The sequence below is a fragment of the Agathobaculum hominis genome, from assembly GCF_014288055.1.
Lineage (GTDB): Bacteria > Bacillota > Clostridia > Oscillospirales > Butyricicoccaceae > Agathobaculum > Agathobaculum hominis.
In genome coordinates this window covers 283,661-339,370 of sequence record NZ_JACOPK010000001.1, presented here as the reverse complement: position 1 = coordinate 339,370, position 55,710 = coordinate 283,661, and the positions used below count along the sequence as shown (strand labels likewise).

Sequence of the window (55,710 nt, the reverse complement as noted above, 5' to 3'; positions counted from 1 at the left end):
TATTGAGATATAAGATGTAGCTTGTCATAATGAAACCGCAGAATCCGGTAGAGGTTTCTGCGGTTGAAAATTTAATACTGTAAAAAATTTAGGTATTTGAAAAAAGAAGAAGCTGAGGATAATTCCTCAGCTTCTTTTCTCCATGCTGTTAGCGCCTGATCAGAATCGCAATTTTTATTGAGCTATTAATAATTTAACGATCTTCAACATCCCAGAAATTAATGTTTCCGTCTGATGCAGGTGTAACAACCTTCATACGTGCATAGCCAATTGCCGACGTAGACGGGACGCTGGCGTGGACAGAATAGCGTACACCCTCCTGAGAAGTGATTTTACCACCTTCGCCCTTAGAAAGCGAAGGAATCCATCCCTTATCGCGATAGGAGTTCTCATCGTAAAAACCGAGGTTATACGAAGTTCCGGGTAACGTAATTGCATATGTACCAACTTCACGGTCATCACCGGTAAAACTGTAGAAGGATTTGCTATTTACGGTGCTGCTGGCTCGTGTCAGATAAACATTACCGGTATGTCCAATCGTAGAACGTCCACTGTAGTTAGCTGCGTCCGATGTCACGATTGCAGGTTTGTGTTCAGGGATTTCCCAGCCGGGATACAGATCAGTAAATTCCGGCAGTTCCTCAACAGAACCGTCCTTTCGAATGATAGATAAAGCGCCATCTACAGCCCACGCCTGATTACCATAGATAATTTTTTCACGCGCAGAAAGAATATCATCCTTTAATGCAGCAGGCGCGTGTACGATGTCCATATACGCAAGCTGTTTCACAGACATATCTTTTGCGTTGGGGATATTGGCTGCACCAGCGCTCATCATCAGAGCAGATGCGGCCATGCAGCCTGCAAGCGTTACGCTCAGCATTTTCTTGACTTTAATCCGTCCAGTTTTATGCTTACTCTCTGGCTGCTGATATGCTAATATAGCAGCCATTCATACCTTCATTAAAAATCTATGTATTAGTGTACTATCCGTATAATCTTGTTGAACGAGCAGGGTTTTGTTCTGCCTCAACTTAATTACATGAACTTTAGCGAACTGTTGAATCACCTCTATTCTATTTCCCTAAGCTATATCTGCGTCGGTAACGTGCTTATCGTTTCTGAAGTGCTTCGGGCAGCTTGGGCTGGTACATACCATTATACGATGCGGTACCTACTGAAACGACTGCGGCCAGAAAAGCACACGCCGCAAGCTTGGTGCATACCTGATAAATGATGTTTTTCATGTTCTTTTCCTCCTGAAATGAATTAGATGAAATGAATGAGGTTTTATAGCCGGGATCATGCACAAGGACACAATCCATAGCGTCAGAGAAATTACAATGCTTTCTTTACAGCCGTAACAATGCAGCAAAGCTGCCAGTATTATCAGTCCTAGGGTTATTATTATTGATAAAACCCTATTGCGTCGATATACCGACGGAGAAAGCGGTTTGTTTGCGTGAGCGATTGGGGCAAATAAGATGATCGGAATGGCCATAATACAATTTATACAAAGCATGACCACGGTACTGTTTTTAAATATATATTGCAGCAAAAGGAATGCGATATATGCGCTAATTGTACATATATGACATTTCAAATGCGTTTTTGCATGATATCCACCGCATACGCTGCGCAATCCTACAAAAATGATGAGGTAGATTATGGATTTTAGCAGCTGCCCATGCAGCAGACCAATCAACAGGATCAAAGAGAAATTGATAAAATCAGCAATCAGTAAATCAAATCCATATTCATATATTTCACGATCTTTTGCAGGAACAATATTTTGTGTAATCAAAAAAGCAGTTATTTTAGCAGATAAACCCATTGGTGTCTTACCTCGTTACATACGGTTATGGTCTATCAGTAAAATAACTGCTTTAATATTCAATTTCAATAGGTTGTTCCTACTTAGTAACTATTCGTTCCTACTTTGCAGATTAAGAAGTAAAATATCGCATATGAATCGATTGTTCTGCTCATAAAAACGAATCATACCATTGTTGCGTTCTACTGCATGACGCATATTTTTTATTCCAAAACCATGACGGTATTGCATGGGTTGAGTAGTGTGCAGCATGGGATTGCCGGATAATACTGGATTCGCAATATCGTTGCAAACTATAATAGAGTCGTATGCACCCTGCGGCTGTATATGAAGATCAACAGCTTTTCCATCACTGTCCTTTGCGGCACGAATAGCGTTATCCAAAGCATTTCCGATAATGATGGTAATATCCTCCGGCGGGATCTCAGACAATGAGGTTGTGATAATCGTACGCACCTGTACACCCAAATGTTCTGCAGAAGTATTTTTGCTGTTGATGATTGCATCCAATACTTTATTGCCGGAAAACATAATTAATTTATTCACTTCATTTTGCCGCTGCAGCAATTGATTTGTATATTTGATTATATTATCAACGTCTTGTTCTTCGGCCATCGCCGAGATACACAGCAAATGATTTTTCAAATCATGGCGCAAAGAACGCACTGTTTCGTACATACTCTCAATATCCTTTGCATTTTCCTGCAGACATTCATTTTGAAGCTCAAGAAGCTCCATTTCCGTCCGCATTCTGCTGGTTTGTCCCAATCGAACAAACAAAAAGTAAATCAGTATGTTCAGCAGCAGGACTATGCACACAGCATAAAAAACAATCATTTGAATATGCGGTTCCTGCATGGCAGCATACATCATCAAAGTAATTGTAATCATAGATAATGCCGGAATGATGACCAATGGCACAAAATCGATCCATTTAATTTTTCCAATCTCTTTTACGCGTAAAATAGTACGCGTAATCATAAAAAATAACAGTTTTGTTATGAAAACAGAAGTAATGCGAATCCCGCTGAATCGGTCGAGCAAAAATGTTATTTGGTTCCCTGATAGCTTTGCCATTAGAAGCGTTGTGAATGTTGCGATGATCGCCATCAATCCCATGATAAATGCCGACATAAACATTTTTTGAAAAGCTGATCCTCGCAATAATGTAAAGCAGAACAGAATATTGATCAAAATCTGTAGCGCACTGGCATAGGTTTCGTATAGATGTGACCATGAGAAAAATACTAAAACAGAAAATGAAAGAAGCCAGATCAGAGCAGTCCCCCAGTATTTCACCGGTGTTGCTGCCTTGTATCCGAAATATTGAATTAGAAAACTTATGATTAGGGACACATCCAGAGCATTAACTGCCATTTCAAAACAAATATTCACGGTCGCAAACTCCTCATATACGTCATAAACACTGTTTGGGTTTCATCTGATTTTGCACGGCTAACCGGAATAACTGTTTCGGTTGTCAATATAACACTTGTCCGGCTGCAGATTTTTATAAATCTGCAATTGAGCAAATAACCAACATGACACCGAACGAAAAAGTATTTGCATAAATCTGTTTCTATATCACTGATTCGCGCTTTAAAACGGATGGTTTTATTATCGTAGTGAACAATTGTGTAATGTCCGTCGCTCTCAAAATAAGAAATATCTGTGATAGGAATTCTAATATTACTTCCATTCATTGTGATTGTGTAATAGATTTTTTGACTGTTCAGAAGTTGTATCATTTTTTCGATTATTAACGGCAAATCTTCTAAATGCGTTTTCCGAAGAAACCAAAACGGTTGAAAAGCAAACGATTTATATACCAGATGTTCTAAGCTGGATAAAAAGATAATGAGTGGCTTAGCCGGCATTTTCGATAATTCTTCCGCGACCGAAAATCCATCTTTTTCAGGCATATCAATATCTAAGAACAATGCGTCTGTAGGTTTTCGAGTAAATTCACGTAAAGCATCAATGCCTGTATATGTAGGGACAATATCGGGAATAAGTCCGTATTTTTCAAAAACAGGCCGTAATTGTTTAGAAAAAGATTGCGTAAATGGTATATCATCATCACATAGAATAATGCGCATTGCGACTCCTCCCATTTTGTAATTGTGGAATAACTATACCATAAAGCAATGCTACAGACAAAGTATATTCCATAAAGTCAAATATTGCAATACCGGTATTTAATATTTTCCCTTTACTTCGTTCATAATCTTATCCAAAGGAAGTGAACGAATGATGTTTCCCGAACGGATAAAATATTTACGCCAGACGCAAGGAATAAATCAGGTACAGCTTGCCGAAAAACTAGGAACAACAAAGCAAAGCATCAGCAATTGGGAAAACGATAATATCGTTCCTTCGGTTGATATGCTTGAAAGAATAGCTGATTTCTTCAAGGTTAGTACAGATTACCTCTTAGGGCGCGAAGAAAAACCTATGACCGGTATACGGTTGTTGGATGTAACCGGATTAACTGCCACGCAAATTTCTCACATCATGGCGTTAATTGACGATCTTCGAAATTAAATAACATATATATTATAGCCGATACGTGTAGAGCAGGTATCGGCTTTCTTTTATTATAACGCAAAATTTATCTGACCAGCCTACCAAGTAGGAACGAATAATGGCCAAGTATGAACGCGCTATTGCTTTTCAGACGAAAAACAATTATTGTGCGTATAGTAATATTCGATAATTACTGTTTATAAATGGATAGTTTTAACCGTTGTTATAAACGATATTTCATAACCAAATTCACTCAAACGATATGTTGTATGCAAACAATAAGGTAGGTTGTCTATGACCGAACAGGATAAAGAACTATTTTCTCAAATATATTATCATTATTATAAAAGACTGCTGTATACAGCTGTCCATATTATTCATAACTTTTCTATAGCAGAGGAATTAACAAATGAAACATTTACTATCTTATTAGCACAATTTGATCAAGTCCGAAATCACCCGAATTTAGATAGGTGGTTGTATACAGTATTAACTAATCAAGCGTTAAATGAGCTGAAAAAGCAGAAACGATATATACATATACCATTGGAAGAGCTGAAAAACATTGGCTGCGAAGATAATCCCTTTTCTTTTTTTGATGTATTGCCGGATGGACTATCAAAAACGGATAAGGAAATTTTGTATCTTCGCTATGAACAGAATATGAATTGTGCCGAAATTGCCAGATATTTAAGTATTAGTCATGATGCTAGCCGAGCACGTTTGTGCAGAGCGAAAGGTCATTGCATAGAGTTGTTATCTAAAGAGCATTATCATAAGCATTAGCTGAATTGAAATTTTAAAAGTGTGTGTTTTGCAATAATCCAGACAAAACACACACTTTTTTTGAAATTTATCATATGAAGTAATTCTGCTGTTTACATTTGCAGAAACCATTTGTCTTTACTCGTTATCTCAAGTCAAAGATAAGGTGTGAAGCAAGTGGACTTACAGGAATTGATTCTTCATGCAGCAAATCATTCGGAGGCTGAAACATTGGAAGTAATAAAACGGTTTAAACCGCTATTAAAGAAATATGCCAGACTGCTACATATAGAAGATGCCTATGATGAGCTACAGGCAGAATTCTTAAAAATTATATACTCGACACACTGGAGCAATTTACATTTGCAGACCGAAGGGGCATATGTCGGATATATCGCAACAGCCGTTCGAAATATGTACATTAATCTTTCCAAATCAAAGGAAAGACAGAAAGAATGTTGCTTTTCCTCGTTTGGAGAAGAACAGGAATTTATGTTGAATGCAACACTGGCAGCAGATGACAACTATGATCGGTTGCTATTTAAGGATTTAAGGCGTCTTTTAACAAGATCCGAATTTCGAGTAGTGTATTTAGCTTGCTTTAAGGGGTACTCTTGTGCGGCTATTGCCAAGAAGCAAGGTGTCAGTCGGCAGCATATTAATCAGGTTAAACGCCGAGCATTAGGCAAACTAAAACAATATTTTCAAGCTAATTCTGATGAACAGGAGTGAATAATGTGGAGGATATTAGATTGATAACCACCTATATATCTGTTATAGGTGCAGCATTGGGCTGGTTTTGGGGTGGTGGAACACCGGCACTTTATACATTGATTGTATTCATGGCAATTGACTACATTAGTGGCGTTATGTTGGCAATAGTCAACAAAGAAGTATCCAGTGCAGTTGGAGCACGCGGTATCTTTAAAAAAATGATGATTATGGCCTTCGTGGGCATGGGTCATTTGCTCGATGCTTATGCAATTGGACAAGGTCAAATGCTGCAAACGGCAATTATTTTCTTCTATATGTCTAATGAAGGAATTTCGATTTTAGAAAACACAACAGAATTGGGGTTGCCGATTCCACAAAAGCTAAAAGATATTTTAGTTCAACTAAATAAAAAATAAATTATCAGTTTACATTTGAGTTAATAGCTGCTCTTTTTGCTATATAACACATGTGTTCAAAAAGTTTTAGGAGGTCAATAAAATAGCGCATCGACAGATTGCAAAGTTAAAGAGTGACAACTTATCTAGCATCGCTTACGAATATAACGGTGTTGTACTGGACGGTATCAAGGTCTTTCGAGTAAAGTTGTCTAATGCTAAGATTATTCCGGCAGCACTGAATCAGAGATTTTCGACAATGGCGAACATGAATCCCCTTGGCGCATCGGCATCTAAAGTTATGGCAAAGACAAACGCAGCTACGTTCAGTGAGAAGGACAACGTTGGTTTCTATGGTATTTTCTATGCCGATAAGAAGCTGTTTTGCTCAGGTAAACAGATCACATCTGTTGCGCAGGCAGCGAACTGCAGCGCAACACGGGAAGATGGTCGCGGAATTCCTCATATTTGTTTCAAAAGTGATGGTACCGTATTGCTGCGTTGGTTTGCAGGTGCTAATGAACTGGCGCAGGCTTATCCGGCGTGCGATGTAATTATTGCGGGAGCGCATCCGCTAGTTTCGGATGGAAAGAGTGTATTTGACACTGCGCTGTACTCTCGGGGCATGCGTATTGCGAACGGCAAGAATCTTAATGTTGCAACGTGTCATTTCAATAATGAAATTACGGAAAGAAGTGCTGGCTCGCCTCATGCGCGCACTATGCTCGGCATTTCCACTGATAGCAATCAGAAAGCCAAAGAAGGGTTTATGGTTGTAACCGATGGCGATGCACCAATGGATCTTTTCACCGCAGCTCATCTTATGCAGGACCTAGGTTGTAAGGTAGCCATCAATCTGGACGGCGGCAGTGCCAGCCAGATGCGAGTAGCCGCAGGGTATACCAATGGCATGGCAGCTGGTAAGGTAACACAAATCGGCAATGCGCAAAAATTGTATGGCAGTGCGATTTGTGCAGTACATAACTAACTAGAAAACGGCAATGGATAAACACGATTGTTAATCCATTGCCGTCTTTTTTGTATGTCACATTTTTCAATATATATGTGTTATACTTATATAGAAAACTATTTGGAGGAACTCTGCCATGCTGAAATCTCTGAAAACATACATCATTCCGATTATCTCACTGGTTTTAGCAATCGGGATAGCCTTTTGGCGAATCAACTATCTGGAACGAACCAATATTTCCCTGAGCATAGAAATCGGCAGTACCGCAGCATTACAGAACGGAGAGGAAATTTCTTTACAGAATCCTGTGATTTGGCATGAGAATGAGCCGTATGTACCGATAAATGAAGTAGTCAGCAGACTGGGCGGCAGTATAGATGAAAAAACATTTACCATACAGCAAAACACGGTAACAGTGGTCGGTTTGTTACAGGATAATGTAGTATACACTCCCATTACATACCTTCAGGAAAAATATATGATGGCAGCAAAATGGGATAAGGAGCGTAATCGTGTTATTCTAACCGTTGCCCCGGACGAAATTCCGCTAACGCGCCGATGGCTGTTCTGGCGGCATAAGACGGTGCGTGGTCTGCGAGTTGGTGACAGTGAGGAACGTTATCTTGATTTATACGGTTCTCCTTCGGTTCGAGATGGAATAATAGACGATTTATTACATGTAAAAGTCGAAAATGGAGTCGTAACCGCAATCGTTATGGGACATTATGATTGAAAAGCTGCTGTTCAATATCCATATGGCTGACTTGGCTCATTCGCAATACCCTCTCGCAGAACCATTCCAGCGAAAACGCCTCTCCCGGCGAGTCCTGGTCCATCAGCAGACCGATCACCGAACACCGTGCGTCAGAAACTTCATTCTGCAACTTTTCGGCTAATTTGTCCGAAATATCGCAGTAACCGTCCGTGATGAACAGAATATCGGCGTTTTCAAAGGCCTCTTCGTCCATCAGGCGCAGTGCTTCTTTCAGCGGCGTTTCAAAATCCGTGCCGCCGTCAAAGAAATGCTCTGCGGCCGCAAGAAGTTCCTCGGCGGTGAATTTTCCCGGCAGAAAACGGTCGGTACGCACTTCATCTTTGCCGGAAAAGTGTATCAGCGCAAACTTTCTGCCCTCGTGGGCACAGATGTCCTGCACGGCCAATGCCAGTGCTTTGCCCCATGCGGCATTTTCGCCGCAGGTCGAGCCGGACTCGTCCAGACAGACGATCACATCACCGCCGCCCTTGCGGATCTTCTCGCGCTTGGCGTACTGTGTCAGCCCTTTCGCATTGTACCGCCGCAGAAACAGCGGCATAGTTGCGGGTGACGCTAACAGCGCAAGTTCACCGGACAGCAGGTTTTTCAAATCGCGGCCGCGCGTCAGTGAGAATTTTTCGCCGCGACCATGCGCATAACCATTCTTCCGCAATGCGGAAAGCACCTCTTTCATGCGGCCAAGCTGGCGCGTAATGTCACGCAGATAGTCGTTTTCTTTCAGCTTGCAGAGCAGTTCTTGGTTCTGTTGTGCTTTTTCTGTGCCGTTTCCGGGCTCTGAACCCCAGCAGGCAGACGCATATGCCACCGTTCGGGCAGTTTCCAGACTTTCCTGCGCTGCCGTTTGTAAGGCAGCTTCCTTCTGCGAAAGCTGCTTACGGAGCGTGTCGGACAGCATAGTGCGAACGACTCCGATTTGTTCGGCAACGCTTGCAAGCTGTTCTGCCGAGTGTAATATTTCCGGCAGTTCTGTGCTGTCATTCTGCACTTTTGCGAGATTGCTTTGCACTTTTTCATGTAAACGGTTCTGTTTTTCGTAAAGCCTTGACAAAACCATCGGCAGTTTGCCGAGCGCGTCCATCAAGTGCTTTTCTATCTCCGAAACAGTCTGCACCAGCATTTTCGCGGTTTCTATCGCAACGAAATCATTTCCCGCGCAGAAACGCCGAAATTCACCGTATTCCGGCTGATTTTGCAGCATATTCACCACTGCCGCACGGCAGTTCGCCGCCGAGAAACGCGAATCCGCTTCTGTCGGACGATGTTCCGAAGCGTACAGCAAGTGGAACAGTTCGGTCAGTGCCTTGTTTTCGGCATCGCCGCCCGCGTTCTCAAAAATCATCTGCTCCAGCCTTGTTGGGCGGAACACCTCATCAATTCGCGGCGCAACGTTTTTTTCGGCAAGGCGCAGAGCGTTTTCTGCCTGTTTCAATGTAAAAAATCTGTATTTCATAATTTTCTCCTCTAAAAATCGTGCCGCAGAGCGTATTACTCTGCGGCACTTTCGGTTTTGTTATCAGAACGGCGGATTGTCCATCGGCGCACCGCCCGGCCCCCACGCATAGCTGTCCGGCACACCGGAGAAATCCGGTGTCGGATACTGCGCGGCCGCGCCCGGAATGGGCTGCGGATAGTCGTTCATCGGCGGCTGTACCGGTGCAGGCGGTGCCATGTTCTGTGCGGCATGGTTCTGTGCGGCAGGCGTACCGACATTCTCCGGTTTCTTGTCCAGAAACTTGATGTCCGAACCGGAAACCTCGTAGACCGTGTGCTTTTCGCCTGTCTGCTGGTCAGTCCACTCGCGCTGCTGCATACGGCCCACCAAGGACACCAAACGTCCCTTTTTGCCGTATTCCAACACGAATTTCGCCTGATTGCCGAACACGGAGCAGTTAAAAAAGTCCGCGTCCGGATCACCGTCACGCTTGAAATCGCGGTCCACCGCTAGACGGATAACGGCCACCGGCTTTTCGCTGTTCTGGCCGCGCCGTTCGGGATCTTTGGTCAAGCGACCGATCAAAATAATCTGGTTTAACATAGCTTTTCCTCCTTATGCGGTCTGCAAAATACTGAGTTCTTCCAGCGTGCTGTACGAAAAACGGCACGCATCATGCGCTTTGCGATTGAGTGCTTCCAACTCGGCAAGTGTCTGCGCGGTCTGCGCACGCTGTTTGTCAGACTGTGCGCTGTCATCAAGCGCGCGCCACTCCTGATACAGTGCAGCGAACGCACTTCGCAGCGGCACAAGTGCCTTGACGGACGGCGCGGCATTGAACGCCTCAAAAGCGTCCCTGCCCTTGTGCAGCAGTTCCTCAAGGCGAGTACGCAGCGGATTGTCGCACAGCTTTTCCAGCACGGCACACACGGTTTCGATTTCTTTCGGCTCGTTCCAGAGGTAGTTTTTGAGCGAAAGCAGGTCATTCGGCTGCACTTCCGCGTGGCCGTTCAGCCATGCCGCCGCCTGTGCGATACGTCCGAAACCGAAGAATTTGCGGTCGGAAACCGTGATACTCTGGCGGCGCAGTTCGCACAGTACATCGTCCATCAATTCGTTGATCGACGGCGGAATGACAACGGCTTTCACCTCGGACTGCATGGCGTACAGTTCGTCCAGTGTAACGGTCGCCGTCACTGTGCCAAACCGCGTACTCTGCTTTTCGTGCAGGATCTTCAGCCGCGCCTTGCGTTTCTGGACATTGTGCGTCACCACTTTGAGCTGAAAACGGTCATACAGCGGCGCGAGAATCTGTTCTTCCTTGTTGCGGAAATTCGGAATTTCATTCGATGCGGAAAAGAACGAGATCACCGGAATCTGCACGGTCACGCCCTCGTTTGTGTAGCGTTTTTCGTTCAGAACGGTAAGCAGTGAGTTCAGAATACCGTCACCGGCCTTGAAGATCTCGTCCAGAAAGACGATATGCGCGTCCGGAATTTTGCCCTCGGTGATCGTGGTCGGCTTGCCGCCCACAAGCAGTGACAGACCTTTCTGGTACTGCTCCATAGCTTCAGAAAGCTGTTTCAGCTGTGCCGTAGCCGAAGTATCTGCGGGATTCGCCTGTACGGCCTGCATAACAGAGTGAAGCTGCTGCTTCATCTTCTGGTAATGGGCATCTTTCGCAAGCACCTGCGCCGGTACGGCTCCGGGGATCAGGCTCGCCAGATCGAGCCGACCGAATAACGCTTCCTCGTCAGTCTGCTTGGAGAGCAGACGTTCAAACTGTTTTGCGCCGGTAATGCGCTTGCGGAACTCGTTTACTACGAAACTTTTTGCCTGTCCGGGATCGCCCAGAATAAACAGATTGCTCTCGGACAGCAGTGCCAGTGCGATAGCGTAAATCAGCTCGTCACGCTCTGCGATTTCGCCGTTCAGTTCGGTCATTACTGCCTGCATTTTCTCTCGTAAAGTCATCGTCACGCCGCCTTTCCGTTCAGCTGCGAACTGCTTTTGCGATAAACCATCAGCAGATAATTGAAATCGCCGTGGTTGCACATACAGCGCAGGCGGTAATCATTCACCATGCCGAAGTGTGCAAAATCGTAAGTCGGGCACCAGAAATCCGGCTGACGAGCATCGGGATTGGCCGCGCAGAAACGGCGCATGGCCGGTTCGCTATGCAGTACAGACTTGCGAAGCTGGCGAAAAAATGCGTTCGCCTCGCAGATGCTTTCGTTCGTCAGGTAATAACTCTGCACCGGATGCCAGAAATTGCGGCGTTCCGGCGAAAACTGCCCTATTGCGCTGAGCAGACGGTTTTCCGGCTTGAAATGAATGATTTTCTCGGCAATACCGGCCGGTATCAGAATCGTTTTCTTCATAATGTTCTCCTTTTCACGCCGCTTTGCGCGTGCGTCCGGTCTTGGGTTTCGCTTCGGTTTTCGGCAGCCGCAGCGGCAAAAGCAAATGCAGTTCGTTGTCTGCACGCAGCATGAGCGCACCGCCCTTGTCAAACTGCACTTCGATACTTTTACCTTGCATTAGTGTCGCGGCTTCGCGCAGATAGGTATAGTTGTAGCAGAAACCTTCCTGCGGCAGCGGTGTTCTCACGGTGCAGTCCAACTCGGTCTGACCGGTAATCGTGCTGTCCATGCCGGACAAAAATTGCAGTCGCAGAGTGTGTTTATCTATCTGGTTCAGCAGCAGTTTGGCATTGTTCGTGCTGCCGGCACTCACTCGTTTGAGCGAGTCAAGCAGCGCGTTCCCCGAAACCTCGATTTCGTGCATCATGCAATAACCGTCCAGAATCGGCTGTACGTTCGTGAACTTCTGTTCATTCAGCTTTGCATACAGAACTATCTGCGGCCCGCAGAACACGGCATAGCTTCCAGAAATACCGATTTTGCAATGTTTTACGCCATGAAAGACATTCAGCACGATTTTCATAGCCTCGACCGAAAGCAGCAGATCCAGCGGTTCGGTGCGGCTCGTATCTTCGGATACGACCGTCAGGCGGTAGCCGTCACAGCTTGTCGCGGACCATCTGCCGTCATGCACCATGACATGAACGCAGTTCAGCGCACGCGAATTACAACCGTTGCTTTTCGCCGCAGAAAACAGCACTTTCGCGCCAATTTCGCAGAGGTTTCCGGCTTCTGTGAGCAAATCCGGCGTGCATGGTTCGGGAACAGGATACTTCGCGGTGTCCATCAACGTAAAGCGGTAGCCTGCTTTCGCGTTGCGGACGGAAATCGTTGACTTGTCGGTTTCGACCGTAGTCGCTTCGTCCCCGAACAGCTCCAGCATGGACTGAAACACGCTGCCGATGAGCAAGGCTTTGCCGTCTTGCTCCACCCGACAATGCAGACGCGCCTGTAAGACGCATTCGTTTCCCTGTGCGGTGAACTGCACGAGGTTCTGTTTTTCGTCTGCTTCCATCAGGACGCAGACGGTTTCTTTGGTCGTGAACTGCCGCCCGATCACCAGACAGCATCGTTTGGCGATAGGCAGTAATTCAGACCGGTTTGCGATGAATTTCATAGTTTTTGTTCCTCCTTTTCGTGTTTTGAACACAAGAAAAGACCATATGCGTCCCGAATTGGGATTCACATGGTCTTGCTCGGCTCTCTCAGGTTCAAACGGTCTGGTACGGCTCCGGACAGAATACGGCCCGGGCGGAATACGTTGACAAATGGATTACGTTGACCTGATGATAGGGATAGTATATGATATTGTGCGCTCGGTGAACAGTTGAAAAACTTTCGTACGCTGGATTTCCGGTTGGTATATGGACTTTTTGATTGAAAACGGCTATGCTATAAGTGTAGATATGCTATTTTCGTTGTAGGGAGGCGAGAATATGATTTACACCATAGAAGAAATTCGCCGCCGTATCGCACCGGTTGCGGTTCGTTACCATTTGGTTCATATGCTCGCGGAGAAGCAACTGATGAGAGTGATATTGATCTTCTGATTGATACGTCCGGGACCTCGCTCAAAGGCTTATTTGCCCTCGGTGCTTTATACTGTGATTTGGAAGATGCTTTGCGGAAGAAGATTGATTTGATCACGATCAGTGCTTTGGAGCAGCGGGCTCAAGTTCCCAGTGACATAACATTTCGTGAAACTGTTGAAAAGGAAAGGGTGAACCTCTAAGCGTAATGTCAACAAGGAAGTTTTTTAACTGATGAGAGAAGCAGCGTAATGTACTTTGTATGTTACGCTGCTTTTTTCTTGCGTTTTACAATGATTTACGAACTTTCTGCAGCACCGATAAAGGTGTAGTAGATTTCAATTCGCTGTTCCCGGTGTCCGCTACTCTTATCGCCCTCATGAACGATGATTTTCTCAATCAGGTCACGGAGCATAGCAGGTGTCAGTTCATCGAAGTCAGCATAGCGTTTCGCCATTTTCAAGAAGCTGCTGATGTTCGTGCAGGTATTCTCGGCGTCATCGAACTGCTTTTGCAGAGCAACAACTGCCTCCCGCAGCGAATGCTTTTCCTGCTCATAATCCGCAGAGAAGATTTTGAATCGCTCATCAGACAGTTTGCCGGTAATATTGTCCTCGTAAAGCCGCTTGATAATGCCGTCCAACTCCTTGACACGCCGCTCTTTCAACTCCAGTTTTTTTTCAGAACACGGGTCTTAACTGCCTGTTCTTTCGCGCTCTGGCAGGTCAATCGCCGAACAAACTCCTGCTCATCCTCCGCAGCCATTTTCACAATCTGCTTTGCTGAAACTTGCTCTTTTCTGTTGTTGTTGGTATAATTACATTGAAAGGTGGTGGCGAAAATGGAACTGTTCCCGCGAAAACCCCGCACAATTTTAGACGAACTCACCGATCTTGAGAACATGATGCCAACCTATAAAGAAGAACTGCTCAAGGTCAGCAAATTCATCCGCAGAAATGTTTGGGAGCAGGTTGACGATGGCTTTTTACTGAAGCTACTGGGTATTTTGAACACTCTGTATTCATGTTCGGCAGATGTCATCGGGCAAGACTTTGAGGTCATCTCTGAGTATGTGTCGCAGTTTTCCAAATATATATGCGGATATACCCCAGTCGATATTAGCAAATCGTCACAGGCATTACTTGAGGAGTTATGGCAGGAGCAAATTCAAAAGATCATCTTAAAGCAATGGACTCAGTTAGATCCTGCACGACGATCTGAATTTGACGAAAATGAAATTTTCCGAAAAAATCTTCTGGAGATCATGGATGATTTCTGGGATACATTGACGCCAGAAGCTATGCTCGCATTCTGGCATCCACTCAAATCGTATCCCAAACTCATTCGTGGACGCAAAGAAACGAGAACACAAGCAATCGAACTGGCAGCACCTTCGCTTGAAACCATCGAGAAATACCATATCCTAAACCGTTGGACTCCACCCAGAAAGCGATATTTGTATCTTGTCGATGCAAATAATCCATCGCAAAATCCCGAAAAGGTTTGCTTGGAGGAAATGCGGGTTTCCAATCCAAATCAAGATGTCACAATAGCACAATTTACAGTACAACCTGATGCCCTCAAAGATAGGATTCTCGATCTTGACTATGAGGACATCACTGTCGAAAACATTTTTCAGCAAAGCAAAATCCGCCAAATTTCCGAAACAGATAAGATTATTCAGGAATTGCGGTCGGGTTCTTCCGTTACCGAGCACAGGATAAAAAAGAAACTGCGACAGCATCAGCAGGAAATACGATGCGTTGCACAGATATTTTGTGGGCAGCACTTACTGAAGCAAATTTGTACTGCTATATTCACACCTCTTGATGATGATTCCGATAGCGATGATGAACTAAAAGAACGATGCTATAAATCGTTCCATTTATTTGCCGAGTGGTGCGAGGGCAAGGGCATTGCGGGAATCCGGTATCCAAGCACAAGAATGAAACTCATCCATGAAAGAGGAACTAACATAGTCTTGTTCAACGCCGACTCAGCCGTAGCGGACGAATCGACATTCCGAATTATCAGAAATACATAAGGCAACACCGCACAATTAAAGCTGCGGCGCTTTGCGGAAATTTTGTGCCCTGACTTTGTTACGATTTCACAGTAATACGTCAAGTATTACCGCAAAACCGTGTCTCGTCAGTACGCAAAATTTACTCGCAAATCGTTCTTGTCCAATTATGCGGTATTGCCATACCGCATAAAAGGAAAGCGCCCCTCGGACGAAACTCGTCCGAGGGGCGCGGTGTGTTGTGGGGTGAAATTACTGAATAGCGTCTTTCAGTGCCTTGCCGGGTTTGAATGCAGGGACTTTTGCGGCAGTGATCTCAATGGTTTCGCCGGTGTGCGGGTTGCGCCCCGTGCGGGCAGCGCGGGTCCGAAGCTCGAAAGTGCCGAAGCCGGGAAGCTGTACCTTGCCGTCCCGCTTGAGTGCTTCGATGATAACTTCTGTAAAGGCGTTGATGGTGTTGTAGGTGTCCTTCTTGCTCACATCGGTCTTTTCTGCCAGCGCTGCGACCAATTCTGTTTTGTTCATGTTCGTTCTCCTTGTATCCGTTAGTTGTGTACCGCTTCTGTGTCCCATTCGGTTACGGAGCCGGTCGTTGCGTCGATGGTAAACTCATATTCCGTGCCGCCGTAGATGATTTTGCCCTCATACTCCGGGCGTCCATCATTGTAGTCCAGCTTCCACTCGTAGATGTCCTTTTCGCTGCCCCCGGACACGAGGGCAAGAGCAGTTTGCTGTGCCGCAGCTTCGCTGACGGTGGCGCTGTTGCCTGTGCCGACCACGGTTTTCGCTTCGTAGCTGGAGTTCACAATCTCACCGGTCGCAACGACAATTTCATAGTCATACTTCGCGCCGTTCGCGTACCACTCGATCTTATAGACCTGCCTGCCGTCCTCGTAGTCCAGTCGGGACCTGGTGACGGTCGCATCTGCCGCTTTCACGCCTGTATGGGCAAGGGCGATCTCCAACGCTTTTCCCTCATCCACCATGCCGCTGACCGACGCGCTACCTGTGCTGGGCGTGGGATTCTGCGCCGGTGAGGTCGTGACCGCACCTACATTGGGGTTCGTGGTGCTCGGCTATGTCGTGGGCGTGTCCATGCTGCCGTCCGGGATGCTCGCGGCAACAGCCTGTTCGTGATAGCTTGCCTCCAGCACCTCACCGCTCTCGGCGTTAATTGAATAGGCGTAGTCATAGCCACCTGCACTGAACTCGACTTTGTAGCAGGTGATGCCCGCCACATCGTCCAGCGTGGTTGCGGAGAAATTCGCGTCTGCCGCCGTAATGCTTACAGCATCCAGCGCCGCGCTCTGCGCCGCGTCCATGCTGATATAGCTTGCCTGCTGGCTGCTCTGCGGCTGGGAGCTTGTCGGAGCATTGCTCCCGCATCCGGTCAGCGCTGCGACAAGCATGAGCGCTGTTCCGGTCAAAATCCATTTTTGCTTCATGTTGGTTCCCTCCAATCGTGAGTAATGTGAGGAATATACCAGAGGGAAACCTATCTTGTCAATAGGGAGAGCAGAAATTGGCGTAAAGTAAAAAGCGAGAGCGTTCCCTCAAAAGGTAGCTCTCGCTTGAAACTTATACTTGTGCAGCAAGGCGGAGAATGTCTTGTTCAAAGTTGTAAGCACTCTCACATATTCGCGTGACATCCGACCAATTTTCACAAACTGCATCGGCAAAATCCGAAAAAGTCCGCTGATTTTTACTGGAACCTCTTACCCTGATTTCATGATAAGTTTTCCGCCTTGAAATAATGGTTTCCCACGGATTTTCGATCTTTTCAGCATCGCCATTTTTGTCGTATGCCGCGACAATCCATGCCTCAATACTGTCGCACGGAATGACAATACAGACATCGTCACGATATGGCTTACCTTCACTTATCAGATGCGTTAAATGATTTATGTAGCCTCCAATGGGCGCACCGTGATCCATGCAGGGCAGCTGAATGGGACACGCGGCGCGACTTTCTGGAGTTTTATCGCAATCTAATGGATCCACTGTTCCTCGGCGGTCACAATCAGCAGAAGATGCACATTCGCAATGAACGACTTTTTCTTTCCGTGATACATCACCATCCATGTGTATGACCAAAAAATCAATTTCCGGTTGTACCTGATGCATCAGTCTTTCGCGCCCATCCCAATTATCACGGCACCATTTCACAACACCTTTCCAGCCGTTTCCGTTTCTCCCCGCCAATGTTTCTTCCGGTTGGAGTTTGCGGTATAGGTTCTCCTCGCCGGTCAGCATATCAATAATGCACTTGATGACGATGAAATCAGTTGGTCCCTCGCACACAATCCCAATCGTTTTCATAAGAGCGTGGGTACACCTCCGAGCCTGCCGTTGATCCAAAGTCTGGACAGCGATTGTCCCTCTTCAAGAAGTTCTTTTGAAACAGTAATCCTCGTGATTTGAGAATGCCCCTTAGAGTTTCGGTCTACGGCAAACAAACGAATATCATCATTCGTAATATCCAGACCGTCTAAGACCAATGGACTATGTGTAGTCAGAAAAGCCGTTTTCCCATTTTTGATAATCTCATTACAAAATACTTCGGTCATTTTCTTTGCCAAATGCGGATTCAGTGCATGATCAAAGCTGTCTACCGCAAAAATAGCGGGACCTTGTCGGTGCATAGCAAGCGCCAACATAAAGAGAACATACAGGGCACCTTCACTGGCATCATATCCGGTGAATTGTGCAGAGTCTTTCATGTAGCGGTCCGCAAATTCAATGACCTGACGCGTAGTTGGAATATTTGCGTTAATGTTATTTTTTTTAGGTGCATTGACTGAAATATTGGATGCCCAATCAATCATTTCAAGAACATCGTCCATCAGAATGTCACCAAATTTAACATCATCGTCATCCGTAGACAACAATTCCTTGATTGACTCAGCAAGTCGTCCACCGTTCAATCCAAGAGGAGCAGATTGGCTGGGATCAGGAATCGTTCCTCGGAGCGTCATGGTGTTTGGCTGAAAAATTCCGTAATTGGACAGTGCGCGCGCAATCTTCCGACCGTTTTCCAGTTCTTTATCATCATCGATCAGGAAAAAACCTATATAGTTATTGCTCTGCTGCCGAGAAGCATTGCTGCGCCCCCATTTTGGAATGCCATCCTGAAAAAATGCTTCCGAATGATACTTCCAATAGTCGGTATCCGTAGGTGTTGTCAGATGCACATCGTACCGAAAATCATGCTTCGTGTCGTTGTCATTCCATTCCAATGATAAGTTGATGGTCGGATTTCTGCGCTTAATATCTTTGAAGTTTGACTTATAGAGGGTAGGTACACTCAGTCGCACACCTCGGCGCTGCAAGCTGGCAGCATCTACACGGTCAGTCATTGCCGCGCTCAAAAGACCTATGGCTTCCAGCACAGTTGATTTACCAGAACCATTTGCCCCAATAAACACATTGATTTTTCCGGGTTCAAACGAGGTATCATACAGCGACTTGAAATTACCTATAGAAATGCGTTTTAGGTCCATTATTCATCGCTCCTTCCTTTGCTACTTAGTATAGCACAGTCTTGCAATTAAATATACACGATTTTTGAAAAAAGTACATACCTAATTCAGATTTTGAAGAAACTTTTCCAGCACAGATGGAGTAAGAGCACCGAAACGAAGGCTTTGCAAGCAATGGAAAGGGATATCCTTTTGGACAATTTCACTTCCCTCATTGTCCGACAGGATATCCGCTTTCCGCTTGTTGGGGAGCACCCCAACCCCCCGAAAAATCCTAACGGATGTTTTCGATTGCCGTCCAAAGTTCGACAAGCCCTGCGCCAATCGGCGCAAAAGAAATGCCGCAGGCAGTATCGCAATGATACCGCCTGCGGCATAGTTTTTATCTCGCCTGCGATTGTTCGCTCCGACGTTTTTCCGTTTCACGCGTCTGCTGTGCAGCATCGATTTGGAGCAAGCTGTCCACATTCTTCTTTATGGTTTCCAACTCCTGTGCCTGCTGCTTTAGTGGACGATATTTCGCATAGGCAACACGCTTTTTCTCCAGCAGTTCCTTGTACTCAGCCTGCAAATCCTTTATTGCAGGCAGCTTCTTCTCGCCGTATTCCTCAAAGGCCTGCTTCGCTGCGCGGTGTAGCATCAGTTCATCCTCATGCGCTGAGGCAAACGCCGCCTTCTTCGCGGCTGGCAGCTTGCGGTATTGCAGATAGATGTCGCGGGTCTTGGCATAGTTCACGATATGCGTCCGCAGATCCGCAATGCGCTCCATGCGCTGCTCATATTGCCGGATCGTTGTCACCGCCGCATCCCGTTTTGCGGTCTGCTCTGTCACCAGATTCTCCAGTGCGGCGTACTCTGTGATTCCGTGCTCGGTGAGGTAGGTCAGCGTCTTTGCAGCTCTCCGGCATGGGATTGCCCTTGCGCCAGATGATGTCGCTGCGGAGATACCAGCCGTCTGCGCGAAGCGCAAAGGCAAGCATCCACGGGATGCCGATCATAAGTGTATAGAGCATCTTTGCCGCCACAGACAGTTCTTTGTAGGCGGAACTGAAAAGAAGTTTGGGGATGCGATAGAAAGTGTACTGGTCTGCTTCCATGCCATAGAAGTAATCCAACATGATAGGGTCTGCCATTGAAATTGCCCTCCATTTCTGCGACGGCGTAGGGCAATTTGGGCAGCAAAAAACGGCACCGTTCTAAAACAGTGTCGTTTTTGCTTATTTTGTTGCGACCCAAGCCTTTTCAGCCGTCTTTTGTGTGATTTGGTTTTGTTCCTTATCAACATCAAACCTATGCTGTCGCCTGATTTGCAACGCATCAAGCATATTCTGGATTATTGTAACGAAATCGAAAAAACGATTGCCCGTTATGGCGACTCCTTTGCTATTTTTGACACAAATGCAGATTATCAGCGTTCCATTTCTTTTTCCATTATGCAGATTGGTGAACTCAGTGGTGGACTTTCCGAAGAATATCGCCGCAAAACATGAGAGCGTATTCAATAGGGGCCAATGAAAGGTATGCGTAATATGGTCGCACACAGCTATGGCAGCATGAGTCGTGAAATCATTTGGGAAACGGCTTCTGTTGATATTCCCTCACTGAAATCTTTCTGTATTGAACAAATTCGGCAAAATGAAACATAAATTCAATTCTGATACGGTATGATACCATTCATGCCGTATTTTTATTTTCCTCGGAACAATCTTCAACTATCCCGCCCCTACAAAACATGCTACACTACTCACATAACAGGTCAAAGTAACTTCATGTCAACGTATCCCGCCCGGGCGTTTTTCTACCCTTAGGCCGTAACAAATGCTTTGAAACCTGAACAGACAAATCAGACCATGCAGATCCTTTTGCGGACTTGCATGGTCTTTTTTTGCCTGAAAAACAACAAGGAGGAACCCTTATGAACACCGAAAACAATCCGAACCCCATGAATCTGGACGAACTGTTTGCGTCCCCCGCAACGACCGTTCCCGAACCATCACCCGCCGTCGAACCACAGTTCTCTACCGTTTCCGAACCTGCTGCACCTAAGCCGGACAACATTGTTGACCTGTTCGGCGCAGTCGTAGAGCAGAGCGAGGAAGATACCCTCACGGAACTTATGGCGAAAAGTGCCCAAAGTCGCCCCGTATTTGACTACGCTTCCATTCAGGACGAAATCAAGGACGCGGGAATGACCTTTGAGCAGCTTCGCGTCAAGATGTCGGCAGACTGTCCGGAGCTGGAGGCTCGCGCCCATGTTTCGTGGTCGCTCAGCTACGCCGGCTTCAGCGAACGTATCACTGACGTAAACAGCACGATCTATGACGCGAAATCCAAGATGGAACAGAGTAAGAAGTTCAGGGACGCACTGAAAAAGCGCAAGCCTGCGGATAAACTGCCGGTTTGCAGCGTCAAGCCTACCGTCACCGCGCAGAAGAAGGGAATTCTTCCTTTCCCTGCATACAAGGCAGTCTGCGAAAGCGTGGATGCGGCAGAAAAAGCGAACGCGCCTATCTGCTATATTCCTTCGCAGAACGGGCAGATTTACGAAATGCGCCGCAACGAGATCGGTACGTTTATCGCGCCGTCCTCGAAAATCGTGGAGCTGGACATGGTACGGGCAGGGTTTCAGATGAACCTGCCCCGGCTTCCAGCCGCCAAGCTCGCGGAAATCATCTCGTTCTTCCGCCGTGTCTGCATAGCGCATGACCGCTGCATGGAAGCGCTCGTCAATGTGTACTGGGACCGCGTGGAGCAGGAATATATCCTGCACGTTCCGACGCAGCAGGCTACCGCAGTCAGCGTGGAAACAGATCTTTCAGACCGCCCGGACGAAAGCCGCTATTATCTCGTGATGGAGGTTCACTCGCATAACATGATGGCGGCGCAGTTCTCCAGGACGGACGATGCGGACGAACAGGCCACGCGCCTGTACATGGTCATCGGACGGCTGGACCGGTTCTATCCCGAGATCCGCTGCCGGTTTGCCTGCGGCGGACAGCACATTGAAATTCCCGCCGAACAGGTCTGTGAACGGACCGATGTGCCGTTCTCGACTGCGTGGCTCACCGCCGTTCACGCCCACCGAAGGGAGGCAGCGTGATGCGCTTTCGGACAGACTGCCCCGTTCACATCGTGATGCTCGGCTGCGGCGGCACCGGCGGTCATATCGCACCGCACCTGTACCGCCTGCTGCACGCGCTGTTCCGTCCGTCTAAGGTCATTCTTTGTGACGGCGACATCGTGGAGAAGAAGAACCTCGTTCGGCAGAATTTCATCGCGTCCGATCTCGGCAAGAATAAGGCAGAAGTGCTGGCAACGCGCTATTCCGGCGCATTCGGCATGGAAACCTGCTTTTCGGACCGCTTCGCAGAGAGTGAACAGCAGCTTAAAAATCTGCTGACACCCAATCAGCGGAACGCGCTTGTCATTCTGATCGGCGCGGTGGACAACAACCGCAGCCGTCAGCTCTGCAACAGCGTCTTTTATCAGATGCGTGAACTCATTTACATCGACTCCGGCAACGGCCTTTCCAGCGGTCAGGTGGTCTGCGGTATCCGCCGAGGCGGCCGCACCGTACAGAAACCGGTTGCACGATTTTATCCGGATATTCTCGAACCAACGGACAAATTCCCGTCCGAACGGTCCTGCGCGGAAGCGTCTGTTTCCGCGCTGCAGGCCATTACAGCGAACATCATGGCGGCAACGCTCGTGCTGTGTATGCTGTACAACATTCTGGCCGCCGGAGAACTCGTCACCCGCATGACGACATTCTCCAGCCGAACCGTAAACGTCAGACCGCTGCTCTCCGGACGGAGGGCGGCGTGATGAACGGAGGGAGTATCTATGTCGAAATTAAACCTCTCGTTATTCGTTAATGCCCTTGCGGAACTGCCCTCTGCGGAAGGACTCCCTGATGAACACATCGGGGAGTCTTATCTGCTTGAAAGGGTTATTTTCCCTCTGCTGAACGGAGAAAACGTGTCGATCGATGATCTCGATATGGACGCATTCGACCAGACCTGTATTGATGCGCTAATCGAACGCTGTGAACAGGCCGACGGCGGTTGCTCTGCTCTCGGTCTGTATCAGCAGGCGGTCAATACCCGTCCCGCAGTACAAGCAGACTGTGATTTTGTCTAAAGAAACAAGGAGAACTTTATGGAATATTACGAAGAACTGACGTATGCGCTGAAACAGTTGTCGGTCGTGCAGTCTTTTTATCACGCCGGACGACTGGAAGCATACAAAGAAAACTGCGGCAGCAGCATCGACTGCGATGAGGATTTTCTCTACGCTAACTGGTGGGAACTGCTCGAAGCGGCGGCGGATTTCGTTGATGTCCGCTGGGACGAAAGCGAAACCTGTGAGCGTCTGTACTTCTCGGACGCGGTCATTCGCCGCTGTCTTGCACAGGTCCGGAAACACGCAGATAATCTGGGTATCCGCCTGAAAAACGATCCGTATTATCAGGAAATCTGCAATGATGTTTACGACATCCTGCTCGATGCCTGCCCATACAACTGCTGTTTTCGAGTTGTTGCGCAGACGCACCACAAACGTGGCTTCGGCCTGTCCGTCTGGATCTACTGCGAACAGTTCTACGAGCTCGACGGTCTGCTGAACGGCATTTTAGAGGTCATGGCGTACTTTTCACTGGAAACAGCAAGGCTGGAACACCAAAATATGCTGACCGGTGAACCGATCGTCTTTCCGCAGCTTACAGAAAGCGAGGCGGCGTAGCATGATCCGAGAAGCCATTCTGCATTTCGATCCCCTGCAAACGCAGGTAAAAACCGAATGTATCGACCAGAACGGTCTGCGCAGCGTCAAATTCATCGAAAACGAGGATTTGATGCGGGCAATTCGTCAGCATACCTACGCACCGCCGCTGCACAGCGGTCTGCTGCCGCCGAACTGCGTGGCTCTCACCGCGCACAAGGAGCAGTGGACCGTGACGCTTGCAAGCGACTGCGGCTGCTATGACGTTTTCTATCATAACACCGCTTACGAGAACTTTCCCGTGCCGCGGCTTCTGCTGTCCTGCACGATAAACAGCGGCAGATTACAGAATTTCCGGCTTGCGGTCGCCGATCAGGGCGAACTGACACCGGAAACCGCGCTGTTCAAGTGCCCGTTTCCCAATGTCAGCGGATTTTCGCTGTGTGTCGGCTCCAATGTGTTCACCGGCTACGACACGCCCCGCAAACTGCGGACGCTTCTGCACCGTGTCATGGCCGTTCCGTTCGGTGATGATTACTACCGACCGGAGCAGACGCGGCTGAACCTCGGCGCGCGTGAGCTGTTCGAGCATTTGAAAGACAAGACACCGGCGTATTACTACGAAAACGTGCTGATTTCGTCCGGCAAAACCCTTTCGGATTTTCTGGGAGGTGCCGCATGAATGCCTCTGAACTCTACCGCAGATTGAGCGAACCATTTCCCTCCGCCGATGTGGAGTGGCGTATCACCAAGGTACACCAGCGTTCCGGTCTGGCGGTGCCGTACATCACCAGCCGCGCCATTCAGACACGGCTCGATCATGTAGTCGGCCCGTTCTGCTGGCGCACGCGCTACATTCCGTGGCACCAGTACATTCCCAAGCCGTCCCGCGGCGAAAATCCCGAAGCCGACCGCACGCCGGTCGCGTCACAGCTCTGCGGCCTTTCCATCTACGACGAGGAAAAGTGCGAGTGGATCGAGAAAATCGACGGCGCGGAAAACACCGACTTTGAGAGCATCAAGGGCGGCATTTCGGACAGCTTCAAACGCGCGGCCGTTCTCTGGGGCATCGGGCGGTATCTGTATCTTTTCGATGCCAAATGGGTGACGCTGGACGAGAAAAAACGTATTGCAAATCCTGCCGAACTCACGCGATACTATGTCGACAAGCTGCAAAAGCTGGGGCTCTGCACCGCGCAGAACAGCAATAATGCACCGAACTGCTACCTTGTAAACGGCCTGACGCCCGCACCGATGGACAGCTATCCGAACGCGGTCTGGGTTGACCTCACCACGCCGGACGGTCATACATTGAAAGCGTTCAGTTATGGCACAAACCCCGGCCTGGCCGGCGGTATTTCTCTGAAAACCGCGTCTATCGTGCAGCGAAACAGCGCAAACGGCAGTTACTATGAACTGACAGACTATCAAGCGGTGTGAAGGAGTGAAGAACATGACTGGTTTTGTTATCACACAGCTTTCTCTCTGCGATTTTCGCGGCTTTTCCGGCGAAAAAAGCTGGACACTTGGGCCGCTTACCAAAATCATCGGACACAATTATCAGGGCAAATCCTCAATTGCGGACGCGATCGCGTTTGCGCTGACCGGCGCACCGTATTTCGGCGGGCGCGACTTAGACCGGCTGCACCACAGCGGCGCGGCCATGATGTGGGTGGAAGCTGTATTGCGCACCGATGAAGGCAAGACGCATACTGTTCACCGTATCCGGCAGAACGGCCGCACCGTGCTTTCCGTGGACGGCGCGACCACCACGCAGGAACGTTTCGCGGAACGATTCGGCAGTAAGGACCTTATTCTTTCGCTGCTCAATCCGCTGTACTTCGCGGAAGTTCTCGGCGGGGACGGACGAAAGCTGATTGAGCAGTACCTTGCTCCCGTATCGCATGAAACCGTGCTGAGCAAACTCAGCGAAACCATGCGCGAACTGCTGAAAGACGAAGCAATTTCCGTTCCGGCAACCTATGTCAAGTTCCGCCGCGAGGAACTGAAAGAACTCGAGAAGGACCGTCTGGTGCTGAACGGACAGATGGAGCAGACCGAAATGCAGCGTGCAAAGCTGCAAAAAGACCTTGCCGAAAAGCAGGCTCGGCTTGCTCACGCTGCGGCAGCCTTTGCTCCACTGGAGAAAAGGCAGAACGCACAGGATTTTTCCGCGATAGACGCGGAACTGCAAAAACTGTCCGCGCAGTATGACGCGGTACAGGATAATTCCGCCGAAACGGTGCGTTCCGAACTGCAAAACAGGCTGAAAGCGGTACATTCCCGTGGCTATGCTTCCGAAAACACCACAAAGTTGCAGAAAATGCAGCTTGACCTGCAAATGCTGTACGGACGGTACAGCGATGAAAGTGCGCGGCTCGGCTACCTGCAAAAGCAGGGCGCGTGTCCGACCTGCCTGCGGCGCATGGACGCACAAGGCTTATCCGAGGTGCAGTCTGCCTATCGTCAGCGGTTGCAGAAGATACGCACGGACGGAACAGCGCTGCGGAAGCAGGCCGAAACGCTGAACAAAGAGGAGCAGACGCGAAAGACGCAATTTGAAAGCTGGAAAGCGTCTGAAATTGCTCGTCTGGAGCAGGAATTGCAGAAAATCTCGTCCGCAAGCACCGCAGACCAGCAGAAAGCACTCATCAAGGCGCGTATCAAAGAACTGACGGCAGTGCGTGTTCTCGGCGGTCTGACCGCCGAGGAACAGACGCAGTACAGCAGCCTTGCCGCCGAAAAAGGCCGCCTGGAAAGCGAAATTGATGCTATCTGCAAGCTGCTTTCCGGTCTGCCGCAAGGGCAGAAACAGGCATTAAGCGACCTTGATGCGAAAATCGCTGTTTTGAACGACAAACTGACCGCCGCCAAAGCCTATCAGGCAGAACGCGCACAGCTTCTGTTCGCGCCGCTGCAAATGCACAAGGCCGCGCTAAAGCTCATCGAAGCGAGCAAATCCAGCGGCGAAGTGCATGATGTGTTCAAGCTGACCTACGACGGCCGCGATTATGTGCAGCTTTCGCTGTCCGAGCGTATGCGCTGCGGACTGGAGGTTGTGGAATTGCTGTCACGGCTCAGCGGGCGGAATTACCCGCTGTTCGTGGACAATTCCGAATCGCTCTGCGACCTCGGCGCGGCGCAGCACGCCGGTCAGCTTATTCTGACGCGCGTTGTCAGCGGCCAGACCTTGCAGGTGCAGGCGGCTGAACCGATGCAGCAGAAAGCAGGGTGACGTATGAGTCTTATCACTTTCCCAATTCTGCAAACCGCACGTAAAAGCGGTCTTTCCGTGGGGAACACGGGGAAAACCATGCATATCAACTGCCCGTTCTGCGGCGAAAGCAAGCGGCGGCTGTATCTTTATCCCGATACCGAGCAGTACCACTGCTTTCACTGCGGCGCGCACGGAAATGCAGTAAGCCTGTACGCGCGGCGCACCGGTTTGTCCTATGCAAATGCGTATCACGAGCTGGAAGCCGACCGGATGCTGCATTTTCCTCTGCCGAATGTTCCAAAAGCGCCGGAACGCGAACCTGCATCAATCGAAAAGCGTGACGCGGTGTATCGTGCAATGCTTGGGCTGCTGCCGTTATCCGCAGAACATCACCAAAACCTGCTGCATCGCGGTCTTCCCGAACGGAAAATCCGCGGAAACAGCTACCGCACCCTTGCAGACGGAAAAGAACTGCGCGACAGCATTGCCGCGCAGCTTTCCGCCCGTTTCGACCTCAACGGAATACCCGGATTTTATTTTCGGGACGGATCTTGGCGGCTCTGTGCGTACAGCGGTCTGCTGATTCCCGTCCGCGATACGGACGGACGCATACAGGGTATCCAAATCCGCCGCGACAGTGCCGAGCGCATGAAATATGTCTGGCTGTCCGGTGCAGGCCGGCCTTGCGGCACACCTGCGCGAAGCTGGGTTCATGTGACTGGCAATCGTGCAAAAACTACCGCCGTTATCACCGAAGGACCGCTGAAAGGCGATGCCGCCAGTGCACTGTCCGGCGATACGCTGTTTCTCTGCGTACCCGGCGTGTCTGCAATCAAATATCTGCCGGAAACACTGAAAAACCTGCATTTGACTGCCGTTTACGAGGCATTTGACATGGATAAGCTGCGCAATCCGCAAGTTGTAGCCGCACGAAAGCGGCTGCGGCAGATGATTGCCGACTGCGGACTTCCATGCCGGACGTTATTATGGAACGAAACCTGCAACGGTATTGATGATTATCTTGCCGCACAAAAAATCTGCTGAAGGAGAATTTTTATGAATAACCAGAACAATTTTATGATCGTTCAGGGTGAAAACCTTGACGAAAACCAGCTTCTCGGAAAATTTGTCTATTATTCGCTGGCCGATGTGCTGGTAGACAAGGACGATTTCACGCGCATCTGCCTGTCCATGAACTTCCCGTATGCCGCGCGGCGCATTTCGGTCGTGGACGCATTCCGTAACGCGACCGGTCGTGTGACACGCAGTATCACACAGAACAGCCACGGCTCGCAGGAGATTTTCCGCATCTACTGCCGCGACAATATGCGCGATGGACAGATCTATTCGCGCGAACTGGTGCGCGAAACTGTGGGTTTGAGCACCAATCAGTACGAGAAACTGGCGAATGTGTGCTATGACCGCGACCGCGATGCCATGTTCTGCAATATTGAACAGAACGATACGACCGTTGATGTCCCACAGCTTTGTCGCGAGATGGAGCAGCGGTTTGAGATTTACCGCAACTGCCTTGGCCGCAGTCAGATCGACACGATCGTAACGCATTACCTTGCGTCACTGGACGCTTTGCCAATTTCGATTTACGGCAAGCTGTACTTCGTGCCGCGCCATCAAATGCACAAGGTAGACCTTTTTGAGGACTTTCTTGAAGCACTGAACGAGGCTAACCGCAGTGACAAGCCGCTTGTGGTGAACAGTTTTTACGTTGCGGACGACGATAAGCAGCGCGAGAAAATGACCGCCGAGTTTTACGCGCTCGTGCGCCGCGAAGCGCAGGAGTACGAGGAACGCGCCGCGCACCTCATCAACAATGGTACGCAAAGTCCCGCTATTCTGGAACGCTGGGTAAAGCGTATCCGCGAGCTTGAGGAGAAAAGGCAGCGGTTCGAGGAACTTTTCCGCCGCCAGCTTGACGAAACCGACAGCGAGTTCGATACCCTCCGCCTGTATTCGCAGGAATTGCAGGTACGGGCGATGGGGCTGAGGACGAAGAAAGCTGCGTAAGCATCGGCTCCACCAGTAAAACAATCCGCTGCAGCATCAAATGTTGCAGCGGATTATTCTATTCAGTTATTCATTGGTTTTATTTCTGTCATGCGCAGCATTGTGATGATCGACTGCTCGCAAGTATAGCCATTCTTCGGATCGAATCGATTCGCTCCTACGCCCTGCATGATACCGGTTTGCCTCATCGCATAGACAGAATCCTTTGCCCATGCGCCAATACTTCCGTTGTCAGCATAGAGCGTAGGACTGACTTCGATATTTCCATACAGCACCGTATAAAGGCGCTGCAGGATAACCGCCGCTTCCTGTCGGGAAAGCTCGCGCGTGGGCTGGAAGGTGCCGTCCTCATAACCGGTAACAATACCGAGTGCCGCGATCTGACGTACTATGTCTTCATCGCAGTCGGAGAACGGCTGTGCCAGTTCAGGCAGATTGATGTTTGGGCTTACCGTCTGAATAGTCTGCCAAGCCAGTTCGCAGAATTCATCGCGGTGGATATTCAGGCGGTATGGTGTATGATAGGACAGTCGGAGTCCGTCTTTCTCCGCTTGTTCGACTATATTTTCAGCCCAAGTGCTGGGGAAATAGCAGTAATTCGCCTGTTCGCGCTCATTTCCGTTGCTGTCCAACAGATACTCGGTCGTACCGTGACAGCCGAACCAGCGGTCATTTTCGTGTGATACCTCATCGTAGCGGCTGCTGCTCACCGTTTTGCCGCTGCGGTCGATGAACATATATTTACTGTTGAAATACAGCCGCGGCCACGGTCCGCCGTCCGGCAGATACCAGTCAGTCGCGCCCACGCGAACGGCGACAAGGCCGTTATAAAATAGCTCGCTATCACAAGAGTAATCATACTGACCAACGTTGTAATACTCATCGATATTATCAAGCAGGACGGAAAAATCCGGCCCCAGCAGCGTGTACTGATGGAACGTGTACGGCATTGTGCCGCTATCGGTCCGCACAGTTCTGGTGACCGGGTACTGGCAAAGGACATATCCTTGATCATCGACTGCCAGTACATGACCGGTATGAGGAATGGATACATCGGTCAAGCTACCGTTCAGGTCACACAGCTGATACCTGCCGCCGGTCTCCAGCAGCAGCTGATCATTCGCAGCTTTCCACATGCTGCCGTTGAACAGCGGTGTGATGATCTTTCCGGCGGACAGATCGACCGCACAGATCCATCGGCTTCTATCGTCACTCGGGGTAAATATCAGCTCCCAGATGTCCTTTTCCTCGATCAGTCGACACGGAAAAACCTCGCAGCTGTCAATTTGCCAAGTTTTCCATGTCGGATATCCCGGATAACTGGTATCCTCTTCTGGTGGGCTTTGTTGAAAATGCGTAATTGCCTGCTGCGTAAGCGACATTTGCGAAGATGTGCCTGCTGCTCCGGCTCCGATCAACATGGTGCAGCATAATGCCAGCGCTGATAATACCAAACAGATTTTTTTCATACGACAACCACCTTTCTCTTATACAAAATTATACGCAGCCAAAGGCGGCTGTCAACCTTTCAATGGATCAAGAGCGTATTGACATCCAAATGTAAACCTAATTATAATAATAACAATTAACGATGCCGTAGTGTGACATTCGCATGAAAATTAAGTTGTGCAGAGATGCCATGTCACATTTTGACTGTCTGAAATGTTATACTATATATACCACTATATCAGACCACAGAACAAGGAGGAGTAGAGCATGAAAAAATTACGTTACTTGATCGCGGCGGCGCTCATCGCCGGCAGCATGGCGGTCTGTGCCGGGGCGGTTAGAACTGTCACACCGCAGGAGGCCCTGCAATCCAGTATTACACAGGTGCAGCAGCAATGGCAGAATGAGAATGATAAGAGTATGTATTTTATCGATGGTGATGGTTATGGTGGATACGCATCGCCGCTTGTGCCATCGAAAAACCTTTACACCATCAGTCTCGATATAGATGGCTACATAAAATATGGTTTTCTGGACGGCGTTGTCAATATAGAAACCGGAGAAATGGTTATTCCTCTCGAATATGATACGATAGATGTGCTTGCTGACAATAAAATTCTGTTGTCGAAGGAAATTCTGGGTAAGGAACACTGTTCGGATTTCTATCTTTCCGATGAAAACGGAAATATAACGCCGATGGATCTGCCGGTAGAAGGAATCTGCATGAGCGTTTCAGATGAAGGCTACTTTTTCGTTGGTATTTATGCCAAACGTCCTTTAACTGATGTTATCTATTATCAGGAGCCGACAACCATCCAATATGATATTCCAAAGCTGGTTCTGTTTGACGAAAATATGAATATGCTCCGCGATGACATTGACGGCGGTGTTGCAATCAGCACGCCCGTGTTTCACAACGGACTGATGGCCATTCAGACAGGAAGCACTTTGTGGGAAGGTTCTGTGAAAGGCGCATATGGCAACGGAAAATACGGATTGATTGACAAGACCGGCAAATTTGTCAGCAAAAATGATTTCGATAAGCTAGACTGGCAGGATAATCGCTATATCGGTAAACGTGGTACTAAGCTTTATCTAGTCGATAAGGAAGGCGGAGAAACCGAACTGCCTTCAGACATAGATAAATACGGTGCGTCATGGTTAGATAAATATAGCACATGGGCAAGGCCTGACGTGGCCGCCGCACACGAGCATGGATTGGGGTCTATTTTTCATTATCCCAGACTCGACATCACGCGCGTGGATTTCTGTGAGCTGGCAGTCAATCTGTACAGCAAGATGAGTTCTGTTCCGGAAAACATACCGGACGCAGCTTTTTCTGACTGCGAGGATGAAAATGTTGCAGTCGCGGCGGCGCTCGGCATCGTCACCGGCTACGAGGACGGGACGTTTCGCCCGTATGCGTTCATCACGCGCGAAGAAGCCGCAACGATGCTCAATCGGCTGTACAAGTCGCTTGGCGGCACGGAAACTGTGGAGGGCAGTAAGCAATACGCCGATGACGCCCGGTTCGGCGACTGGTCGCGCGACAGCATCTACACCATGCAGAATATCGGTATCATGAAAGGCGAGGAGAATAACGAATTCCATCCGGACGGCGGTTATACCGGCGAGCAGGCTATCGTAACCATTGAACGGATGTACAATCGGTTAACACAATAAAGAAAAGGCTCCGCGACGCGGAGCCTTTCCATTAACACCAATTTGCAATTGCTTTTACTGCGGGATTGGGATCATCCCCCTGCCAGTAGAACATCCATGGCTTGTTCTTATAGGGCGCAAACGTGCTTTCGTAGTTGTCAAAAACGCGATTATCTTCAAGAAATTCCATTTCATAACCGATTTGAGTGGCCGAAACCTTAGAGGCAATGACATTGACATTATCGCGATAGCATACCTTGTTCCGATCAACACTGTACTTTACACCATTCAGGTTGCCCTTTGTAGTAGAGGCATCGAAAATGACATGAGGCTGGAGAATGACATAGTCAAAAATCTGAACCTTATCTGCAACATGTCCGATCTTTTTGATAATCGTTGCGGCATTATCTCCATAGCCGTAGTACGGGCACCACATGAACTGGGTACCATGAACGTGCCCTGCCTTGACATAATCACGAACCTGCTTCATAATCCGAATCTGATTATTTGCGGGTTTCGTACCGCCAAGAATATTGTTGTAGTCCATGTCACCGTAGATAGACTCCTGGGTCATGTAAACACCGACAACTTTATTGCGTTCGAACTCATCTAACTCATCATAAACATCCTGGATAAACTGAGTCAGCTGAGCAGCGGTATAATCAGACCAGGCATTGGTAGAGTTGACGTTAGGAGTGCCGATCCAGATATTCGTGGTTTTACCGGATCTTACGCTGAGCAGAGCCTTGATAGCTTCTGTCATCTTTTCAGCGTTCGCATCTGCAATCGGCTTTTCAAGGGGAGTAAAGACATAGTCGGTAGCAAGGCAATCAGTCAGACTGTTATCAGAAGCATGATGATAAAGAGTGGACTGGAAAAGCATGGCTTTCATTTGAAACATCTCCTTTATTGATGATCTTGTTTTTTGACCGGTCATTTAGTAAGGACATCCAGACGAAAGAAATGTAAACTGATTTTCTGGTTATACAAGCAATATAAATATTCTTATCTGATTAACATGGAAACATTTCTAGTGAATGAGGAGAAAACCTATGAAAACGATACAGCGCTGCATTTTGCTTATAGCCACGATACTGATTATATATTTTGCTTCGGCAGACAGCGCACCGCCGGCAACGGCCGGCGAATAGACGCTGACGCTGACAGCCGGAGAAAATACGGCATACCGGAACGGCGAAGCGTTCGAACTCGCAGGCAAGCCGTATATTCAGGACCACACTTTTTATGTTCCTCTGCAAGAAGTTACCGAGGCCCTTGGCGGGACGTACCGTGAATATGGCGATACGGCGAAAGTTGAATTTTCCGCATATACGGCGGAATACCATGTCGGAAAAAACAATTATGCGGTAAACGGCGAAAACGTCGTTGCCGATGCTCCTGTCAGATGCTTTCCGGCCGATTCGAGCGGGATGTATTATAATGCCGCGGCCGACCGGACACCTGTCCGGCATGACGGGATGATATACTTTCCGCTGGGCTTCACCGGAGTGGATGCTCCGGATCGGTATGCGCCCGGCATCAATTCGCTGCGCTATGCGGCGGATAAAATGGTTATTATATCCACAGTGCAGAACGACGATTGCCTGATCGACAGTACGAATCCGGAAAACAGGCTTGCGACAGGCATGGCATTTTCGGAGCTTCCGAGCGATATATCTGCGGAATTGCAGCCGTCAGACGATAAGGCGTATGTACTGAATTACGCAATCGAAAATTATCAATCGAATGACCTGAAGATCTCCGTCATGCGGCGGCTCGCAGGAGAAGACACCGAAAATATGGATGGAAAGATATGCAATATCACGGCTTGTTCCCCTCGTTTCCGAACGCCGAGAGGCCTGAAAACAGGCGATACGGAGCAGAGCATTACGATATTGTACGGGGCATGGGACAACCCGTTTCTGGTTTTCTCAACGGAGAATGATCGCGTAGACACGATTGAGCTGCGCAAAAATTATTACACGGCAGGTTGACATGCGGCCTGTAATGTTCTCCTGATAAAATGTATGCATACATTAATTATTTACAAGGAGAATCTAAATATGGCAAATGGTACCCTTAAGATACTGCCGGATTCGCAGAAAACGTATTGTAAGTATGCTTATACTTATGGCGGTACTACCTATTCTGATATTCATACGTTTACCACTGGTGGACGCACCTCGCAGTCGATTGCTCCTGCCATTTCGACATCGAAGGTATCGCTTTCCGAACTTAATCCGGCATCTGTTTCGGCCAATAAGGTAATTGCAAAAACGAATGCATGTATGTACGAATATGATATCAACCAGTTCTATGGCTTCTTTTATCAGGGCGCAGGCTATCCGATGTACTTTAATCAGTATGCCTACGATGCGGTACCTGATAATCACCCGATGTATACCACTCATAATTACTGGCCATCTTTTTGCGTCAAGAAGGACGGTACGTCTGCAATTCGCTGGTTTGAAAGCGCACAGGATCTGCGGACGGCGCTGCCGTATTGCAAGTGTGTGATTGCAGCAGTACATCCGCTGGTGTTTAATGGCAAGTGCGTGCTGAACGAACGAGTGACCGATAACGAGCCTTCTAAATCGCTCATCTATGATCCGCAGAATCCCAACAACGAGAACCTTCGTTTCAAAATTACGGCAGGTGCTCCGATGGGAAAACGCAAGCGTACGCTCCTGGGGCATCTAAAGGGAGTCAGCGGCCAATACATTATGGTCTGCACCGACTCTGCAATGACCATCAAGGTCGCGGCAAACATGATGCAGGATATGAACTGTGACTATGCAGTTGCTTTGGACGGCGGCACTCCGAGTCAAATGCGTATTAAATCAGGTTACGGTGCGAATGGCAAGGTTACGGCTAATCCGGGAGCACCTCTTCACACGGCCGTCTGTGCGCACCTTGTATAATCATCAAGCGCATTAATATGTACTATTGAGGACAGTAGTGCTGATCTTATGTTATGATTGGCACTACTGTTTAATTTTTTGTTTTGCTGTTTACATTTACTTCAATTTCACATCTTTTAATAGTATATCAAAGCTTTGATCAAAAAAATAAAAAGGATGTGTTATCATGGCAATTTCTCAGACCAGACTGACTTTTCTGTTCGCTGGTAAGTATAATACTAACGGCGACAAGTATACGCAGTTTAGCAAAAGCGATCTGGACAATCTGTCGCATGTAACTGGTTTTGTGGTAGGTGTTACAGGTGATTATAATGTATACAAGACCGGCCCGTTCACCGATTTGATTTTCGATGTAATGGAACAGGTTGAGATTGTTGCTCAGACGGGCAAACCTTTCTATATCGGCATCCCCGCTGTAAACTTTGATTCGACTACCTATACCCGTCGTAGCGCAGACTACACCAACATCAAGAGCAATTATATTCAGCAGATCTGGAGCCAGATTTCGGCTAATTCCACTTATAAGAATCTTTTTAAGGGCTTTTACTGGACGAATGAACGCGTTTTTGGCACCACAAATGTTTCGTCGCCGACCTCCAATGCACAGATTGGTCTGCTGAATGATCTGGCATACACTATTCGCAACGATACGTCGCTGGGTATTCGGAAGGAATTTATTTGGTCTCCGTATCTGGGCTATAACAGCACCTATTACGAAATCAATACCAACATTGGTATTATCGCTAATCGAACCAACATTTTCAATACTGTCTTCCTGCAGTCCAACTACTATTTTACGCCTGCAGAGGGGGCTTGGAATGGCTCCTCTGGCATTATTCCGCAGACGCTGGATATGGCAGTTAAGTCGGCAACCGATAATAAGCTGTATAATTTTGCGGCTAAGGGCAATTTCAATTCCTACAGTGTAGTGGGTGGAACTAAGACTAGCAATACGAAGATTGCGCTGAATATGGAAGCCGAAGATACACTGAAGGGGAAACAGAGCACCTACTCTCCGTACTATAAGACTGCCTGCGCAAAAATGAAGGTTCCGCTTCTGAATGGCAGTTGCCCCTTTATCTTCTACGCAGGTTCGTATAACGGAATTGTTAAGTCTAACCTGTGCGCCTCTATTGAAGGTTTCTATACCAACGGCAGTTGCGTACTTCCGTAATTTTATATCGTAAAACATTAGTTTATATGTACCGTTTGAGGGAGCTGATTATTTCCAGCTCCCTTCTTTATAAAACATATCCCCAACATAAATGTATAAGATTATGATAAGATTCTAATTCTCATGTCACACTTTTATGACTTCAATTGTTAATTGTTAAGAAGTGATATATTTTTCAACAGAAGCGTTAGGGAGGGACTCCTATGAAACGATTTCACAAGATGCTGTTAAGCATCGCCGTCGGCGGCACTCTGCTGTTTTCCGCGCAGGCGGCCGAGCCGCAGGACGTTCTGCAAACCGTACTGCCCGTCGTGCAGCAGGAATGGCAGAGCACCGGCGCCGTCAGCACGACTTACTTTTCGGGGGACGATTACTTGATGCAGCTAAGTTCGCTTGTGCCGGAAAAGCACCTCTATACCGTCATCCTTTTGATGAAGGATACCTCCGATGCATCCATCTACAAATGCGGCGTATTTGACCCGCAGACGGGCAAAATGGTCGTGCCCCTCGAATATGATTCGATTGAGGCGACGCCCGATGGCGAACTGCTGCTCGGCCAGTGGGATGATGACTCGCCGCACTACTGGTTTGCCGATGCTGCCGGTGCGCTGACGCAGATCGAGCTGCCCACCGGATATACCAGGCTGTCGCCTGACAGCAGCGGCCTGTTTATTCTTTCCAAAATTGTGCAGAAGCCCATGAGAGATTCCAATATGCCCGAAACTGCGGAGGGAAATGTGACGCAATATGCCATTGCCGACCGGAATATGAACATCATTCGTGACAATATTGACGGCGGTGCCAGCGGCCCCTCTATTTGGCCGCCGGAGTACACAAACGGCGTGTTTATTATCCAGACCAGCGGCACACAATGGGAAACCGGTATGGCTTACCGCGGGTGCAACGGCACGTTCGGTTTGATCGACAAAACCGGAAACTGGATTGGCCGCCATGATTACCAGTCCCTCTCGTGGGCGGATCAGCATTTTGTCGCCCGGAGAAACGGAAGATACTACCTGCTTGACGGCAAAGGCGGCGAAACGCCCGTTACCGTACCGATGGAGATGTACCGGTACAGCAGCTGGGCGAAAAAGGAAGCCGATGCCGCGCAAACGCATGACATTGAAACTCGTTTTGCCTATCCGCAGTTGGACATCACCCGCGCGAAGTTCACCGAGCTGACGATGCAGCTGTACCGCACGATTTATCCCGACAGAGAAGTACCGCAGTCCGACAAGCAGTTTTCCGACTGCGAGGACGCGGAAATCCAGTCCGATGTGCAGAACGCGGTCGCGCTCGGCATTGTAAACGGCTACGAGGACGGCACATTTCGCCCGTACCGGACGATTTCCCGCGAGGAAGCCGCGGCGATGCTGAACCGGCTGTATATCGCCCTTGGCGGCACAGTAGATACGGTTTCCGGCGAAACCTACGCCGATGACGCGCAAATCGATGATTGGGCGCGCGACAGCGTTTACGCCATGCGCGAGAAAAACATCATGACCGGCAAACAGGACAATAAATTCTGCCCCAAAGACGGATACACAGCTGAACAGGCCGTCGTCACGATGGAGCGGATGTATCGGGCATTGAAATAAGTTTACTAAAAATTCAGCCGTAGAAGTTCAACTAGCGTTTTCAGCTGGTCGGCATCGCATCTGGTGTGGATGTCTGGACACGCTGCACCGATGCGGCAAGTGCTGCTGCGTTCAGGTTCATCTGCTGCGGCATTGGCACTTCCGCAAAGAGCGGAGCATCCGGACGCAGATCTGCTTCAGCTCCCGTTAGTACCGCACGTTTCTATCGATAGTATGTATTGTTCGATTGCTGAAACCCGCTCTTACCGACAGCCCACTGCTACGGCATTCTTTTATGAGTTCTGTTCATTTCGCAAGCTGTGACCGATGTTTTAACTCGATGGATATCATTTCAATACCTCCCCCAATACAGTGCAGAACGTTTCGAGACGTTACGAATCGTTCTGCTACTATGATCTCACGCTTCGCGAGATGCGGGATGGTTGACGGGTATCTCATATCTTGGTTCTCTTTTGCTTGGCTTTTATTTTAATGGGAGCAACACTTCCCCATGCTGCGATCAGAGCAGCATGGGGAAGCGTGGTTAAAAAATATTTGAGGGGAAATGTCACATATTACAGTACAAGATTGTTATATATAATATGGAGTAGAAATTATTTCAACCCTGTGTAAACTGGAGTTCAATATCACCGGTATTACCACCCGTCAGCGCGAACCAGATGGAATGTCCGCCTCTTAGAGCTAACTTAGCAGGCGTAGACTGGGTCGCAGAAACCGACTGCCAAATACCATTGATCTTGACGGTATAGCTACCTTCCTGAGCACGAGTGGGCTTGATGCGAATATAATTTGCGTTAGCGTTGGAGCAATAGATTGCATAAACAACACCGAAATTACCCTTATTGCCATTGCGTTTGAATGGAAGCGTGTTCGTCGGATCTTCGAATTCGCCACTGTTATAGCAGTCGATTACACGAGTGGAATTGGCAGTAATAGAACCGGAAACGGGATCGCCGTCCATGTTATTGTATCCGCCCCAACAAAGACGGAAGGGGTTGAGATTGGGAACAGTAACATTGCGTGCAACATTGGGGAAGAGTCCGGTGAAAGAAGTCGAAGCGCTATAGGGGGTACCGCTTGCGGCCAATGGATTCTGCTGATTCAAATCGGAAGCATTGACCAGATTGGTCCAACCTGCTCGCTTCAGCCAATCAGACTGGTACTTCACAACGATGATTTTCAGACGTAAATCGGAGCCGGAATTCACCTTGAAGCGCACGCGAGCATTGCTGATGTACTTGTTAGAAAGAACACCGGTATTGACGAGTGCGGTACATCCCTGATCAGAGTAAGCGGATGTTGCAGGATTGACCGTGAGAGTACGGTTAAGAGAACTTTTCTCAAACGAGGCCATCATACCCTGCTTATAGATTGCAGACGTTGCATTGACCATGGCGGATTTCAGCAGCGTGACAGAGCCAGACTGACTAGTCGAAGTGTTCTTAACGCAGATAGCCATAATTACATTAGTGCCAGTGCGATTATGCAGATAATATTCAGCCTCATAGGTCTTGCCAGCAGTCAGCTTAACATTTGTCAGTGCACGACCGTATGCTGCGGTATCCAGCAAAGCGGCGCTGATTCCTTCAGGACCATCGCCCCAGATAAGACCACCATCAATGGTACTGCCGTCATAATTGTTAACCTTATTGATCGTCAGTGTTTGTACACCATACATAAGAATTTCTCCTTTATGAATTTTGTTCGCGAACAACTATAAAAGAGAAAATAACTCCGCTTATGTAAACAGGAGAAAGGTGGAACTAATATGAAACAAATAGTCCACAGAGCACTCTCGGCCGCCCTGGCACTCAGCCTGTGTTTGTCGAGCGCGGGCGCAGCGTGGTACGGCCGTGATATTCAGCGGCAGGAAAACGGAAATTATGTGCTTTACGAGCCGTACTCGGATAAAAATATCATCGAAACACCGTATCATCTGTACGAACTGACGTATATCGGCAGCGCGGACGGCATGGCAGGCGTTCACAGCACGCAGGTTCCGTATTACTGCGCGAAAAACGGCAGCGAGATTTTCCTCTGGAACGCAAGCGGTCGAAACATCGTTTCCGACAGCGGACTCCACGCCGCCGGTTTTATCAGTGATGGCGGATACATGGTTGTGCAGAATGTGCAGAATGGTTTATACGGCGTCTGGTCAGCAGAAAAAGGACAGCTTACCGTGCCGTGTCGTTATCAGTCGGTTCGACTGCTGACCGGACAGTATGAGGGCGCCGAAGCGCCGCCGCCGGAAATTGTCGTGGCGGCCACGATGAACGGACAGACATGGACACCGCTGCGCCCCTATGACGGAAAAGTGTTCCTCCCGGGAGAATTTGACGAAATTTCGACGGCTTCCGGTCTCTTGGCTGTCCGCAAGGGTGGACGAACCGCATATTACGATATGCGAGAGGAAACGACGGCAGTACCGCAAACGGCGGCGAATCGCAGTCAGATGAGCGCGTGGGCTGCGGACGAAGTCGAGAAAGCGGTCATGGCGGAACTGGTTCCTGAGGAGCTTCAGCGGCAATATACAAAACCATGCACGCGACAGGAATTCTGTCAGCTGGTTGCGGCAATCACACAGAAACGTACCGGAAATACTGTTCAGCAGCTGATCGTCTATCGCGGCGGCACGGACAGCAGTTTTACGGACACGGATAATGCAGATGTCTTGGCATGTGCGTCGCTTGGCATTGTGAACGGCGTCGGAAACGGTAGATTTGCACCGGACGCCCATATTACGCGCGAGCAGGCGGCCACGATGCTGGTTCGTGCAGCGGGTATTCTCGACATCCGTGCCAATCGCGAACACACGCCTTTCAATGATGCAGATCGTATTTCGACATGGGCGAAAGCGGCCGTGGCCGAGGTCAGCGCCATGCAGACAGAGGACGGCGCTATGGTCATGCAGGGCGTCGGCAGCAATCGCTTTGCGCCGAGCGATCCTTACACACGAGAACAATCAATCATGACCACATACCGGCTGTTCCGGATGGAATGATTTCAAAGCTGTGTTCGAAAATATAAGCCAAGGAGGCGCAGATATATGACCAATGAAGAAATTAAAAGCATTTTAAAGGAAAAGGAGGTAAAGCATTTGTATCATGCAAATACGGTTGCAACGGCTTGTACTTTCTTGGAAAATGGTGGGCTTTTGTCGCGAGGATATGTCGAGGACCACGATCTTTTCCAGACATCACAGATGTCTGATGAAGATGATCAGCAAGTGGATGTATTTTATGATATCTTCTTCGATTCGGTTGATGTTCATAAGCGGGGAAATGATCGCAATAAATATGGCCCGGTAACTTTTGTATATTCTGTTGATGTAATCGACACATTATCCGAAGGGGAACTGCAAATTACAAAAGATAATCCTATTTATTGGGAAGCAGACCTGGCAGAAGAAAAAAGGTACTTTCAGAAGAAAACAGAACTGTTAAATTACTTCGATAAGAATGATTTTTCACAGCATATTACTATTCGGCATCAGTACCAACCACTTTCTTTTGAATATCTGGAAAAAATAGTAATAGATAATCCGAAAATTGACGATACCTCTTACTTTGAAGAAGCATATGCAGCTTTAGAAGAACGTATGAAGGAAAATAAGATAAGAGTACCCTTAAAGATTCGAACGTGCTCTTCAGGGTGTCATTGCAAGAAAACGTACGGACGCTATCAAAAGGGATACTTCTATCATCAGTTTGGTTTGCAGGAAAAGGAGGAACACGATGAAGGGCGCGCCTAATAACAGCAGTTTTCTCAATCAACGTAGGCATCAAGAAGCACCGGAAGATAGTATCTGCAAACGGGATGCCTTCCAGCGAGATCGAGATCGAATTATGCATTCGCGAGCCTTTCGTCGGATGATGCACAAGACGCAGATATTCAATGCCAATATGGGAGACCATTTCCGGAACCGCTTAACCCATACGCTTGAGGTGAGCCAAATTGCGCGCTCTATCGGAAAAGTTTTAGAACTTAATGACGAACTTATAGAAGCAATAGCTTTAGGGCATGATTTGGGACATACGCCATTCGGTCACGTCGGAGAAAAAACGCTGCATAAGATACTTATGTACGGAGCAGGATTAGAAGAAGTGAAGATAGAAGAAGGCTTTAAGCATAACTTCCAATCTCTTCGTGTTGTAGATGATCTTGAAAGCCGATGTGATGATTACTTAGGTATAAATTTGACTCTTGCAGTGCGAGAGGGCATCTTAAAGCATACATCGTTGAAAACAGAAGGCGCTTTGGTTGAATTCCCTAAGGGGCATTTCGAGAATATGAATTTAGAGAAGGAATCTTTCACTTTCGAAGGTCAGGTTGTTGCACTGGCAGACGAGATTGCGCAATGCACACATGATATTGAAGATGGCGTACGGAGTAAACTGATCTCTTTCGATATGATCCGTCAAGATCCATTTATCGAAAAAATTACTGAAGAAAACGGAATTTACCTGAAAGAACAAACGGAAACACCTGCATACGACACACGTGCATTTGTCATAAAGAGTATGGTAGGCTACTTTATTAAAGATGCATGTAAAACAGCGATCCCGAAGATTGAAGAGTATATAGATTCGTATTCGCCGGATTATTCGTCGCTATACAATTGTATCAATAAAAAATGTATTATGCTGTCACAAGAAGTCGAATACAACCGTAAAAGGATTTATAAAGAGCTGATCACCAATCGAGTAATCTGTTCTGAACAAATCAGCATTTCGGATGCAAAATCAGAATACCTGATTAAGCAACTTTTCCGAGCGTTTTATACACATCCGAAACAATTACCGGATTATGTGCTGGAAAAATACTGCAAACGAAATGACATGGAAATGAATAGAGCCAATTTAAAGGAGGACATGCTGCGAAAGGATCCTAATTTTATCCGAACGATTTGTGACCATATTGCAGGAATGACCGATCAATTTGCGGCGAGAGAATATAATCATTTGTATGTTCCTGAGTACAAATGACTTGAAACCTTTGTTTGATATGAATAATGCTGCAAAGTTATAGGAAAGAACGGATTTCATAAGCAGTCAGTCTGACGATTAGAATAAGTGTAAGACGGCTATCAGTAGAAGTTATCCCGCGATGTCCGGCAAGACGTACCGTGTATCTGCTGTGGGTAATGGCGTGTAAGGGTTCGCTGTCGGAAAGCAAGACGATGATTTCCAATACAATCAAGGCATGATACAGGCACGGAAGGTAGGTGAGTCCAATGGTGCATTAAAAAGTCCACATAAAACCGAACGGCTGGACACCTCACCGCATCAGCGGTGCATCGGACTTATTAAAACTCACTTTATAATGTGATTACAATGGCATTATGGATCTAATGTCGGGAAAAAATAATCGAGGAGAATACTTTATGAAACACCTGTTAAAAAAAGCGTTATCTGGAATTATAATCACAACAGCATTATTCAATTGTGCAGGTGCTTATAGTCGAGTTGATGCGATTGCTTATTCTGACAAATATGCCCTGACGGTAAATGGATCACCAATCGCAGGAGGATATAATAATTATGGTGATAGCGACTGCACCAACTATGTTTCTCAGTGTTTGTATGCTGGTGGTATGCAACAAGATAGTATTTGGAATAGCAAACTTTATACTTCCGGCACGGGGGTTAGCACTACTCGCAAAGATAGCACTGCATGGACATTAGCAGATGGATTAAAAAACTATTTGAAAGATAACAAAAATGCAACCAAATTGGGCGGTTGGGCAAAAACAGATACTCAATATGGCAAAAAATATGCAGATAATAATTCAAGCCTGACAATTTATAATACAGGGAAAACAGTATTGTTTTATGATTGGGATACAGATGGGAAGATGAATCACGCTGCACTGTTCGTAGTTGATAATGCGAAGTCTTTGGATACAGCGGATGGAAATGTGACAGGTGATTTGATCAACCAACACAGCTATTTTAGAAAACATGCTATTTGGCATGCCGACAAGCGTAATGCCCATGCCAAAACAACTACGATATACGCATTTGCGCTCAATGTATGAGGAGAAAATTATGAAACATAAGTATCATTATATTAGGCGATGTGGTGGAGCCTTGCTCGTTGGAATAGCCTGTTGCGGTTTGAGTGCCTTTTCGGCACAGTCTGCTGCGCAGAATCAGATGCAGCAAGTCCAAGATATTCAAACATCATTTATTGGTGCAATAGAAACTCAAATGGAATTGGGCTGTTTCACATCCGATAGTGGTCGTGCCACCGACTTAAACGAGAACGATCGACTTGAGCTTCAGAAAGAATATGAAGAAAAAGTAAATCGATATTATAGCACTGATAATGTTTGCAGAGAACGCTATATTGATCTGAATAAAACTTATTTAGATGACTCGCAAACTGATGTAATTTATACTGTTACCAGCGGTATCCTGGACTATCGTTTTCATTCAGTTCAGATATCTGCTGATGAGTTGACAGCAACTGTAGATGCTACATATGTTGTTTACGACAAACGCATATGCAGTAATGAATCACAGCAATTTGAAATTGCTGTACCGATTAATCAAGATACTGTCAGTGCAACTATGATACGAGAAAATAACATTTGGAAATTGCAGTCTATTGACTCGTTAGATACCATTTTTGCTGATGATGCAGTATCTGTGATTGAGGAAAGCAATGTGCTACCCTCGGTAGATGTTACAACATTTACACAGGATATAGATGCCTTTGATGCCATTTGCGAAAAGAATTATCCAACGTTCCAGTCTGCATTGAACGCGATTAATGGAATTGATGAACATGAAATCAATCCATTCAATATGCTAAATGAGGTGAAATCCGCTCAGGTAGAAGATGCCCAATAACCTTGCATGGATAAATAATATGTAAAAGCAGCCTGCGATCTCATGTCGCAGGCTGTTCCCAGCAATCCAGCAGTATCATATCACCGATTTCACGGTTAATCGTATTAAGACTAAAAGTACCCGCTCAACCATCCATACCTACCGCGCACACCTGAACTGTGCAAGAATAAAGGTACCCATAAAAACTGTGATCACAGTTTTTACGAGCAGAAAAAGCGGAGTTGTTGAACGTGGAAATCAAAGCAGTGAAACGGGAATATCAGATGCAGCAGTGGAAGAGGATTTTTCAAGAACGTCAGGAAAGCGGGTTGACCGTCAAGGCATGGTGCACAGAACGCGAAATATCCGAAAACTCCTACTATTACCATCTGTAGAAATACCGCAGAGCGGCGTGCAATATGTTAGAAAGCGGTCAGCCGGATTGCCTGGCAGAAATTCCACTGAAGCCTGAAGCTGCATCCGCTCACGCACAGCTGCGATTAACTACATCCGCCGGAACGCTGGAAATTTCGGATGCAGATCCGGATGTGCTTCGTCAAATTCTGAGGGTCATGTTTCATGCTGAATAATGCTACGGGGTTCAAAAAGATATACATCGCCTGCGGGTATACCGATCTGCGGCAGGGTATAGACGGACTCGCGGCTGTCATTCGGCGGGAACTGAATGCAGATCCGTTTCAAAAAGATGTGCTGTTTATGTTCTGCGGCAGGAAGCCGGACAAAATAAAGTGCCTTTTGTGGGAGGGCGATGGCTTTCTGCTGCTGTACAAACGGCTTCTGGACGGTAAATACCAATGGCCGCGCACAAGACAGGAAGTCATGGAAATGACGCAGGAACAGTTCGAATGGCTGATGTCCGGACAAACCGTTCTGCCCAGCATAAAAGAAGTAAAACCGGACAGAATTTTGTAATAAGCAGTAGGAAAACAAGCTGTTTTGTGGTATAATAATAACGGAAATTATGTTAGAGGTAGGCTGCGTCAAGTAATGTTCGCAAAAAGGCTCCTGAAAAAATGAAGTTAGGCTGCGGTGGTCAGTGCAGCCGCAATGGATTCCTGGCTGAGGTAGGCTCTGGAAACAGATCAGTCCTCGGCGTATTCCATGAGATACGTTGTCACCAGGCGAACGTAAGAGCTTTCGTTTGGAAAGATTCCAACCACGCTGGTACGTCTCCGGATTTCACGATTCAATCTCTCAAGCATGTTGGAAGATGAGATTTTTCGCGCGTCCAGCATGGGGAATGCATAGAAGGCCAGAGAATCTTCCAATCCGTCTTCAAGGCACTGAACTGCCTTGGGAAAGCGCTTGGCATAGGTGTCGATCACATCATATGCCCGTTTTCGGGCGATATCTGCCGTGGGCGCAAGCCAGATTTCCTTGAGTACCGCGGCGAAGGATTTCTTCTCTTTCTGCGGCACATAGGCCAGAATATTCCGCATGAAATGCACCTTGCAGCGCTGCCATGAGGCGCCGGGAAAGGATTCGCGGATTGCCGAAACCAGTCCGGAGTGAGCATCGGAAATGATAAGTCTTGGCGTGGAAAGACCACGATCCTTCAGATTCTGAAACAGCACTCCATAGGTGCTCCTGGATTCTTCGACCATAGGTTCAACGGCAATGATATTCCTATGGCCGTTTTCATCCACACTGCACACGATAAGTACCGTCATGCTGACAATTCTTCCATCTACACGAACTTTTTCGTACAGTGCATCCACCCACAGAACCGGGTACGCCGTACCGGCAAGAGAGCGATTACGGAACTCCTCGACCTGCTCATTCAGCCCTTTTGTCATCTCGCTGACCTGGCTTCTGGACAAATTTTCAATGCCGAGACTCTGTGCCAGCTTCTCCATTTTTCGAGTGGAAACGCCCTGCACGAAGGCTTCCTGAACCACTTGTACGAGCATCGCTTCGCTGCGCTTGCGCTCCGTGACGAAGAACGGAATATATCCGCCCTGCCGAACCTTGGGAACCATGAGGTACATTGTTCCCATGCGGGTATCCAAACGACGGGGACGATAGCCGCAGCGGTAGCCGCTCCTTCCGTCCGTGCGCTGACTTTTCACTGCTCCCAGCTGCTGATCCACCTCGGCTTCCATGAGCTCTGTGCACAGCCATTCCAGCATACTCAGCATCGGATCCGGCTGCGTCACACATTGCAGTAGCAATTCTGTCAGATTTGTGGTATTCTTTTTGTGAGCCATTAGGGTATCTCCTTTACTTGATGTTTTTGGGACAACTATCATTTTACAGGAGCCTTAATGGCTTGTCTATTTTCTGTTTGCTTTTGCGAACTTAATTATATGCTATCAATCATGTCATTTGCAGAAAGAAGGTAAAATGAAAAGAAAAGCAGATGAAGTAGGAGGCGTAAGTTGAACGTGAGTTATTCGGTTTTAGTAGTAATATTGGTAGCAATTACAGCAGTACTTGGAATTGTTCAGTTACTTAAGGAAAAGAGCGATAATGATATTTCAAATGTGATGTTGCAGACAGGTGTAGCATTGCTTCTATCAGGAATTCCGTCAATAGCAGAATTGATGCTCTCTTTAGTAGCAGTACTTTTCTCTAAAGAAATTCCGCAAACCGGTAACACGTATGTGTTTATGGCGGTAGGATTTATACTAATTATATTGAGTATTATTGTCAGAGTAAAGTTAAAAGAACGAATTTATGTTCTTAATATGCTTGGCATTCGAAAAAAAGAAATTAGCAGTGATAAAGCTAAGCAAGATTTAAAAATTGCGGATTACAAATTAAAGGAACAGGTGTTAGACATAATTCCTGTTTTCGATGATGGTACTAATATGGATGAAAAGGCAAATTCATACATAGTTAAGCAAGTTCGAGACGATGCTGAAAAATTTGCGGTAAAATCCAAGGAGAATGGAGGCTGCTTTACAGGTATGGCACCAATCCCTTATACAATCTTTGCTGGAACATTTTTAGGTGAAGCTGATGTTAATAGATATTTTGAATTTAATAGAAACGCCGGTGAAACATATTACGAATTAAAGAAAAAAAGAATATTCCAGAGAAGAAAATGGGAGGATTTAGAAATCGTTGATTGTAAGACGTCGAAAAATGCAACAGAGATTGTATTGGCTATATCTATTACTCATAATGTTATGGATGCAGACTTGAGCCAATTTGCGGACATGGATGTTATACGAGTAGGTTTGTCAGCACCTAAAGATAATGTCATAGAATTCCAAGAACAGCTTATGGAATATAAAAAGGTTATTCATGATTGTTTAGACATAAAGTTACGTGAATGCTTTCCAAATCTTAAGACGGTACATTTGGTGGCGTCGATACCAAGCTGTATGTCGATAGAAATCGGGAAAATTATTGGAATGGGAACTAATCGATTGATGGATATCATCGTTTATCATTATATACATTCAAATACGATTAAATATCCATTTGGGGTATATGTATCTGGAAGCAGAAAAGGAACATTTGTGAAAGTAGAATAGAAAGGCGAAATATGTACGATTTATCAAAAAGTTTTCTTGATTTTTATAAAAATCATGTTGTTTTACCAGCAGATAATCAAAATGAACTTAGAAAGAAAAGAGATTTGAACTTAGAACGATTAAAGGCTGGATTAAAAGAATATAATGAAGAACATAAAACGGATTTTAAGATATCTGAAACAAGAACACAGGGTAGCATGGCAATGCATACAGTAGTACAGAATGATGGTAATGATTATGATATCGATGTTGCTATTGTGTTTGAAAAAGATAATCTTGCTGGGAAAGGAGCTCAAGCAATTAAAAATGTCATTGTAGATGCCTTAAAAAGGAAGTGTACAGGCTTTACTACGGAGCCGGAAGCAAAAACAAATTGTGTACGCATAGTGTATGCGAATGGGTATCATGTTGATTTTGCGATATACCGTAGATTCAAGGAAAATACAACAGACAAGGAATATAAGTATGAACACGCAGGAAGTACATGGACATCAAGAAATCCGGCAGCAATAAATAATTGGTTTAATAATGAGATTACAGATAAAGGACAAGTTCTTCGTCAAGTGATACGTTTGTCAAAGATGTTTTGTAAATCTCGTGCTAGTTGGGTTAATATGCCAGGCGGACTTTTGCAAACGGTATTATGTGATGAAAAGCTACAGAATTATGATAGATTAGATGAAGCGTTTTATTACACAATGTTAGAAATAAAAAAGCACTTGGATAATTCAGTGGAAGTTAATAATCCGACAGATTCTTCGCTTTCTTTACTTCAAACTGAAAATCATCGTCAAAAGATGCGTAACTGGTGTAGTCGGCTTGATGGAAAATTGTCAGAGCTGGATATTTTGTTTGATGAGAATTGCAGTGACACAGATGCTAAAAATGCTTGGTATAAATTTTTTAATCATGATTATTGGAGTGCATCCTCAAAGTCCACCATATCAGAATCCTGTCAAAAGTCTCTGTATGCATTCAGCAATACAGAGCAGTTCATAGAAGATATGTACAATATGGATGAGCAGTATACTGTCAAAATTGACTGCATTATCAGTAAAAATGGTTTTAGAGATATGCCAATTCTGAGTTTTTTAGAAAAGTTTAATGGATGGTTGCCACACGGTTTTTCTATAGACTGTTCTATTAGCTATACGGATGCTCCACGATATGACATGATTTTATGGAAAGTTCGAAATGTTGGTGCTGTAGCAGAACAAAAAAATATGATACGTGGACAAATTCAAAATCGAGGTGCATCTATTCATGAAAATTCACAGTTTTATGGAGCGCACTACATTGAGTGTTATTTGATACAAGAAAATAAATGTATTGCAGTAGGGCATGTGGATATTCCAATAGATAATCACTGAGCTATAAGTCATATAGTGTAATATTCAGGTAGAGCTGACGTACCCGCCCAACCATCCGTACCTTGACAAACAAGTCCCGGGGCTCCGTTCAGTAGGGAAGCCCCGGGAATTATTCATTTCTGCCTTTTGCATACATCCGGCAGTTTTTCGGACCATGGAAGCAGATCATCAAGAAACGCCAGACTTGTATCTTCCATATGTTTGGGAATTTCGGTCAGAAGATACTTCAGGTACTCATAAATCCTCAAATGATTGGCTTTCGCGGTTTCAACCAGACTGTAAACAACCGCACTGGCCTGGACGCCGTGAATCGTATCAATAACATGCCGGTTGGCGCGGCCTATGGTGAACGGACGGATTGCCCGTTCGGTTGCGGAATTATCAATCGGAATTCGTCCGTCCTTTATCACCTGACACCGCGTTTCATCTGCCTGAAGAACATCATGCGCACAAAGCTGCTGCCTCAGCCGGTCATATACCAGACTTAGATACCGTTCCGAACACCGGATTACCCAGTTTGCCATAGTTGCTCGGCTCAAATTCAAACCGCATTGTTCAAATTCCTTTGCTATACGATACAGCAGCATGGCATTTGCGTATTTGCCGTTCATAATGGCGGCTACCAGTGACGGCGTGGCAATGCTGTTCCGCAGCAGATCTGCCCGGGAAGCGTTTTCAGCTTTTCTGTTGAGCGGCCAAAGAGACGTGCATTCATAACAGAAACCTGCTCGTTCAGAGAATTGATCTGCTTCTGCATCTGCAGAACCATAGCAGCCAGATCCTCTTTGCTGAGATTATTTAATTGCGCAGCAGAAAGCCATCGCCCTCCCACAAAAGGCACTTTATTTTGTCCGGCTTCCTGCCGCAGAACATAAACAGCACATCTTTTTGAAACGGATCTGCATTCAGTTCCCGCCGAATGACAGCCGCGAGTCCGTCTATACCCTGCCGCAGGTCGGTATACCCGCAGGCGATGTATATCTTTTTGAACCCCGTAGCATTATTCAGCATGAAACATGACCCTCAGAATTTGACGAAGCACATCCGGATCTGCATCCGAAATTTCCAGCGTTCCGGCGGATGTAGTTAATCGCAGCTGTGCGTGAGCGGATGCAGCTTCAGGCTTCAGTGGAATTTCTACCAGGCAATCCGGCTGACCGCTTTCTAACATATTGCACGCCGCTCTGCGGTATTTCTTCAGATGGTAATAGTAGGAGTTTTCGGATATTTCGCGTTCTGTGCACCAGGCCTTGACGGTCAACCCGCTTTCCTGACGCTCTTGAAAAATCCTCTTCCACTGCTGCATCTGATATTCCCGTTTCACTGCTTTGATTTCCACGTTCAACACCTCCACTTTTTCTGCTCGTAAAAACTGTGATCACAGTTTTTATGGGTACCTTTATTCTTGCACAGTTCAGGTGTGCGCGGTAGTATGGATGGTTGAGCGGGTACGACTAAAAAACAGTGAAAGGGGATACAAGATACATGAAGGCCATACGACCTTACAAAATCTTCCCCCTGATTTTCCCTCTCAGCCACCGCTTTTCGTCCACGAACGACCGGATCTGCACGACTACCCTATCCCCTACTCTGAACTCGTCATCGCTGAACTGCTGCGCGTAGCGGCAGACCACCGTACAGCCATCGGTCAGGCGGCAGAACACACCGCCTGCATATTTGCTGGAAATGGTAGCAATGCGGCTGGAGCCTACGGGATGCCGCAGTTCAGCGTGAACATACGGGTCCGTGCCGACATCGCGGACGGACAGGGCAAGCATATCCTCGCTCACGCTCAGCACTTTAGCCTGCAACTGCTGTCCGGCGCGGTACTCCTCGCGCATATCGGCCAGATAGGTATAGCTCATTGCCTGCTGTCCCATCGTCACATCAAAGCCGCAGGCTGTCACTGTAATGCGAGTCGGACCGCAGGCCAGCACAGATGCCGAAATCACATCGCCCTCGCTGATATGCTGCACGTTCAGCGCGTGCCAGCGCTGCTGCTCCAAAGCGAGCGAACGCGCCGCGACCGCACATTCCCCCTCACGGTCTACGCCGATGATGATGTAGTCGATTTCCGCGCCAATCACGCTGTTCGGGTTGATGCCGGTCGGCTCCAGCCAGAACAGCGGCAGCGGGATCAACACCTTCACCAGATGCCGCATGACTACCATGCAGGTCAGCTCCTGTTCCGCGTCCTCATCGGTCGGGAACGGAATGGTTTCCAGACCAATTACCGTGTTCCGCAGCAGCGAACGTGAAGAAAACGAAGCGTAAATCGCGTTCCATTCCTCGCGTTCCTCGTCAGACAGATTGCGGTCAAGCTCTGCAAACGCAGTCGCATTGAACTCTCTGCGCGAGGTCGAAAGACGTTCCAGCAGTTCTCTGGTATCAATTTTCATGGTTTTTCCCTCCGTTATGTTGTTTCAGTGTCAGTTTTCCATTCTGCTCCGGATACGCCAGCAGACAGGACAGATCAGACGGTATGCGCCCGGCCTGCGTCGCGTCCTCCAGCAGCAGAACCGTGAGCGTGGATGCAGGCTCTGCGACAATATCGCGCTCCGGCAGTGCGAATATTTTCTGTTCCCGCGAGAGAAAAAACACTCGCGCCAGCAGACCGGACTGCGCTCCCAGTGCGTACAGCGAATTTCGCGCTGTGCGTTCAAAAATCGGCAGCTCTCTTGGGAAAATCGCCAGAATGAGATCTATCGCATTCGGGATAAACGGCTCATATTGCGGTCCGGCTGCCGAGATCACGCCGTCAAATTCCCGCAGATAACCCGCGTCCCGAAGCTGGCGGCAGATGGGGCCTATCGCGTTAGGTGAAGTACCAAACTGCCGGTGCAGCAAGGCCAGCGCCTGACTTTTCCGCATACAGCCGGTCTTTTTCAGCACTTCCAGTAGGTATTTCTGCTCCGGACTCCAAAATCTCATGTGGGAAACCTCCGTTTCAGGCGATTTACCACCGGATCAAGCATTTCCTCGCTGCGGGACTCCATCAGACAGCTGAACAGTACCTTGGCGGCATACACAATGGCGTTCCTGCGGATTTCCAGATCATTGGCCTGTATCCGCAGCACCGCCGCCTCGGCAATCTCAAAGGTCAGTCCCCACAGCTTTTCGCGCACATAATCCTGCGGATAGGTGCAGTTGCCAATGCGAAGCTCGCTGCAATAATACAGCCAGTGCAGGCAGTCGTCCAGCAGATTGCGTTCCGCATCTACAAAATCCTGAAATTCTGCTCTGCGCTCTATCTCCTGCAATTCCGCACGTTCGCGTGTACGACCGATGAACGAACTCTCCTCAGTAAAACTGTTTTCTGTATTTCTTATCTCTTTCTTACTTGTGTGCGGTTTCGGCAGGTCTTGAACTGCGGTTTCCGCACCTCTTGATGTGCCGTTTTCGCAGGTCTTGCACTGCAATTCCGGCAGGTCTGATGCAGCCGTATATAACGGTTCTGCGTCCGTATCCGGCATTTCGGAGCAGTTTTCCTTGTTGCTGTCCATATCATCTTCATTTTCCAGACCTGCATTTTCGGCAGGTCTGTTTTCGTTTGCGGAGAACGGTGCGCAGTCGTAGGCGAACGACGCTTTTTCGGCGAAAACCACTTCGGCAAGATAAATACGGTTCGGCAGACCGCGCCCCTGCCTCTGCTCCCAGACAAGGTGCTTTTCGGTCAGCTCCTTAAAGCAGGAAATCGCCTTGCGGTACGAGATCTGCATCTCCCCTGCTAAATCTTCACGGGTGTAGATGACATAGACCTCGCCGTAGCGGTTCACCCAGCCGTTGCGCCGGGAAAGCTGAAATCGGTTGAGCAGAAACGTGTACGCTACCTTGCTTTCCAAGGTCATATCCGAATAGCCGCTGTCGCTGAACAGCCAGCGCGGCATCTGCATATGGTAATACGATATGATGTTGTTCAGCTTCATCAGCCCGAAGGATGGGCGATTTTCGTTATTTTCCTGTTTCATATGTCTTTTTCTCCTTTGTTCAGTGCGTCTTGTATTTCTTGCAGCTGCTGCGCAGTCAGTGCCGGAGCGGAACAGCCTTCCTCTTTTTCAAAGTGAAGCAGATTGGCATAAACAGCTTGTGCAGCAGACTGCTTCGGCTGTTTTGTCTGCGTTTTGCGGGGCTCTTCTTCCACCTCGTCCGTTTTGCCATGATACTTCGCGATAGACAATGTTCGCAGCTTTTTGAAATCTGCAAACTCCGGCGGCATGACCTTATACAGCAGCATGGGAAGCTGCCCGCGCAGCATGACGATGCTTTTCGCATTATCCAGCCTCAGTACCTCGTCCGGCTGCATCAGCGCCCGCTGGGTATTGCTTCGCGTCTGCGAATACGGACGGGACAGGTTCGCCACCGGCGAAAACAGCGGTGTCTGCGGCTGCTGATTATTTGTAACGCGAATGGTGGTCATGCCGCATTTTTCGCTGACGAACTGCGCGCTTGTCGTATCGTTCACGCCAAGACAAATCGTCGCGTCACAGCAGGCCGTGATCTCCTCCCATTCGCGGCGCGGATAAATATCGGCGAGCTGTGCAATGGACTGCACGATGACGATACAGTTCATGCGGAAACCGCGTGTAAACGCGATGGAACGCTTGAAATCGCCCAGTTTTCCGATGGATGGAAACTCGTCCAGTACGAAATTGACCGGCACCGGCAGCTTGCCGTCCTCTGTTTCGCGCCGCGCGTACTGCTCCAGCCGCGAAAATATCATCGTGAAAAACAGCGAGGACAGAAATGCGTAAGTATGATCCTGTGCGGACAGGATACAGAAATAAGCGCAAGGCCTGTGTCCGGGGAGCGTCAGGTCGATTGTGCTGTCGGCCGTGAGCGCGTCTACCAGCTTGTCCTGAAAAACATTCAGACGGTTGCCCAGACCGATCACGATATTGCCGCGTATGTTCTCCTTTGCCTGTAAAAACAGTCCGTAGGGGCCTTTGGCCGGGTGTCCGGCGGGCAGCAGCTTGATCTCACGGTCGATTGTTGCCAATCCATTATCGGTCAGCAGCGAAAGTATCCGTCCAAGCCGCCTCTGTGACAGAGGAAGCACGTTTCCCGAAACGTCTTTATCGTTCTGCACATAATACAGCAGTGCGGTAAGCAGGTTCAGTTCGGCTTTCGCCCAGAAATCCCCGGCTTCTTTCTCGGACGAGGTGTTGTTGATGATGGTAGCCGCGATGATCGGAATCAGGCGTTCGTCATAGTCGGCTTCGCCGATGCAGTTCCAACGGTCGGAGTGTTCCATCTCAAGCAGGTTGAACACGCGGACTTCGTATCCCATATCAGCGAGATAACCGGCGGTGCTTTCATACAGCTCGGCTTTTGGATCGGTGAGTATCATGCTCTCTCTGCGCTTGACGCACTGGAAGATCATAGGACGAACAAAACCCCAGCTTTTGCCCGTGCCCGGTGCGCCGATCACCAGCATATTTCCGGCAAGACCGCTTTTGCTGCTCGATGCGATGTACAGCGAAAAGCGGTTGTCGTCCAGCGGATCATCGCGGTGCTTGCCGTATATCGTGCCGGTGAGGTCGTCCAGTCTGCCTGTTTCCAGTACCGCTTTCATTTCCTCCGGCTTCATAAAGCGCGAGGTGCCGTGTGTGCCGTCCGGCAGAATGTCAAAGCCGCGTTTGTCGTGTACCGGGTGGTATCCGGACAGCCAGTTAAAGCCTCTTCTCGTCAGCAGACACGCCAGAACGAGCAGTGCGGCGGTGAGTCCAAGTCCGGTAAGCGTGAACGGCGCGATCAGATTGCGGAACGGGTTCACCACCCAGATGCTTGCGATATCGCTTTCTGCGTTGAAAGACTGCCGGATACCGAGCCGCACCGAGTTTACGATCATGCCGTAAAAGTACCAGCCCATGCCGCCGAGGACGGCATGCAGCCGCCAATCTGCGCTGTGCTTGGCTTTCCAACGCTCCAGACGCTTATTCAGGCGTTGTTCCAGTTTGGCAATCCGTTCAGAAAGCGGTGTCATAGGTCAGCACCCATTTCCAGAATACAGAGAGCCTGTTCGTCGATCACCGCAACATGGAAAAACGGCGGCGGAAAAATCTGCGACAGAAAGCGCTTCTGACTTTCAAATGCGGCAAGCAGTAAACCATGATAACCTGCTGCTCGTGCCTGCTGCGCCGCGCGGAATACCTGACGCAGCTCCATGTCCGCGACAATGCGGGCCGGAAACTGAAAGTCCGCGCTGAAGAAATCGCAGTCGGATAAAAGTGTGCCTGTTATCGGTGCGCCGAGCATTTTCGCCAGACGGGGACGGTAGTTTGCCACCTGCATCAGCCGAAGCTGCAATACACCGTCCTTGTTGCACGGTAGCAGATATGCCGGACTGATCTGCTGATAGAACCGGGCGTAGCTGA

63 protein-coding genes and 3 pseudogenes (1 of these 66 running past the window's edge) are annotated in these 55,710 nt (G+C 47.9%); 35 read left to right on the top strand and 31 right to left on the bottom strand.

Annotated elements, in window-relative coordinates; all coding sequences use genetic code 11:
• Positions 1-193 precede the first annotated feature (193 nt).
• The 5 genes from H8S02_RS01680 to H8S02_RS01660 all read right to left on the bottom strand — a co-directional run bounded on the left by H8S02_RS01680 (position 194) and on the right by H8S02_RS01660 (position 3,933).
• Positions 194-952, bottom strand: a complete 759-nt coding sequence (locus H8S02_RS01680) for a hypothetical protein (protein WP_207722040.1) — start codon at positions 950-952, stop codon at positions 194-196.
• 160 nt (positions 953-1,112) lie between these two features.
• Complete coding sequence (locus H8S02_RS01675) at positions 1,113-1,247, bottom strand: cyclic lactone autoinducer peptide (protein WP_186968947.1); 135 nt, start codon at positions 1,245-1,247, stop codon at positions 1,113-1,115.
• The gene (locus H8S02_RS01670) at positions 1,244-1,834 is read right to left on the bottom strand and encodes an accessory gene regulator B family protein (RefSeq protein WP_186968946.1); all 591 of its coding nucleotides are present in this window, start codon (positions 1,832-1,834) and stop codon (positions 1,244-1,246) included. The genes H8S02_RS01675 and H8S02_RS01670 overlap by 4 nt, the downstream gene beginning before the upstream one ends.
• Positions 1,835-1,924: 90 nt before the next feature.
• On the bottom strand, positions 1,925-3,229 hold the full coding sequence (locus H8S02_RS12750) for a sensor histidine kinase (RefSeq protein WP_186968945.1): 1,305 nt from the start codon (positions 3,227-3,229) through the stop codon (positions 1,925-1,927).
• Positions 3,226-3,933: a LytR/AlgR family response regulator transcription factor gene (locus H8S02_RS01660; RefSeq protein WP_186968944.1), complete on the bottom strand. Its 708-nt coding sequence runs from the start codon at positions 3,931-3,933 to the stop codon at positions 3,226-3,228. The genes H8S02_RS12750 and H8S02_RS01660 overlap by 4 nt, the downstream gene beginning before the upstream one ends.
• A gap of 151 nt (positions 3,934-4,084) precedes the next feature.
• Here H8S02_RS01660 and H8S02_RS01655 point away from each other — a divergent pair, with 151 nt between their 5' ends.
• From H8S02_RS01655 to H8S02_RS01630, 6 genes are all read left to right on the top strand, one after another.
• Entirely contained in the window at positions 4,085-4,378 is a 294-nt protein-coding gene (locus tag H8S02_RS01655; protein WP_243166356.1) for a helix-turn-helix domain-containing protein, read from the top strand.
• A 276-nt stretch (positions 4,379-4,654) separates the two neighbouring features.
• Positions 4,655-5,146, top strand: a complete 492-nt coding sequence (locus tag H8S02_RS01650) for an RNA polymerase sigma factor (protein WP_186968943.1) — start codon at positions 4,655-4,657, stop codon at positions 5,144-5,146.
• Between the two features lie 156 nt (positions 5,147-5,302).
• A complete protein-coding gene (locus H8S02_RS01645) occupies positions 5,303-5,857 on the top strand; it encodes a sigma-70 family RNA polymerase sigma factor (RefSeq protein WP_186968942.1) in 555 nt (184 codons plus the stop codon).
• 5 nt (positions 5,858-5,862) lie between these two features.
• Complete coding sequence (locus H8S02_RS01640; protein ID WP_186968941.1) at positions 5,863-6,255, top strand: phage holin family protein; 393 nt, start codon at positions 5,863-5,865, stop codon at positions 6,253-6,255.
• Positions 6,256-6,493: 238 nt separating this feature from the next.
• Positions 6,494-7,222, top strand: coding sequence for a phosphodiester glycosidase family protein (locus H8S02_RS01635; RefSeq protein WP_186968940.1), 729 nt, complete (start codon positions 6,494-6,496; stop codon positions 7,220-7,222).
• 118 nt (positions 7,223-7,340) lie between these two features.
• Positions 7,341-7,937 (top strand): stalk domain-containing protein, encoded by a 597-nt coding sequence (locus H8S02_RS01630; RefSeq protein ID WP_186968939.1) that lies wholly within the window; start codon positions 7,341-7,343, stop codon positions 7,935-7,937.
• Here H8S02_RS01630 and H8S02_RS01625 read toward each other — a convergent pair.
• The 5 genes from H8S02_RS01625 to H8S02_RS01605 form a co-directional block, all read right to left on the bottom strand.
• Positions 7,918-9,429, bottom strand: a complete 1,512-nt coding sequence (locus tag H8S02_RS01625) for a vWA domain-containing protein (RefSeq protein WP_186968938.1) — start codon at positions 9,427-9,429, stop codon at positions 7,918-7,920. The two genes, H8S02_RS01630 and H8S02_RS01625, sit on opposite strands and share 20 nt — an antisense overlap.
• Positions 9,430-9,492: 63 nt before the next feature.
• Positions 9,493-10,014, bottom strand: coding sequence for a single-stranded DNA-binding protein (locus H8S02_RS01620; RefSeq protein WP_186968937.1), 522 nt, complete (start codon positions 10,012-10,014; stop codon positions 9,493-9,495).
• Between the two features lie 12 nt (positions 10,015-10,026).
• Entirely contained in the window at positions 10,027-11,367 is a 1,341-nt protein-coding gene (locus H8S02_RS01615) for an AAA family ATPase (RefSeq protein ID WP_243166355.1), read from the bottom strand.
• A 20-nt stretch (positions 11,368-11,387) separates the two neighbouring features.
• Entirely contained in the window at positions 11,388-11,792 is a 405-nt protein-coding gene (locus H8S02_RS01610; RefSeq protein ID WP_118722174.1) for a hypothetical protein, read from the bottom strand.
• A 13-nt stretch (positions 11,793-11,805) separates the two neighbouring features.
• Positions 11,806-12,951, bottom strand: coding sequence for a beta clamp domain-containing protein (locus tag H8S02_RS01605; protein WP_186968935.1), 1,146 nt, complete (start codon positions 12,949-12,951; stop codon positions 11,806-11,808).
• Between the two features lie 420 nt (positions 12,952-13,371).
• Here H8S02_RS01605 and H8S02_RS12455 point away from each other — a divergent pair, with 420 nt between their 5' ends.
• Positions 13,372-13,566, top strand: coding sequence for a hypothetical protein (locus tag H8S02_RS12455; RefSeq protein WP_330601914.1), 195 nt, complete (start codon positions 13,372-13,374; stop codon positions 13,564-13,566).
• A 95-nt stretch (positions 13,567-13,661) separates the two neighbouring features.
• Here the strand turns inward: H8S02_RS12455 and H8S02_RS01595 are convergent, their stop codons facing one another.
• Positions 13,662-14,030 carry a DUF4368 domain-containing protein gene (locus tag H8S02_RS01595; RefSeq protein ID WP_186968934.1) on the bottom strand — a complete coding sequence of 123 codons (369 nt, stop codon included), beginning with the start codon at positions 14,028-14,030 and terminating at the stop codon, positions 13,662-13,664.
• A 174-nt stretch (positions 14,031-14,204) separates the two neighbouring features.
• Here H8S02_RS01595 and H8S02_RS01590 point away from each other — a divergent pair, with 174 nt between their 5' ends.
• Positions 14,205-15,407, top strand: a complete 1,203-nt coding sequence (locus H8S02_RS01590) for a hypothetical protein (protein ID WP_186968933.1) — start codon at positions 14,205-14,207, stop codon at positions 15,405-15,407.
• Between the two features lie 231 nt (positions 15,408-15,638).
• Here H8S02_RS01590 and H8S02_RS01585 read toward each other — a convergent pair whose 3' ends face one another.
• The 7 genes and pseudogenes from H8S02_RS01585 to H8S02_RS12870 all read right to left on the bottom strand — a co-directional run.
• Entirely contained in the window at positions 15,639-15,911 is a 273-nt protein-coding gene (locus H8S02_RS01585; RefSeq protein ID WP_186968932.1) for an HU family DNA-binding protein, read from the bottom strand.
• Between the two features lie 20 nt (positions 15,912-15,931).
• The gene (locus H8S02_RS01580) at positions 15,932-16,372 is read right to left on the bottom strand and encodes a PepSY domain-containing protein (RefSeq protein WP_207722039.1); all 441 of its coding nucleotides are present in this window, start codon (positions 16,370-16,372) and stop codon (positions 15,932-15,934) included.
• Positions 16,373-16,462: 90 nt separating this feature from the next.
• A complete protein-coding gene (locus tag H8S02_RS01575; protein WP_186968930.1) occupies positions 16,463-16,831 on the bottom strand; it encodes a PepSY domain-containing protein in 369 nt (122 codons plus the stop codon).
• Between the two features lie 133 nt (positions 16,832-16,964).
• Positions 16,965-17,705, bottom strand: a complete 741-nt coding sequence (locus H8S02_RS01570) for a hypothetical protein (RefSeq protein ID WP_186968929.1) — start codon at positions 17,703-17,705, stop codon at positions 16,965-16,967.
• Complete coding sequence (locus H8S02_RS01565) at positions 17,702-18,886, bottom strand: AAA family ATPase (protein ID WP_186968928.1); 1,185 nt, start codon at positions 18,884-18,886, stop codon at positions 17,702-17,704. Before H8S02_RS01565 ends, H8S02_RS01570 begins: the two co-directional genes overlap by 4 nt.
• A 361-nt stretch (positions 18,887-19,247) precedes the next feature.
• Positions 19,248-19,697 carry a hypothetical protein gene (locus tag H8S02_RS01560; RefSeq protein WP_186968927.1) on the bottom strand — a complete coding sequence of 150 codons (450 nt, stop codon included), beginning with the start codon at positions 19,695-19,697 and terminating at the stop codon, positions 19,248-19,250.
• A gap of 25 nt (positions 19,698-19,722) precedes the next feature.
• Positions 19,723-19,863, bottom strand: a pseudogene (locus H8S02_RS12870) (site-specific DNA-methyltransferase); the annotation flags it as partial.
• Between the two features lie 294 nt (positions 19,864-20,157).
• On the opposite strand from H8S02_RS12870, the gene H8S02_RS12445 reads away from it, so the two are divergent.
• The 11 genes from H8S02_RS12445 (at position 20,158) to H8S02_RS01505 (ending at position 28,826) form a co-directional block, all read left to right on the top strand.
• Positions 20,158-20,355: a hypothetical protein gene (locus tag H8S02_RS12445; protein WP_243166354.1), complete on the top strand. Its 198-nt coding sequence runs from the start codon at positions 20,158-20,160 to the stop codon at positions 20,353-20,355.
• Positions 20,356-20,376: 21 nt separating this feature from the next.
• Entirely contained in the window at positions 20,377-20,511 is a 135-nt protein-coding gene (locus H8S02_RS12440) for a HepT-like ribonuclease domain-containing protein (RefSeq protein WP_243166353.1), read from the top strand.
• A 269-nt stretch (positions 20,512-20,780) separates the two neighbouring features.
• Complete coding sequence (locus H8S02_RS01545; protein WP_186968926.1) at positions 20,781-21,965, top strand: Mov34/MPN/PAD-1 family protein; 1,185 nt, start codon at positions 20,781-20,783, stop codon at positions 21,963-21,965.
• Complete coding sequence (locus H8S02_RS01540; RefSeq protein WP_186968925.1) at positions 21,965-22,690, top strand: ThiF family adenylyltransferase; 726 nt, start codon at positions 21,965-21,967, stop codon at positions 22,688-22,690. The genes H8S02_RS01545 and H8S02_RS01540 overlap by 1 nt, the downstream gene beginning before the upstream one ends.
• Before the next feature lie 18 nt (positions 22,691-22,708).
• Positions 22,709-23,005, top strand: a complete 297-nt coding sequence (locus H8S02_RS01535; RefSeq protein ID WP_186968924.1) for a hypothetical protein — start codon at positions 22,709-22,711, stop codon at positions 23,003-23,005.
• Positions 23,006-23,023: 18 nt separating this feature from the next.
• Complete coding sequence (locus tag H8S02_RS01530; protein ID WP_186968923.1) at positions 23,024-23,605, top strand: hypothetical protein; 582 nt, start codon at positions 23,024-23,026, stop codon at positions 23,603-23,605.
• Position 23,606: 1 nt separating this feature from the next.
• Positions 23,607-24,266 carry a hypothetical protein gene (locus H8S02_RS01525; protein WP_186968922.1) on the top strand — a complete coding sequence of 220 codons (660 nt, stop codon included), beginning with the start codon at positions 23,607-23,609 and terminating at the stop codon, positions 24,264-24,266.
• The gene (locus H8S02_RS01520; protein WP_186968921.1) at positions 24,263-25,024 is read left to right on the top strand and encodes a Rad52/Rad22 family DNA repair protein; all 762 of its coding nucleotides are present in this window, start codon (positions 24,263-24,265) and stop codon (positions 25,022-25,024) included. Before H8S02_RS01525 ends, H8S02_RS01520 begins: the two co-directional genes overlap by 4 nt.
• 13 nt (positions 25,025-25,037) lie before the next feature.
• A complete protein-coding gene (locus tag H8S02_RS01515; protein WP_186968920.1) occupies positions 25,038-26,819 on the top strand; it encodes an AAA family ATPase in 1,782 nt (593 codons plus the stop codon).
• A gap of 3 nt (positions 26,820-26,822) precedes the next feature.
• A complete protein-coding gene (locus H8S02_RS01510; protein ID WP_279287258.1) occupies positions 26,823-27,845 on the top strand; it encodes a CHC2 zinc finger domain-containing protein in 1,023 nt (340 codons plus the stop codon).
• Between the two features lie 12 nt (positions 27,846-27,857).
• A complete protein-coding gene (locus tag H8S02_RS01505; RefSeq protein ID WP_186968918.1) occupies positions 27,858-28,826 on the top strand; it encodes a DUF6744 family protein in 969 nt (322 codons plus the stop codon).
• Positions 28,827-28,888: 62 nt separating this feature from the next.
• On the opposite strand, the gene H8S02_RS01500 is transcribed toward H8S02_RS01505, so the two are convergent.
• Positions 28,889-30,295, bottom strand: a complete 1,407-nt coding sequence (locus H8S02_RS01500; protein WP_186968917.1) for an S-layer homology domain-containing protein — start codon at positions 30,293-30,295, stop codon at positions 28,889-28,891.
• Between the two features lie 247 nt (positions 30,296-30,542).
• Between H8S02_RS01500 and H8S02_RS01495 the strand changes: the two genes are divergently transcribed.
• Positions 30,543-31,958: an S-layer homology domain-containing protein gene (locus H8S02_RS01495; protein WP_186968916.1), complete on the top strand. Its 1,416-nt coding sequence runs from the start codon at positions 30,543-30,545 to the stop codon at positions 31,956-31,958.
• A gap of 31 nt (positions 31,959-31,989) precedes the next feature.
• Here the strand turns inward: H8S02_RS01495 and H8S02_RS01490 are convergent, their stop codons facing one another.
• Positions 31,990-32,829, bottom strand: coding sequence for a hypothetical protein (locus H8S02_RS01490; RefSeq protein WP_186968915.1), 840 nt, complete (start codon positions 32,827-32,829; stop codon positions 31,990-31,992).
• A 262-nt stretch (positions 32,830-33,091) separates the two neighbouring features.
• Between H8S02_RS01490 and H8S02_RS12800 the strand changes: the two are divergent.
• The 5 genes and pseudogenes from H8S02_RS12800 to H8S02_RS01470 all read left to right on the top strand — a co-directional run.
• A pseudogene (locus H8S02_RS12800) lies at positions 33,092-33,328 on the top strand (stalk domain-containing protein); the annotation flags it as partial.
• Positions 33,329-33,415: 87 nt separating this feature from the next.
• Positions 33,416-33,931 (top strand): hypothetical protein, encoded by a 516-nt coding sequence (locus H8S02_RS01485; protein ID WP_186968914.1) that lies wholly within the window; start codon positions 33,416-33,418, stop codon positions 33,929-33,931.
• 69 nt (positions 33,932-34,000) lie between these two features.
• The gene (locus H8S02_RS01480; protein WP_186968913.1) at positions 34,001-34,858 is read left to right on the top strand and encodes a phosphodiester glycosidase family protein; all 858 of its coding nucleotides are present in this window, start codon (positions 34,001-34,003) and stop codon (positions 34,856-34,858) included.
• Between the two features lie 166 nt (positions 34,859-35,024).
• Complete coding sequence (locus tag H8S02_RS01475) at positions 35,025-36,032, top strand: hypothetical protein (RefSeq protein WP_186968912.1); 1,008 nt, start codon at positions 35,025-35,027, stop codon at positions 36,030-36,032.
• A 203-nt stretch (positions 36,033-36,235) separates the two neighbouring features.
• Positions 36,236-37,630, top strand: a complete 1,395-nt coding sequence (locus H8S02_RS01470; protein ID WP_186968911.1) for an S-layer homology domain-containing protein — start codon at positions 36,236-36,238, stop codon at positions 37,628-37,630.
• A 598-nt stretch (positions 37,631-38,228) separates the two neighbouring features.
• On the opposite strand, the gene H8S02_RS01465 is transcribed toward H8S02_RS01470, so the two are convergent.
• Complete coding sequence (locus H8S02_RS01465) at positions 38,229-39,308, bottom strand: hypothetical protein (RefSeq protein WP_186968910.1); 1,080 nt, start codon at positions 39,306-39,308, stop codon at positions 38,229-38,231.
• Between the two features lie 90 nt (positions 39,309-39,398).
• Between H8S02_RS01465 and H8S02_RS01460 the strand changes: the two genes are divergently transcribed.
• The 8 genes from H8S02_RS01460 to tnpB (H8S02_RS01425) all read left to right on the top strand — a co-directional run bounded on the left by H8S02_RS01460 (position 39,399) and on the right by tnpB (H8S02_RS01425) (position 45,396).
• A complete protein-coding gene (locus H8S02_RS01460; protein WP_186968909.1) occupies positions 39,399-40,631 on the top strand; it encodes an S-layer homology domain-containing protein in 1,233 nt (410 codons plus the stop codon).
• Between the two features lie 45 nt (positions 40,632-40,676).
• Positions 40,677-41,381, top strand: a complete 705-nt coding sequence (locus H8S02_RS01455; RefSeq protein ID WP_186968908.1) for a hypothetical protein — start codon at positions 40,677-40,679, stop codon at positions 41,379-41,381.
• Complete coding sequence (dgt, locus tag H8S02_RS01450; protein ID WP_186968907.1) at positions 41,365-42,615, top strand: dGTP triphosphohydrolase; 1,251 nt, start codon at positions 41,365-41,367, stop codon at positions 42,613-42,615. The genes H8S02_RS01455 and dgt overlap by 17 nt, the downstream gene beginning before the upstream one ends.
• A 398-nt stretch (positions 42,616-43,013) precedes the next feature.
• The gene (locus tag H8S02_RS01445; protein WP_186968906.1) at positions 43,014-43,667 is read left to right on the top strand and encodes an amidase domain-containing protein; all 654 of its coding nucleotides are present in this window, start codon (positions 43,014-43,016) and stop codon (positions 43,665-43,667) included.
• Between the two features lie 10 nt (positions 43,668-43,677).
• Positions 43,678-44,484 carry a hypothetical protein gene (locus H8S02_RS01440; protein WP_186968905.1) on the top strand — a complete coding sequence of 269 codons (807 nt, stop codon included), beginning with the start codon at positions 43,678-43,680 and terminating at the stop codon, positions 44,482-44,484.
• A 230-nt stretch (positions 44,485-44,714) separates the two neighbouring features.
• Positions 44,715-44,858 (top strand): IS66 family insertion sequence element accessory protein TnpA, encoded by a 144-nt coding sequence (tnpA, locus tag H8S02_RS01435; RefSeq protein ID WP_186968904.1) that lies wholly within the window; start codon positions 44,715-44,717, stop codon positions 44,856-44,858.
• A gap of 24 nt (positions 44,859-44,882) precedes the next feature.
• Positions 44,883-45,053, top strand: a complete 171-nt coding sequence (locus tag H8S02_RS01430) for a hypothetical protein (protein WP_186968903.1) — start codon at positions 44,883-44,885, stop codon at positions 45,051-45,053.
• Positions 45,043-45,396: an IS66 family insertion sequence element accessory protein TnpB gene (gene tnpB, locus H8S02_RS01425; RefSeq protein ID WP_186968902.1), complete on the top strand. Its 354-nt coding sequence runs from the start codon at positions 45,043-45,045 to the stop codon at positions 45,394-45,396. The genes H8S02_RS01430 and tnpB (H8S02_RS01425) overlap by 11 nt, the downstream gene beginning before the upstream one ends.
• A gap of 173 nt (positions 45,397-45,569) precedes the next feature.
• Here tnpB (H8S02_RS01425) and H8S02_RS01420 read toward each other — a convergent pair.
• Positions 45,570-46,691, bottom strand: a pseudogene (locus tag H8S02_RS01420) (IS256 family transposase); the annotation flags it as partial.
• 177 nt (positions 46,692-46,868) lie between these two features.
• Between H8S02_RS01420 and H8S02_RS01415 the strand changes: the two are divergent.
• On the top strand, positions 46,869-47,966 hold the full coding sequence (locus tag H8S02_RS01415) for an SAVED domain-containing protein (protein ID WP_186968900.1): 1,098 nt from the start codon (positions 46,869-46,871) through the stop codon (positions 47,964-47,966).
• Between the two features lie 11 nt (positions 47,967-47,977).
• On the top strand, positions 47,978-49,336 hold the full coding sequence (locus H8S02_RS01410) for a nucleotidyltransferase (RefSeq protein ID WP_186968899.1): 1,359 nt from the start codon (positions 47,978-47,980) through the stop codon (positions 49,334-49,336).
• Between the two features lie 113 nt (positions 49,337-49,449).
• Here the strand turns inward: H8S02_RS01410 and H8S02_RS01405 are convergent, their stop codons facing one another.
• From H8S02_RS01405 to H8S02_RS01370, 9 genes are all read right to left on the bottom strand, one after another.
• Positions 49,450-49,947, bottom strand: a complete 498-nt coding sequence (locus tag H8S02_RS01405; protein ID WP_243166352.1) for an IS66 family transposase — start codon at positions 49,945-49,947, stop codon at positions 49,450-49,452.
• Positions 49,948-49,955: 8 nt separating this feature from the next.
• Positions 49,956-50,168 carry a hypothetical protein gene (locus H8S02_RS12435; protein ID WP_243166351.1) on the bottom strand — a complete coding sequence of 71 codons (213 nt, stop codon included), beginning with the start codon at positions 50,166-50,168 and terminating at the stop codon, positions 49,956-49,958.
• Positions 50,135-50,347 (bottom strand): IS66 family insertion sequence element accessory protein TnpB, encoded by a 213-nt coding sequence (gene tnpB / locus H8S02_RS12795; RefSeq protein ID WP_186968898.1) that lies wholly within the window; start codon positions 50,345-50,347, stop codon positions 50,135-50,137. The genes H8S02_RS12435 and tnpB (H8S02_RS12795) overlap by 34 nt, the downstream gene beginning before the upstream one ends.
• Entirely contained in the window at positions 50,337-50,675 is a 339-nt protein-coding gene (gene tnpA / locus H8S02_RS01395; RefSeq protein WP_186968897.1) for an IS66 family insertion sequence element accessory protein TnpA, read from the bottom strand. Before tnpA (H8S02_RS01395) ends, tnpB (H8S02_RS12795) begins: the two co-directional genes overlap by 11 nt.
• 163 nt (positions 50,676-50,838) lie before the next feature.
• A complete protein-coding gene (locus tag H8S02_RS01390) occupies positions 50,839-51,735 on the bottom strand; it encodes a hypothetical protein (RefSeq protein WP_186968896.1) in 897 nt (298 codons plus the stop codon).
• Positions 51,725-52,267, bottom strand: coding sequence for a hypothetical protein (locus H8S02_RS01385; protein WP_186968895.1), 543 nt, complete (start codon positions 52,265-52,267; stop codon positions 51,725-51,727). Before H8S02_RS01385 ends, H8S02_RS01390 begins: the two co-directional genes overlap by 11 nt.
• A complete protein-coding gene (locus H8S02_RS01380) occupies positions 52,264-53,304 on the bottom strand; it encodes a replication initiator protein A (RefSeq protein WP_186968894.1) in 1,041 nt (346 codons plus the stop codon). The genes H8S02_RS01385 and H8S02_RS01380 overlap by 4 nt, the downstream gene beginning before the upstream one ends.
• Complete coding sequence (locus H8S02_RS01375) at positions 53,301-55,319, bottom strand: VirD4-like conjugal transfer protein, CD1115 family (protein ID WP_186968893.1); 2,019 nt, start codon at positions 55,317-55,319, stop codon at positions 53,301-53,303. The genes H8S02_RS01380 and H8S02_RS01375 overlap by 4 nt, the downstream gene beginning before the upstream one ends.
• Positions 55,316-55,710, bottom strand: the end of a protein-coding gene (locus H8S02_RS01370) for a hypothetical protein (RefSeq protein ID WP_186968892.1). The gene runs 481 nt beyond the window's last position; 395 of the gene's 876 nt are visible here — the last part of the coding sequence; the start codon falls outside the window, past its right edge; its stop codon occupies positions 55,316-55,318. The genes H8S02_RS01375 and H8S02_RS01370 overlap by 4 nt, the downstream gene beginning before the upstream one ends.

Excerpts from the sequence above, each read along its gene's own strand:
- H8S02_RS01510 (WP_279287258.1), top strand. The coding sequence starts at position 26,823 with ATGAGTCTTATCACTTTCCCAATTCTGCAAACCGCACGTAAAAGCGGT.
- H8S02_RS01465 (WP_186968910.1), bottom strand. The coding sequence starts at position 39,308 with ATGTATGGTGTACAAACACTGACGATCAATAAGGTTAACAATTATGAC.
- H8S02_RS01520 (WP_186968921.1), top strand. The coding sequence starts at position 24,263 with ATGAATGCCTCTGAACTCTACCGCAGATTGAGCGAACCATTTCCCTCC.
- H8S02_RS01580 (WP_207722039.1), bottom strand. The coding sequence starts at position 16,372 with ATGGTGGATGAGGGAAAAGCGTTGGAGATCGCCCTTGCCCATACAGGC.
- H8S02_RS01680 (WP_207722040.1), bottom strand. The coding sequence starts at position 952 with ATGGCTGCTATATTAGCATATCAGCAGCCAGAGAGTAAGCATAAAACT.
- H8S02_RS01625 (WP_186968938.1), bottom strand. The coding sequence starts at position 9,429 with ATGAAATACAGATTTTTTACATTGAAACAGGCAGAAAACGCTCTGCGC.
- H8S02_RS01500 (WP_186968917.1), bottom strand. The coding sequence starts at position 30,295 with ATGAAAAAAATCTGTTTGGTATTATCAGCGCTGGCATTATGCTGCACC.
- H8S02_RS01515 (WP_186968920.1), top strand. The coding sequence starts at position 25,038 with ATGACTGGTTTTGTTATCACACAGCTTTCTCTCTGCGATTTTCGCGGC.
- H8S02_RS01485 (WP_186968914.1), top strand. The coding sequence starts at position 33,416 with ATGATATACTTTCCGCTGGGCTTCACCGGAGTGGATGCTCCGGATCGG.
- H8S02_RS12445 (WP_243166354.1), top strand. The coding sequence starts at position 20,158 with ATGCTGTCGCCTGATTTGCAACGCATCAAGCATATTCTGGATTATTGT.
- H8S02_RS01430 (WP_186968903.1), top strand. The coding sequence starts at position 44,883 with ATGTTAGAAAGCGGTCAGCCGGATTGCCTGGCAGAAATTCCACTGAAG.
- H8S02_RS01445 (WP_186968906.1), top strand. The coding sequence starts at position 43,014 with ATGAAACACCTGTTAAAAAAAGCGTTATCTGGAATTATAATCACAACA.
- H8S02_RS01620 (WP_186968937.1), bottom strand. The coding sequence starts at position 10,014 with ATGTTAAACCAGATTATTTTGATCGGTCGCTTGACCAAAGATCCCGAA.
- H8S02_RS01385 (WP_186968895.1), bottom strand. The coding sequence starts at position 52,267 with ATGAGATTTTGGAGTCCGGAGCAGAAATACCTACTGGAAGTGCTGAAA.
- H8S02_RS01605 (WP_186968935.1), bottom strand. The coding sequence starts at position 12,951 with ATGAAATTCATCGCAAACCGGTCTGAATTACTGCCTATCGCCAAACGA.
- H8S02_RS01525 (WP_186968922.1), top strand. The coding sequence starts at position 23,607 with ATGATCCGAGAAGCCATTCTGCATTTCGATCCCCTGCAAACGCAGGTA.
- H8S02_RS01650 (WP_186968943.1), top strand. The coding sequence starts at position 4,655 with ATGACCGAACAGGATAAAGAACTATTTTCTCAAATATATTATCATTAT.
- H8S02_RS01575 (WP_186968930.1), bottom strand. The coding sequence starts at position 16,831 with ATGAAGCAAAAATGGATTTTGACCGGAACAGCGCTCATGCTTGTCGCA.
- H8S02_RS01535 (WP_186968924.1), top strand. The coding sequence starts at position 22,709 with ATGTCGAAATTAAACCTCTCGTTATTCGTTAATGCCCTTGCGGAACTG.
- H8S02_RS01585 (WP_186968932.1), bottom strand. The coding sequence starts at position 15,911 with ATGAACAAAACAGAATTGGTCGCAGCGCTGGCAGAAAAGACCGATGTG.
- H8S02_RS01480 (WP_186968913.1), top strand. The coding sequence starts at position 34,001 with ATGGCAAATGGTACCCTTAAGATACTGCCGGATTCGCAGAAAACGTAT.
- H8S02_RS01475 (WP_186968912.1), top strand. The coding sequence starts at position 35,025 with ATGGCAATTTCTCAGACCAGACTGACTTTTCTGTTCGCTGGTAAGTAT.
- H8S02_RS01630 (WP_186968939.1), top strand. The coding sequence starts at position 7,341 with ATGCTGAAATCTCTGAAAACATACATCATTCCGATTATCTCACTGGTT.
- H8S02_RS01670 (WP_186968946.1), bottom strand. The coding sequence starts at position 1,834 with ATGGGTTTATCTGCTAAAATAACTGCTTTTTTGATTACACAAAATATT.
- tnpB (WP_186968898.1), bottom strand. The coding sequence starts at position 50,347 with ATGCTGAATAATGCTACGGGGTTCAAAAAGATATACATCGCCTGCGGG.
- H8S02_RS01540 (WP_186968925.1), top strand. The coding sequence starts at position 21,965 with ATGCGCTTTCGGACAGACTGCCCCGTTCACATCGTGATGCTCGGCTGC.
- H8S02_RS01505 (WP_186968918.1), top strand. The coding sequence starts at position 27,858 with ATGAATAACCAGAACAATTTTATGATCGTTCAGGGTGAAAACCTTGAC.
- H8S02_RS01440 (WP_186968905.1), top strand. The coding sequence starts at position 43,678 with ATGAAACATAAGTATCATTATATTAGGCGATGTGGTGGAGCCTTGCTC.
- H8S02_RS01410 (WP_186968899.1), top strand. The coding sequence starts at position 47,978 with ATGTACGATTTATCAAAAAGTTTTCTTGATTTTTATAAAAATCATGTT.
- H8S02_RS01455 (WP_186968908.1), top strand. The coding sequence starts at position 40,677 with ATGACCAATGAAGAAATTAAAAGCATTTTAAAGGAAAAGGAGGTAAAG.
- H8S02_RS01615 (WP_243166355.1), bottom strand. The coding sequence starts at position 11,367 with ATGCAGGCAGTAATGACCGAACTGAACGGCGAAATCGCAGAGCGTGAC.
- H8S02_RS01380 (WP_186968894.1), bottom strand. The coding sequence starts at position 53,304 with ATGAAACAGGAAAATAACGAAAATCGCCCATCCTTCGGGCTGATGAAG.
- H8S02_RS01675 (WP_186968947.1), bottom strand. The coding sequence starts at position 1,247 with ATGAAAAACATCATTTATCAGGTATGCACCAAGCTTGCGGCGTGTGCT.
- H8S02_RS01635 (WP_186968940.1), top strand. The coding sequence starts at position 6,494 with ATGGCGAACATGAATCCCCTTGGCGCATCGGCATCTAAAGTTATGGCA.
- H8S02_RS01460 (WP_186968909.1), top strand. The coding sequence starts at position 39,399 with ATGAAACAAATAGTCCACAGAGCACTCTCGGCCGCCCTGGCACTCAGC.
- dgt (WP_186968907.1), top strand. The coding sequence starts at position 41,365 with ATGAAGGGCGCGCCTAATAACAGCAGTTTTCTCAATCAACGTAGGCAT.
- H8S02_RS01565 (WP_186968928.1), bottom strand. The coding sequence starts at position 18,886 with ATGGACCTAAAACGCATTTCTATAGGTAATTTCAAGTCGCTGTATGAT.
- H8S02_RS01660 (WP_186968944.1), bottom strand. The coding sequence starts at position 3,933 with ATGCGCATTATTCTATGTGATGATGATATACCATTTACGCAATCTTTT.
- H8S02_RS01490 (WP_186968915.1), bottom strand. The coding sequence starts at position 32,829 with ATGAAAGCCATGCTTTTCCAGTCCACTCTTTATCATCATGCTTCTGAT.
- H8S02_RS01610 (WP_118722174.1), bottom strand. The coding sequence starts at position 11,792 with ATGAAGAAAACGATTCTGATACCGGCCGGTATTGCCGAGAAAATCATT.
- H8S02_RS01545 (WP_186968926.1), top strand. The coding sequence starts at position 20,781 with ATGAACACCGAAAACAATCCGAACCCCATGAATCTGGACGAACTGTTT.
- H8S02_RS01405 (WP_243166352.1), bottom strand. The coding sequence starts at position 49,947 with ATGAACGGCAAATACGCAAATGCCATGCTGCTGTATCGTATAGCAAAG.
- H8S02_RS12440 (WP_243166353.1), top strand. The coding sequence starts at position 20,377 with ATGAAAGGTATGCGTAATATGGTCGCACACAGCTATGGCAGCATGAGT.
- H8S02_RS01470 (WP_186968911.1), top strand. The coding sequence starts at position 36,236 with ATGAAACGATTTCACAAGATGCTGTTAAGCATCGCCGTCGGCGGCACT.
- tnpB (WP_186968902.1), top strand. The coding sequence starts at position 45,043 with ATGCTGAATAATGCTACGGGGTTCAAAAAGATATACATCGCCTGCGGG.
- H8S02_RS01390 (WP_186968896.1), bottom strand. The coding sequence starts at position 51,735 with ATGAAAATTGATACCAGAGAACTGCTGGAACGTCTTTCGACCTCGCGC.
- H8S02_RS01655 (WP_243166356.1), top strand. The coding sequence starts at position 4,085 with ATGATGTTTCCCGAACGGATAAAATATTTACGCCAGACGCAAGGAATA.
- H8S02_RS01495 (WP_186968916.1), top strand. The coding sequence starts at position 30,543 with ATGAAAAAATTACGTTACTTGATCGCGGCGGCGCTCATCGCCGGCAGC.
- H8S02_RS01530 (WP_186968923.1), top strand. The coding sequence starts at position 23,024 with ATGGAATATTACGAAGAACTGACGTATGCGCTGAAACAGTTGTCGGTC.
- H8S02_RS01590 (WP_186968933.1), top strand. The coding sequence starts at position 14,205 with ATGGAACTGTTCCCGCGAAAACCCCGCACAATTTTAGACGAACTCACC.
- H8S02_RS01375 (WP_186968893.1), bottom strand. The coding sequence starts at position 55,319 with ATGACACCGCTTTCTGAACGGATTGCCAAACTGGAACAACGCCTGAAT.
- H8S02_RS01570 (WP_186968929.1), bottom strand. The coding sequence starts at position 17,705 with ATGAAAACGATTGGGATTGTGTGCGAGGGACCAACTGATTTCATCGTC.